Annotated in this window: 57 protein-coding genes, 1 tRNA gene and 1 other annotated feature (1 of these 59 running past the window's edge); of the genes, 54 read left to right on the top strand and 4 right to left on the bottom strand. The window is 33.4% G+C overall.

Annotated elements, in window-relative coordinates; genetic code table 11:
• The 4 genes from G558_RS0107770 to G558_RS0107755 all read left to right on the top strand — a co-directional run.
• Window positions 1-1,520, top strand: the 3' portion of a protein-coding gene (locus G558_RS0107770) for a DEAD/DEAH box helicase (protein WP_028829672.1). It extends 88 nt beyond the left edge of the window; only the last 1,520 of its 1,608 coding nucleotides appear in the window; the start codon falls outside the window, past its left edge; its stop codon occupies window positions 1,518-1,520.
• A gap of 150 nt (window positions 1,521-1,670) precedes the next feature.
• Entirely contained in the window at window positions 1,671-2,138 is a 468-nt protein-coding gene (locus G558_RS12745; protein WP_036931793.1) for an NfeD family protein, read from the top strand.
• 2 nt (window positions 2,139-2,140) lie between these two features.
• Window positions 2,141-3,103, top strand: coding sequence for a flotillin-like protein FloA (gene floA / locus G558_RS0107760; RefSeq protein WP_207636209.1), 963 nt, complete (start codon window positions 2,141-2,143; stop codon window positions 3,101-3,103).
• A gap of 10 nt (window positions 3,104-3,113) precedes the next feature.
• Entirely contained in the window at window positions 3,114-3,512 is a 399-nt protein-coding gene (locus tag G558_RS0107755; RefSeq protein ID WP_028829670.1) for a hypothetical protein, read from the top strand.
• A 163-nt stretch (window positions 3,513-3,675) separates the two neighbouring features.
• Here the strand turns inward: G558_RS0107755 and G558_RS0107750 are convergent, their stop codons facing one another.
• Entirely contained in the window at window positions 3,676-3,876 is a 201-nt protein-coding gene (locus tag G558_RS0107750; RefSeq protein ID WP_028829669.1) for a cold-shock protein, read from the bottom strand.
• Between the two features lie 227 nt (window positions 3,877-4,103).
• Here G558_RS0107750 and G558_RS12740 point away from each other — a divergent pair, with 227 nt between their 5' ends.
• The 39 genes from G558_RS12740 (at window position 4,104) to G558_RS13405 (ending at window position 43,417) form a co-directional block, all read left to right on the top strand.
• Window positions 4,104-4,910, top strand: coding sequence for a UPF0489 family protein (locus tag G558_RS12740; RefSeq protein WP_051188585.1), 807 nt, complete (start codon window positions 4,104-4,106; stop codon window positions 4,908-4,910).
• Window positions 4,911-5,045: 135 nt separating this feature from the next.
• Window positions 5,046-6,329, top strand: a complete 1,284-nt coding sequence (tig, locus tag G558_RS0107740) for a trigger factor (protein ID WP_028829668.1) — start codon at window positions 5,046-5,048, stop codon at window positions 6,327-6,329.
• A 69-nt stretch (window positions 6,330-6,398) separates the two neighbouring features.
• Window positions 6,399-6,983, top strand: a complete 585-nt coding sequence (gene clpP / locus G558_RS0107735; protein WP_028829667.1) for an ATP-dependent Clp endopeptidase proteolytic subunit ClpP — start codon at window positions 6,399-6,401, stop codon at window positions 6,981-6,983.
• 12 nt (window positions 6,984-6,995) lie between these two features.
• The gene (gene clpX / locus G558_RS0107730) at window positions 6,996-8,261 is read left to right on the top strand and encodes an ATP-dependent Clp protease ATP-binding subunit ClpX (RefSeq protein WP_207636208.1); all 1,266 of its coding nucleotides are present in this window, start codon (window positions 6,996-6,998) and stop codon (window positions 8,259-8,261) included.
• 135 nt (window positions 8,262-8,396) lie between these two features.
• On the top strand, window positions 8,397-10,733 hold the full coding sequence (lon, locus tag G558_RS0107725; protein ID WP_028829665.1) for an endopeptidase La: 2,337 nt from the start codon (window positions 8,397-8,399) through the stop codon (window positions 10,731-10,733).
• The gene (gene yihA, locus G558_RS0107720; RefSeq protein WP_028829664.1) at window positions 10,733-11,338 is read left to right on the top strand and encodes a ribosome biogenesis GTP-binding protein YihA/YsxC; all 606 of its coding nucleotides are present in this window, start codon (window positions 10,733-10,735) and stop codon (window positions 11,336-11,338) included. Before lon ends, yihA begins: the two co-directional genes overlap by 1 nt.
• 41 nt (window positions 11,339-11,379) lie before the next feature.
• Window positions 11,380-12,081, top strand: coding sequence for a DUF881 domain-containing protein (locus tag G558_RS13410; protein ID WP_028829663.1), 702 nt, complete (start codon window positions 11,380-11,382; stop codon window positions 12,079-12,081).
• Window position 12,082: 1 nt separating this feature from the next.
• The gene (locus G558_RS0107710) at window positions 12,083-12,391 is read left to right on the top strand and encodes a hypothetical protein (RefSeq protein ID WP_028829662.1); all 309 of its coding nucleotides are present in this window, start codon (window positions 12,083-12,085) and stop codon (window positions 12,389-12,391) included.
• The gene (locus tag G558_RS0107705; protein ID WP_028829661.1) at window positions 12,392-13,963 is read left to right on the top strand and encodes an NAD(P)/FAD-dependent oxidoreductase; all 1,572 of its coding nucleotides are present in this window, start codon (window positions 12,392-12,394) and stop codon (window positions 13,961-13,963) included.
• Window positions 13,964-14,083: 120 nt separating this feature from the next.
• On the top strand, window positions 14,084-15,697 hold the full coding sequence (locus G558_RS0107700) for a Na/Pi cotransporter family protein (protein WP_028829660.1): 1,614 nt from the start codon (window positions 14,084-14,086) through the stop codon (window positions 15,695-15,697).
• A 73-nt stretch (window positions 15,698-15,770) separates the two neighbouring features.
• Window positions 15,771-16,157 carry a NusG domain II-containing protein gene (locus G558_RS12730; RefSeq protein ID WP_051188584.1) on the top strand — a complete coding sequence of 129 codons (387 nt, stop codon included), beginning with the start codon at window positions 15,771-15,773 and terminating at the stop codon, window positions 16,155-16,157.
• Between the two features lie 8 nt (window positions 16,158-16,165).
• Window positions 16,166-16,675, top strand: a complete 510-nt coding sequence (locus tag G558_RS0107690) for a Gx transporter family protein (RefSeq protein ID WP_028829659.1) — start codon at window positions 16,166-16,168, stop codon at window positions 16,673-16,675.
• 88 nt (window positions 16,676-16,763) lie between these two features.
• Entirely contained in the window at window positions 16,764-17,180 is a 417-nt protein-coding gene (locus G558_RS0107685; RefSeq protein WP_028829658.1) for an RrF2 family transcriptional regulator, read from the top strand.
• A 25-nt stretch (window positions 17,181-17,205) separates the two neighbouring features.
• A complete protein-coding gene (gene nifS / locus G558_RS0107680; RefSeq protein ID WP_028829657.1) occupies window positions 17,206-18,396 on the top strand; it encodes a cysteine desulfurase NifS in 1,191 nt (396 codons plus the stop codon).
• A complete protein-coding gene (gene nifU, locus G558_RS0107675; protein WP_084502851.1) occupies window positions 18,396-18,833 on the top strand; it encodes a Fe-S cluster assembly scaffold protein NifU in 438 nt (145 codons plus the stop codon). The genes nifS and nifU overlap by 1 nt, the downstream gene beginning before the upstream one ends.
• A gap of 71 nt (window positions 18,834-18,904) precedes the next feature.
• Window positions 18,905-19,094 (top strand) — a binding site (T-box leader).
• A 47-nt stretch (window positions 19,095-19,141) separates the two neighbouring features.
• Entirely contained in the window at window positions 19,142-21,778 is a 2,637-nt protein-coding gene (gene alaS, locus G558_RS0107670) for an alanine--tRNA ligase (protein ID WP_028829655.1), read from the top strand.
• Window positions 21,779-21,789: 11 nt separating this feature from the next.
• Complete coding sequence (locus G558_RS0107665; RefSeq protein WP_028829654.1) at window positions 21,790-22,050, top strand: IreB family regulatory phosphoprotein; 261 nt, start codon at window positions 21,790-21,792, stop codon at window positions 22,048-22,050.
• Window positions 22,050-23,000, top strand: coding sequence for an aldo/keto reductase (locus G558_RS0107660; RefSeq protein ID WP_028829653.1), 951 nt, complete (start codon window positions 22,050-22,052; stop codon window positions 22,998-23,000). Before G558_RS0107665 ends, G558_RS0107660 begins: the two co-directional genes overlap by 1 nt.
• Window positions 23,001-23,022: 22 nt before the next feature.
• Window positions 23,023-23,436 (top strand): Holliday junction resolvase RuvX, encoded by a 414-nt coding sequence (gene ruvX, locus G558_RS0107655; protein ID WP_330363820.1) that lies wholly within the window; start codon window positions 23,023-23,025, stop codon window positions 23,434-23,436.
• Between the two features lies 1 nt (window position 23,437).
• Window positions 23,438-23,698, top strand: coding sequence for a DUF1292 domain-containing protein (locus G558_RS0107650; RefSeq protein ID WP_028829651.1), 261 nt, complete (start codon window positions 23,438-23,440; stop codon window positions 23,696-23,698).
• 52 nt (window positions 23,699-23,750) lie between these two features.
• Window positions 23,751-24,194 (top strand): Fur family transcriptional regulator, encoded by a 444-nt coding sequence (locus tag G558_RS0107645; protein WP_028829650.1) that lies wholly within the window; start codon window positions 23,751-23,753, stop codon window positions 24,192-24,194.
• A 77-nt stretch (window positions 24,195-24,271) separates the two neighbouring features.
• Window positions 24,272-25,939 carry a ribonuclease J gene (locus G558_RS0107640; protein WP_028829649.1) on the top strand — a complete coding sequence of 556 codons (1,668 nt, stop codon included), beginning with the start codon at window positions 24,272-24,274 and terminating at the stop codon, window positions 25,937-25,939.
• A gap of 12 nt (window positions 25,940-25,951) precedes the next feature.
• Complete coding sequence (locus tag G558_RS0107635; RefSeq protein WP_028829648.1) at window positions 25,952-26,572, top strand: site-2 protease family protein; 621 nt, start codon at window positions 25,952-25,954, stop codon at window positions 26,570-26,572.
• 10 nt (window positions 26,573-26,582) lie between these two features.
• Window positions 26,583-27,278, top strand: coding sequence for a segregation and condensation protein A (locus tag G558_RS0107630; protein WP_028829647.1), 696 nt, complete (start codon window positions 26,583-26,585; stop codon window positions 27,276-27,278).
• Window positions 27,275-27,850, top strand: coding sequence for an SMC-Scp complex subunit ScpB (scpB, locus tag G558_RS0107625; RefSeq protein WP_028829646.1), 576 nt, complete (start codon window positions 27,275-27,277; stop codon window positions 27,848-27,850). The genes G558_RS0107630 and scpB overlap by 4 nt, the downstream gene beginning before the upstream one ends.
• Window positions 27,840-28,328: a tetratricopeptide repeat protein gene (locus tag G558_RS0107620; protein WP_028829645.1), complete on the top strand. Its 489-nt coding sequence runs from the start codon at window positions 27,840-27,842 to the stop codon at window positions 28,326-28,328. The genes scpB and G558_RS0107620 overlap by 11 nt, the downstream gene beginning before the upstream one ends.
• 17 nt (window positions 28,329-28,345) lie before the next feature.
• Window positions 28,346-30,187, top strand: coding sequence for a TIGR03960 family B12-binding radical SAM protein (locus G558_RS0107615; RefSeq protein WP_028829644.1), 1,842 nt, complete (start codon window positions 28,346-28,348; stop codon window positions 30,185-30,187).
• Window positions 30,187-30,846, top strand: coding sequence for a TIGR03936 family radical SAM-associated protein (locus G558_RS0107610; RefSeq protein WP_028829643.1), 660 nt, complete (start codon window positions 30,187-30,189; stop codon window positions 30,844-30,846). The genes G558_RS0107615 and G558_RS0107610 overlap by 1 nt, the downstream gene beginning before the upstream one ends.
• 12 nt (window positions 30,847-30,858) lie before the next feature.
• On the top strand, window positions 30,859-32,184 hold the full coding sequence (locus tag G558_RS0107605) for a ribonuclease E/G (protein ID WP_028829642.1): 1,326 nt from the start codon (window positions 30,859-30,861) through the stop codon (window positions 32,182-32,184).
• Between the two features lie 16 nt (window positions 32,185-32,200).
• Window positions 32,201-33,214, top strand: coding sequence for an aspartate--ammonia ligase (gene asnA, locus G558_RS0107600; protein ID WP_028829641.1), 1,014 nt, complete (start codon window positions 32,201-32,203; stop codon window positions 33,212-33,214).
• A 16-nt stretch (window positions 33,215-33,230) separates the two neighbouring features.
• The gene (locus G558_RS0107595) at window positions 33,231-33,488 is read left to right on the top strand and encodes an HPr family phosphocarrier protein (RefSeq protein ID WP_028829640.1); all 258 of its coding nucleotides are present in this window, start codon (window positions 33,231-33,233) and stop codon (window positions 33,486-33,488) included.
• Between the two features lie 24 nt (window positions 33,489-33,512).
• Window positions 33,513-34,319 (top strand): nitroreductase family protein, encoded by an 807-nt coding sequence (locus G558_RS0107590; RefSeq protein WP_028829639.1) that lies wholly within the window; start codon window positions 33,513-33,515, stop codon window positions 34,317-34,319.
• Between the two features lie 42 nt (window positions 34,320-34,361).
• Window positions 34,362-36,539 (top strand): ATP-dependent helicase, encoded by a 2,178-nt coding sequence (locus tag G558_RS0107585; RefSeq protein WP_028829638.1) that lies wholly within the window; start codon window positions 34,362-34,364, stop codon window positions 36,537-36,539.
• A gap of 18 nt (window positions 36,540-36,557) precedes the next feature.
• Window positions 36,558-37,832: a M18 family aminopeptidase gene (locus G558_RS0107580; protein WP_028829637.1), complete on the top strand. Its 1,275-nt coding sequence runs from the start codon at window positions 36,558-36,560 to the stop codon at window positions 37,830-37,832.
• Window positions 37,833-37,939: 107 nt separating this feature from the next.
• Window positions 37,940-39,217 carry a methionine gamma-lyase family protein gene (locus G558_RS0107575; RefSeq protein ID WP_028829636.1) on the top strand — a complete coding sequence of 426 codons (1,278 nt, stop codon included), beginning with the start codon at window positions 37,940-37,942 and terminating at the stop codon, window positions 39,215-39,217.
• A 35-nt stretch (window positions 39,218-39,252) separates the two neighbouring features.
• The gene (locus G558_RS0107570) at window positions 39,253-41,166 is read left to right on the top strand and encodes a glutamine synthetase (RefSeq protein WP_028829635.1); all 1,914 of its coding nucleotides are present in this window, start codon (window positions 39,253-39,255) and stop codon (window positions 41,164-41,166) included.
• 62 nt (window positions 41,167-41,228) lie between these two features.
• A tRNA-Leu gene (locus G558_RS0107565) sits at window positions 41,229-41,314 on the top strand.
• A gap of 130 nt (window positions 41,315-41,444) precedes the next feature.
• Window positions 41,445-42,272, top strand: a complete 828-nt coding sequence (locus G558_RS0107560) for an exodeoxyribonuclease III (protein WP_028829634.1) — start codon at window positions 41,445-41,447, stop codon at window positions 42,270-42,272.
• Window positions 42,273-42,535: 263 nt separating this feature from the next.
• Window positions 42,536-43,417, top strand: a complete 882-nt coding sequence (locus tag G558_RS13405; protein WP_051188582.1) for a GGDEF domain-containing protein — start codon at window positions 42,536-42,538, stop codon at window positions 43,415-43,417.
• A gap of 100 nt (window positions 43,418-43,517) precedes the next feature.
• Here G558_RS13405 and msrB read toward each other — a convergent pair whose 3' ends face one another.
• A complete protein-coding gene (gene msrB, locus G558_RS0107550) occupies window positions 43,518-44,609 on the bottom strand; it encodes a peptide-methionine (R)-S-oxide reductase MsrB (RefSeq protein WP_028829633.1) in 1,092 nt (363 codons plus the stop codon).
• A gap of 196 nt (window positions 44,610-44,805) precedes the next feature.
• On the opposite strand from msrB, the gene G558_RS0107545 reads away from it, so the two are divergent.
• From G558_RS0107545 to G558_RS0107500, 10 genes are all read left to right on the top strand, one after another.
• Window positions 44,806-45,312: an SOUL family heme-binding protein gene (locus tag G558_RS0107545; protein WP_028829632.1), complete on the top strand. Its 507-nt coding sequence runs from the start codon at window positions 44,806-44,808 to the stop codon at window positions 45,310-45,312.
• A gap of 186 nt (window positions 45,313-45,498) precedes the next feature.
• Window positions 45,499-46,260: a DeoR/GlpR family DNA-binding transcription regulator gene (locus G558_RS0107540; RefSeq protein WP_028829631.1), complete on the top strand. Its 762-nt coding sequence runs from the start codon at window positions 45,499-45,501 to the stop codon at window positions 46,258-46,260.
• 16 nt (window positions 46,261-46,276) lie between these two features.
• On the top strand, window positions 46,277-47,605 hold the full coding sequence (locus G558_RS0107535; RefSeq protein ID WP_028829630.1) for a four-carbon acid sugar kinase family protein: 1,329 nt from the start codon (window positions 46,277-46,279) through the stop codon (window positions 47,603-47,605).
• A gap of 26 nt (window positions 47,606-47,631) precedes the next feature.
• Window positions 47,632-48,630: a 4-hydroxythreonine-4-phosphate dehydrogenase PdxA gene (pdxA, locus tag G558_RS0107530; protein WP_028829629.1), complete on the top strand. Its 999-nt coding sequence runs from the start codon at window positions 47,632-47,634 to the stop codon at window positions 48,628-48,630.
• A 20-nt stretch (window positions 48,631-48,650) separates the two neighbouring features.
• On the top strand, window positions 48,651-50,021 hold the full coding sequence (locus G558_RS0107525; protein ID WP_028829628.1) for a GntP family permease: 1,371 nt from the start codon (window positions 48,651-48,653) through the stop codon (window positions 50,019-50,021).
• Window positions 50,022-50,191: 170 nt separating this feature from the next.
• A complete protein-coding gene (locus G558_RS13400) occupies window positions 50,192-51,055 on the top strand; it encodes a B12-binding domain-containing protein (protein ID WP_051188581.1) in 864 nt (287 codons plus the stop codon).
• Window position 51,056: 1 nt separating this feature from the next.
• The gene (locus tag G558_RS0107515; protein ID WP_028829627.1) at window positions 51,057-51,305 is read left to right on the top strand and encodes a hypothetical protein; all 249 of its coding nucleotides are present in this window, start codon (window positions 51,057-51,059) and stop codon (window positions 51,303-51,305) included.
• A gap of 159 nt (window positions 51,306-51,464) precedes the next feature.
• A complete protein-coding gene (locus tag G558_RS0107510) occupies window positions 51,465-52,097 on the top strand; it encodes a CBS domain-containing protein (RefSeq protein ID WP_028829626.1) in 633 nt (210 codons plus the stop codon).
• Between the two features lie 32 nt (window positions 52,098-52,129).
• The gene (locus tag G558_RS13395) at window positions 52,130-53,434 is read left to right on the top strand and encodes a copper amine oxidase N-terminal domain-containing protein (protein WP_051188580.1); all 1,305 of its coding nucleotides are present in this window, start codon (window positions 52,130-52,132) and stop codon (window positions 53,432-53,434) included.
• 149 nt (window positions 53,435-53,583) lie between these two features.
• Window positions 53,584-54,243 (top strand): hypothetical protein, encoded by a 660-nt coding sequence (locus G558_RS0107500; protein ID WP_084502850.1) that lies wholly within the window; start codon window positions 53,584-53,586, stop codon window positions 54,241-54,243.
• A gap of 79 nt (window positions 54,244-54,322) precedes the next feature.
• Here the strand turns inward: G558_RS0107500 and G558_RS0107495 are convergent, their stop codons facing one another.
• A complete protein-coding gene (locus G558_RS0107495) occupies window positions 54,323-55,465 on the bottom strand; it encodes an aldo/keto reductase (RefSeq protein WP_028829624.1) in 1,143 nt (380 codons plus the stop codon).
• 155 nt (window positions 55,466-55,620) lie between these two features.
• On the opposite strand from G558_RS0107495, the gene G558_RS0107490 reads away from it, so the two are divergent.
• Window positions 55,621-56,457, top strand: coding sequence for a DegV family protein (locus tag G558_RS0107490; protein ID WP_028829623.1), 837 nt, complete (start codon window positions 55,621-55,623; stop codon window positions 56,455-56,457).
• Window positions 56,458-56,529: 72 nt separating this feature from the next.
• Here the strand turns inward: G558_RS0107490 and G558_RS0107485 are convergent, their stop codons facing one another.
• Window positions 56,530-57,579 carry an IS30 family transposase gene (locus G558_RS0107485; RefSeq protein ID WP_028829507.1) on the bottom strand — a complete coding sequence of 350 codons (1,050 nt, stop codon included), beginning with the start codon at window positions 57,577-57,579 and terminating at the stop codon, window positions 56,530-56,532.
• Between the last annotated feature and the right edge of the window lie 92 nt (window positions 57,580-57,671).

Raw genomic sequence — 57,671 nt, 5'->3', positions numbered from 1 at the left:
TTCAGGCGCAAGCCATTCCACTTGGATTACAAGGTGGAGACTTTATTGGTCAGTCACAAACTGGTACGGGTAAGACTATGGCTTTTTCTATACCTATAGTAGAAGGCATCGATAAATCTTTATTCAAACCACAGGCTATAATTTTGTGTCCAACAAGAGAATTAGCAGTGCAGGTATCAAACGAAATCAACAAAATCTGTAAATTTAATAAAGTTAAAGTTACAGCTGTATACGGTGGAGAGAGCATAGACAGACAAATAAAAAGCATAAAGCAAGGTACTCAGGTAATTGTTGGAACTCCAGGAAGAGTACTTGATCATATAAGAAGAAAAACTTTAAAACTTGGTGAAGTTAAATTTGCTGTTTTGGATGAAGCGGACGAAATGCTTGACATGGGATTTATAGAAGATATAGAAGAAATACTCAAGCAGACAGCTGAAAATAGACAAACAATGTTATTTTCAGCAACAATGCCTTCAGCAATAGCTAACCTGGCAAGAAAATATCTTAATAATCCTGAAATTATAAGAGTAGCAAGCAAGCAGGTTACAGTAGATAAAATAATTCAGAAATTTATAAAAGTGAGAAATTCAGACAAAGCTGAAGTTTTATCTAGAATAATACAACTTGAAGATGCAAGAAAGTCAATTGTTTTTTGCAATACGAAAAAAATGGTTGATGAGTTGACTTATGACATGCAGGCAAGGGGGTATTCTGTAGAAGGACTCCATGGTGACATGAAGCAGCAAAAAAGAGACTATGTTATGGATCGTTTTAAAAGAGGAAATATAGATATCTTGATAGCAACAGACGTTGCCGCAAGAGGACTTGACATAAAAAATGTAGACGTAGTATTCAATTATGATCTTCCTCAAGAAGACGAGCAGTACGTTCACAGAATCGGAAGAACGGGAAGAGCCGGAAAAGAAGGAAAGTCATATTCATTTGTATATGGCAGAGATATTCAAAAAATCAAAAATATACAGAGATATGCTAAGTGTGAAATAGAAGAGACAATAATACCTCGATATGCAGAGATTAAAGAAAAAGTACTGAACAACTATATTGAAAATGTTAAAAATAGAAATATTCCAGAAGATATCAATGCATATTATGAAGTAGTTGAAAAAATAAAAGAATCTGGGATGGATGTAGAGACATTTCTGGCTATGGTTCTAAAAGAAAATCTTCAACTACAAGAAAAAGAAAGCATAAACTTTGTAGAGTACGAAAAAAGACAGCCAGAAAAAGGACAAAGAAAATCAAAGAGTAATAGGGTTGAAAAAGGAATGGTAAGATTCCATATAAATGTAGGGAAAAACAGCAAAGTAAGAGTTGCCGATATTGTTGGTGCTGTTGCGGGAGAATGTGAGATACAAGGAAAGCATATAGGGTCTATCGATATGTTTGATAATTACAGCTTTTTTGAAATACCATCAAAGTATGAAAATACAGTATTGAAAAACATGACTAATGTAAAGATAAAAGGCAAAAGAGTAACTGCACAACTTAGTAAATAAAGTGTAAATCAATAAGTACAGATAATTATTAAAAATCAGCAAATACATCAAACGTTTTGCTGATTTTTTTAATAATTTTTTCCAATATTTACATAATTGTAACTATTTAATTACAAGATAGGGTATAATAATAAAATAGGAGGGCAATCTATGAATAATTTATTATTAAGTATCGGAATCGCCTTGATATTTGCCGAGTTGTTTGTGCCAGGAGGTATTTTAGGAACTGTTGGTGTAGTTACAGTAGTGTGGGCCTTATCATTGATGACAGATACTTTTTTAGGGCTTATGCTGGCAATAACAGTAAGCTTTATAATTATTGGAATAGCAATTTATATATTGATAAAACTTATTCCAAAAGAAAAGATAAAAAACACCCTTATATTAACCTCATCGTTAAACAGAAGTGAAGGTTATAGCACCAGTAAAGATCTTCAGTTCTATATCGGCAAAGTAGGGATAACAGAAAGCACACTTAGACCTACAGGAAAAGCTAAAATTGAAGGTAAGATAATGGATGTGGTTTCAGAAGACAAGTTAATCGAAAAAGGGAAAATGGTAAAAGTAACTTATGTTGACGGCACTAAGGTGCTCGTAAGAGAAATTGAAGGAGAATAATGATGGATATAGGGATAGTGTTAATCATATTGATTATATTGATATTAGTTGTTTCTTTTTTCAGGTTTGTTCCTTTAGGTCTATGGGTTACAGCCTTGTTTTCAGGTGTTAAAATTTCAATACTTACTCTTATAGGTATGAATATAAGAAGAGTAAAGCCTACGAATATAGTAAATCCTATGATAAAAGCTACTAAAGCGGGTCTAAACCTCACTATAGATAAACTTGAGGCCCATTTGCTGGCAGGAGGAGATGTAAACATGGTAGTAAATGCCCTGATTGCAGCTCAAAGAGCAAATATTATGCTGGAATTTGAACAGGCAGCAGCTATAGATCTTGCAGGAAGAGATGTACTAGAAGCTGTAAAAGTTTCTGTTAACCCAAAAGTAATTGAAACTCCAATTATTTCAGCAGTAGCCAAAGATGGTATTGAAGTAAAAGTTAAGGCAAAAGTAACAGTTAGAGCCAATATAGAGAGACTAGTTGGAGGAGCTGGAGAAGAAACGATACTGGCAAGAGTTGGAGAAGGTGTAGTTACAACTGTGGGTAGTGCAGTGAAACATAAAGACGTTCTCGAAAACCCAGACATGATATCTAAAGTCGTATTATCAAAAGGACTTGATTCTGGTACTGCATTTGAGATTCTATCAATAGATATTGCAGACATAGATATTGGTAGAAATATAGGAGCGCAACTTCAGACAGATCAAGCAGAGGCGGATAAAAAAATTGCCCAGGCAAAAGCCGAAGAAAGAAGAGCAATGGCGATAGCGCAAGAACAGGAAATGAAAGCATTAGTAGTAGAGATGCAATCTAAACTTGTAGAGGCAGAATCTAAAATTCCTCAGGCGATTGCGAATGCTTTTGAAAGCGGAAAGCTTGGAATCATGGATTATTATAATATGAAGAATATAATGGCAGATACAAAAATGCGTGAAAGCATATCATCGGTTGAAGAAAAGTAGAAGGTGAAGCATGGAAGGTATAATTTTAATTGTCATATCTTATATTTTTTCAAGAATTTCAAAGCAAAAGAAAACTTCGTCTCATGAGCAGAGCCCATTTATTAATATGAAGTTAAATAAGAATATGAAATCTAAACAAGTGCAAGACAACACTTTACCATTAAAGGCCGAAGAACAAAATTATCAAAGTAAGGCAAACGATTTTCATAGTAAAAAGAAAGAATTAGATTTTGAAACAAAGCCAGATATAAGCAAAAAAACAAGAATTTCATTTGAAAATGAACCTGGATTTGAACTTGAATCTAAGACTGACAAAGGAACAGTAAATTTATTTAAAAATAAAGACAGTATAAGAAGAGCAGTCATTATGTCAGAAATACTTGGAAAACCAAAAAGTATAAATAAATAGGTAAACGAAAAAGAGGGATTAATCCCTCTTTTTCGATCTGCTAATTAATTTATACTAAGTTAATTTTATAATTCGCAATTATAAACAGCTATGTAAATTTTACAATAAATTTTCGAAGCTTAAAACTTTTGGTATATATTAAAAGAACCAGATAAATGGACAACTAGATTTTTGTAACGTTAGCGGCTTGAGGGCCTCTTTCGCCTTGAACAATTTCAAATTCTACAGCTTGTCCTTCGTCTAAACTTTTAAATCCATCTGTCTGAATTGATGAAAAGTGAACGAATATATCATTTTCACCTTCTACTGAAATAAATCCAAATCCTTTTTCTGCGTTAAACCATTTCACGATACCTTGTTTCATCTTTTTTCCTCCAAAAATCTATTAAAAATGTGTAATCTAGTAGAATATCTACTGAATTTATGATAACATTTATAGCGTTCAATGTCAATGGATTTAGCTGTTATTTAACTATCCAGAACAAGAAAAAAATAATGAAATATTTTTTATTCAAATAGTTAAACATTTCCAAATAAATCAAACGTAGTATTTATATGTTTATGTAATTGATTTAAACGTAGGGAGGGAAAATGAAAGCTTACGGGGACAAATTCTATATTGATATCCCGATATCAAATAATAAATTTTCTTTTGAAAAAAGAAAATTTAAAAAAATAGTGATACCAAATATAATTGAAGGATTGATAAAAGAAGTAAAAAAGGGAGATGAATTTTCATTCATTGAAATTGATGAAAACAATAATGAAATCAAGTGTCTTGGAGTCAAAAATATGATTTTGCAAAAACAAGAAGATAAAAAGATGTATATATTTGATAATCATAACCATACATTCTATTTCACATATGAGCATTATAAAGAAAATAAAATAAAATTTGATTTTATTCATATAGACCAACATAAGGATTTAAGAGAACCGGACTTGTATTTTGAAGAATACATTCAACTTGTAAGGCGTTCTTACGATGCTTTTAGAGATGAAATGAATAAAATAGGTATAAAAAGCGAAAAGATTATAAAGGAAGAGTTTGATAGAAAAGATAATGACACTACTCTTGCTTTTTTATATACAAATACAACTCTTAACGTTGGGAATTTTATAAAACCATTAATGAATATGGGAATAATAAATGATTTTTATTGTGTTGATTCACAGTATTCGCTTGACGAAATTGATAAATACAATATATCAAACAATTATATTTTAGACCTGGATCTTGATTTTTTTTCGAATGAAATGGATTATATATGTAAATTAGAAAAAATAAAGATAATTAAAAAACTTATAAAAAATGCGTCGATTGTATTAATCGCTACAAGCCCTTATTTCATTGAGTTTAACAAATGCAAAGATATAATTGATGTTTTAATGGATTAATATTGTTTATAAGGTTTTTTTATATTAAATTTACTTTAAAATAACTTTGAAAATAGATGTTCAATATGATATAATGAAAAAGTTGAATTATATAGAAACGAGATAAATAAAATAATATATATATTAGGAGGAAAAATGAACCAGATTTTAAAACAAGAAAAGAACATAGCTACACTGAAAATTACAGTAGGGAACGAAGCTTTTGAAAATGCTTGCAAGCAGGCATACAACAAAAACAAAGGAAAATTCAATATTCCGGGATTCAGAAAAGGAAAAGCAACAAGATCGGTAATTGAAAAGATGTATGGAGAGGGAGCATTTTATGAAGATGCCATAGACTTGATTTTTCCAGAGGCATACAAGAATGCAGTTGAAGAATTAAACCTTGAAGTAATTGACAGACCCGCACTTGATATTGAAGAAATAGGAAAAGATAAAGATCTTGTAATGGTCATTAATGTTGCAGTTAAACCTGAAGTTAAATTGGGCGAATATAAAGGCCTTGAAGTCAAAGCAGTAGACACTGCAGTTACTGATGAAGATGTTGAAGCTGAATTAAAAAGGATGCAGGAACAGAGTGCAAGAATGGTTACAGTTGAAGACAGACCAGTTGCAGATCAGGATAACCTACTTTTTGATTTCTGCGGTAGCGTGGATGGAGTTGAATTCGAAGGTGGAAAAGCTGAGAACTATAGCCTTGTTGTTGGATCAAACACTTTCATTCCAGGCTTTGAAGAGCAGCTTATAGGAATGAAAGCTGGAGAAAGCAAAGATATAGTAGTAACTTTCCCTGAAGATTATAACTCTGAAGAATTGAAGGGTAAAGAAGCAGTGTTCGCTGTTGTTGTAAATGAAATAAAAGAAAAACAACTCCCAGAAATAGATGACGAGTTTGTAAAAGATACAACAGAATTTGAAAATATTGAAGAATTAAAGAGTGATATTAAATCAAAAATGGCTGAAAGCAAGAAAAAGCAATCAGAAGATACGATGAAAAATGAAGTTGTTGAAAAACTTGCTGAAAATATTGAAGTAGAAATTCCTGAAGTAATGATAAAAAATGAAATCGACAGTATGTTAAAGGATTTTGAAAATAATTTAAGATATCAAGGGATGGATTTAAACACTTATTATCAATATACAGAAACTTCAAAAGAGATTCTTGAAGAGCAAATGAAAGACGATGCAGAAAAAAGAGTAAAAATAAGTTTAGCTGTTGACGCAGTTTCAAAAGTAGAAGGTGTAGAAGCAACTGAAGAGGATATGGAAGCAGAATATGTAAAGATGGCAGAAATTTACAAGCTGGAAGTGGAAAAAATAAAAGAAATATTCCAAAATTCACAAGATGATGCTATTAAGAGCACTATCGTAGCAAGAAAAACTGTTGACTTAATATTAGCAAATGCGAAATTAGTATAAACGTTATTCAAAATACAGTAGCGATGCTACTGTATTTTGAATAACTATGAAAAATGAAAGGAGAAAATTATGTCTTATATACCAGTTGTGGTTGAACAAACAAGCAGAGGCGAAAGAAGTTACGACATCTATTCCAGATTATTGAAAGACAGAATAATATTTTTAAGTGATCAAGTTAATGACGTAACTGCATCGCTGGTTGTGGCACAGTTACTTTTCTTAGAAGCAGAAGATCCAGACAAAGATATACATTTTTATATAAATAGTCCTGGTGGTTCAGTAACGGCAGGAATGGGAATATATGATACAATGCAATACATCAGGCCTGACGTTTCCACTATATGTGTAGGATCAGCAGCTTCTATGGGAGCATTTTTGTTAAGTGCCGGAGCTAAAGGTAAAAGGTTTGCTCTTCCAAATGCTGAAATTATGATTCATCAGCCAAGTGGAGGAACGCAAGGCCAGGCTACAGACATTAAAATTCAGGCGAGTAGAATTTTAAAGATGAAAGAAGTCTTAAATAAAATTTTATCTGAAAAAACGGGACAGCCACTAGAGGTAATCGAAAGAGACACAGACAGAGACACCTTTATGTCAGCAAGCGAAGCAAAAGAGTATGGTTTGATAGATGAAATAATGGAAACAAGGCTATAAAAGGAGAATATAATGAAACCAAATGACGACAAATCATCAGTAAAATGTTCGTTTTGTGGGAAGACGCAAGATCAGGTAAAAAGACTTGTTGCTGGTCCAAACGATATATTTATATGCGATGAATGCATTAAACTGTGTGATTCTATCATAAGTGAAGAAATCAGAGTTGAAGAAGTAGAAGATTTTTCAGATCTGCCAAAACCACAGGAAATAAAAAAAATTCTTGATGAATATGTAATTGGACAAAATGAGGCAAAAAGAACACTTTCTGTAGCAGTTTATAATCACTATAAAAGAATAAATTCAACTAGTTCCATAGGTGATGTTGAATTACAGAAAAGTAATGTTCTGATGCTTGGACCTACGGGATCTGGAAAGACCCTCCTTGCTCAAACTCTAGCTAAAATATTAAATGTACCTTTTGCAATAGCGGATGCAACAGCGCTTACCGAAGCAGGATATGTCGGAGAAGACGTTGAGAACATACTGCTTAAACTTATACAAGCGGCTAATTATGACGTAGAAAAAGCTCAAAAAGGTATAATTTATATCGATGAGATAGACAAGATAGCAAGAAAATCTGAAAACACATCGATTACTCGTGATGTTTCAGGCGAAGGCGTGCAACAGGCCCTTCTGAAAATAATCGAATCGACAAAAGCGAATGTGCCTCCTCAAGGCGGTAGAAAACACCCTCATCAGGAATTTATACAAATAGATACAACGAATATACTCTTTATACTAGGCGGAGCTTTTGATGGAATGGAAGAAATAATCAAAAGAAGAATGGGTGACAAAACACTTGGTTTTGGAGCCAAGATTTCTTCAGCCAAAGACATTGAAAACATGAATCTATTTGAGAAAATTGAAACGCAAGACCTTATTAAATATGGGATAATACCAGAATTTGTAAGCCGTGTTCCGATTGTAGTTTCATTAAAACAATTAGATGAAGAAGCACTTGTAAGAATACTCAAAGAACCTAAAAATGCCCTGGTTAAGCAATATATAAGGCTTTTTGAAATAGATGGTGTGGAGCTTGAAATCGAACACGATGCTCTAATATCTGTTGCAACGAAAGCTATGAAAAGAAAAACTGGAGCCAGAGGTTTAAGGAGCATTCTTGAAAAAGTCATGCTGGATGTGATGTTTGAAACTCCATCGAGAAAAGACATAAAAAAGGTTATTGTTACAAAAGCGTGCATAGACGATAATGAAGCACCAAAAATAATAACTGCAGAAGGAAATCTTATAGAACTTACAGATGAAATAGCTTAAAAATAAATAATATCATAAAATATAAACCTTAATTGATGATCAAGGTTTATATTTTTTTAAAGTTTCCTCAAAGTTCTTGAAGCAGATTAAATTATACATTATAATTATACAGAGGAAACGAGAAAGGAAAATGATATGGCAGCCAGAAGAAAAAAAGAAATATACAAACTACCAATTTTACCATTAAGAGGATTAGCGATATTCCCATCAACTATAACGCACTTTGAAGTTGCACGAGACAAATCTATAAAAGCTCTTGAAGAAGCTATGCAAAATGATCAGGTAATTTTTCTTACAACTCAAAAAAATGTAGAAATTGAATTGCCGACAGAAGAAGACTTTCACAAAGTAGGAACCATATGTAAAATAAAGCAAATGCTTAAAATACCAGGAAGCAATGTAAGAGTTCTGGTTGAAGGATTAAGCAGAGGTAAAATTACGGAACTTGAAGAAAGTGAACCTTTTTTTTCTGGAAAAATTGAAGGCTTGTATGACAGAGCAATAAAAAGTGAAAAAAAAGTATATGCTTTGATGGATATGATTTTTGAAGCTTTTGATGAACTTATGAAAGAAAATGGAAAAAATTCGCAGGTGATATTTGATCAATTATCAGATTTAGATCAACCATCAGTGTTTGCAGACACTGTGGCTAGTTATATGGAACTAAAGCCTGACCAAATACAAAGCTTGATTGAGCAACTTGATATAGAAAAACGATTAAGCGTTCTATATTTAAACATAAAAGAAGAACTTGAGACTGCCGAAATTAGAAAAAAGGTAGATAAAAGAGTGAAAAATCAAGTTTCAAAAATTCAAAAAGATTATTATCTCAGAGAGCAAATAAAAGCAATTCAAAAAGAACTGGGAGAAGATGAAGATATTCAAGAAGATGTTGAAAATTTCAAAGATAGACTGATAGAGCTGAATTTATCAGAAACAGTTACAAAAAAAGTAGGAAAAGAAATAGAAAAACTGGGGAGAATGAATTCATCATCGTCTGATTACAGCGTAACAAGAAACTATATTGAGACTATACTTGATTTACCCTGGAACATAAGGACTGAAGATAACAAGGATTTAAATAAATCGATAGAAATTCTCGAAGCCGATCATTTTGGATTAGAAAAAGTAAAAGAAAGAATAGTCGAGTTTCTAGCAGTGAGACAGCTCAGTGAAAAAATGAAATCGCCAATTATATGTCTTGTAGGTCCTCCAGGTGTTGGAAAAACTTCTATTGCCAAATCACTTGCAAATGCTATGGACAGAAAATTCGTCAGAATATCCTTGGGGGGGCTTAGGGATGAGGCAGAAATAAGAGGACATAGAAGGACATACGTAGGAGCAATACCGGGCAGAATAATTAACTCTATAAAAGATATAAAAGTTGCCAATCCAGTGTTTTTGTTTGATGAAATCGACAAGATGGCTTCTGATTTTAAAGGAGACCCAGCTTCAGCCCTGCTAGAGGTTCTAGATCCTGAGCAAAACAATGATTTTGTAGATCATTATCTTGAAGTTCCTTTTGATTTGTCTAAAGTCATGTTTATAACCACTGCAAACACATTAAGCACCATTCCTGGCCCGCTTTTAGACAGAATGGAAGTAATTGAGATATCCGGTTATACGGAACTTGAAAAACTTGAAATTGCAAAGAAATACCTGATAAAAAAGCAACTTGATGAGAATGGCTTAACTCCAGAATTTATAACAATAGAAGATGATGTACTCAAGTATATTATAAACAGTTACACGAGAGAATCAGGAGTAAGAAGACTCGAAAGACAAATAGGGAAAATATGCAGAAAAGTTGCAGTTCAAAAAGTCAAAAATCCACAGCTGGAAAACTTTGTTATAAGCAAAGAACATATTAAAGAATATTTGGGTAAAGAAATAATAAGGCGAGATAAAGTTTCAAATGAAAGTAAAATAGGTGAAGTTACAGGGATGGCATGGACGCAAGTCGGCGGAGAAACCTTGAATATAGAAGTATCTGTAATGGATGGAAGTGGAAAGATTGAACTTACAGGAAAGCTTGGCGATGTTATGAAAGAGTCTGCAAAAGCGGGAATAACATATATACGAACTGTTGCAAAAGATTTCAACCTTTCACCAGAATTCTATACAAAAAAAGATATACACATCCATATACCTGAAGGTGCTATACCAAAAGATGGTCCTTCAGCTGGAATTACAATGGTGACAGCTGTTCTTTCTGCACTTACTGGTATTCCAGTAAAATCTAATATAGCAATGACTGGGGAGGTAACTTTAACAGGAAAGGTTTTGGCTGTCGGTGGAATAAAAGAAAAAGTTCTTGCGGCATACCGTGCCGGAGTAGATACAATAATAATGCCTAAAGACTGTGAGCCTGATTATATTGACATACCTGAAGAGGTAAGAAATAACATTAAATTCCACTTTGTATCTCGTATGGAAGAAGTTTTAGAATTAGCGTTAGAAAAGAGAGATTAATGAAGATAAAAGAAATAAGAATGGATATGAGTGCGGTAAGGAAAGAACAGTATCCAGATGATGACTTGCCACAAATTGCCTTTGTAGGAAGGTCCAATGTTGGAAAATCATCATCAATAAACACATTGCTAAACAGAAAGCGTATAGCCCGCGTGAGTCAGACACCCGGGAAAACAAGGACAATAAATTTTTATAAAATAAACAGCGAATTTTATTTTGTAGATTTACCAGGCTATGGCTATGCTAAATTGTCAAAAGAATTAAAATCTTCATGGGGTAAGGTCATGGAAGAGTATTTTGTAAATTCAAAAAACCTTGTCCATGTATTTATACTTGTTGATATAAGGCATGAACCTAAAGAAGATGACGTACTAATGCTTGAATTCATAAGACACTATGGTATACCTGTTTCTATTATAGCTACAAAATCAGATAAAGTAACAAGAAATGATGCGGCAAACTCAAAAAGAACGATAGCAAAAAAACTAAACCTTGCGGGAGAAAAAATACTTCCAATAAGTGCACTTAAAAAAACTGGAGTTGATGAAATATGGAGCCACGTAGTGGATATATACAAAGACAACGGTTATGAAATCACTGAATAGTATTTTTTCATATAAGATCAAAATTTCAGGGAGGGTATATTATGGATAAAAGAAAAATTTCTTTGGAATATTTTATACTCGCTCTGATTTTAGGGGTCTTGATTGTTGTACAAACAAATAGTCCCTTGCAGTATAGTCCTTATACATCCAGCGTTTCCAGAGAACTTGTTTCTCAAATTAATAAGGAAAAATCAGAAATGAATCTTCTTGAAGAAAAATTAAATTCTTCAAATAAACAGTATAAAAAATTACAATCAGAATATGAAAACCAAAACCTGGGGCTTTCTAAAAATGATAAAGAAAAGTACTATAATTACAGGATGATATTAGGATTAGAAAAGCTCGCTGGAGAAGGTATTGAAATAAAGTTGGAATCAGTGGATGCTAAAAACATTGCTTTTGACACAGAAACTAACAGGTTATTACTAAAATTCGTTAATAATCTTAAAATATCAGGCGGAGAGGCAATATCTATAAATAATCAGATAATCACTGGAAACACAGAAATTACTTTAGCAGGGAATCATATCAATATTAATAATGTGCCAATAAGTCCTCCATATGAAATAAAAGTCATAGGAAATGAAAAGACACTCTACAGGTCTTTGACAGAAAAAGATATTATGCTCAAAAGCTGGGAATCTGACTATGGAATCAAAGCGGATGTGTTAAAAACAAGAAAGGTGATTATACCATCACTTAGAGTACAAAAAGATGTAGATTATATAAAAGAAGGAGAATAGTATGTTTGTTTTATTAGAGAAGATAACTCCCTATGATAACTATTTTGAATTTGAAGTCTTTTTGAATGATATTGAAGTAAATTACAGTAATAAGAAGTTCGATATAAAAGCTTACCTTCTTGTAAGCAACCACCAGTCATTTACAAACAGACTAGATGTTGTTTTGTTTACTAAAAATCAAATTATGGATGAATTGAATTTTTCAAGAAATGAAATATTAGAAAATGTTAACAAAAATTTAATTATGGAATTATATGAATTTGGAATTACCGATAAGGCCAATATTGATATAAAGATTATAGAGGGTTAGATGATACAAATATCGAATATAAAGATAGGTCTCGACGATGAAAGAGACCTTGCAATAAGAAAACAGATAGAGAGCATTATTTCTACACAATCTTTTAGCTACAGAATAACCAAAGAATCAATTGATGCCAGAAAAAAACCTATAAAACTGGTATATCAGGTATATGTAGAAACTGAAAATGAAGATAATATACTAAAAAAATATCCTACTTTGACCAAAGTTGAAGAATACGTAAAAGAAGATATAATAAAAGGAAATGCTGATATAAAGGGAAGAGTTGCCGTTGTAGGGCTGGGACCTGCCGGTTTGTTTGCGGCGCTTGAACTTGCAAGAAACGGTTATAATCCAGTGGTGTTTGAACGTGGCAAAGATGTATCTCAAAGAAAACTTGATGTGGAAGATTTTTGGAAAAATGGGAATCTGAATACTGAATCAAATGTTCAATTTGGTGAAGGTGGTGCGGGAACTTTTTCTGATGGGAAGCTTACTACAAGAATAAAAGATAAAAGAGTGCAACTCATATTAAAAGATTTGCATAATTTTGGAGCGGGCGAAGAAATCTTATTTGCCAATAAACCACACATAGGTACAGATGTCCTAATAGGCGTAGTTAAGAAAATTCGAGAAGAAATAATCTCATTAGGTGGAGAAATTAGATTTGATTCCAAGGTAGAGCGTTTAAAGATTGAAAATGACCAACTGGCAGGACTTATAGTAAATGGCAGTGAATTTGAATCAAATGCTGTGGTATTATGTATTGGGCACAGCGCAAGAGATACTTTTGAAGAATTATATAAAACTGGAGTGTCGATGGTTTCAAAACCGTTTGCAGTTGGGTTCAGAATTGAACATCCTCAGATAATCATAGACAAGAGTCAATATAAGGAACTTTACAATCATCCCAAGCTTAGAGCGGCCGAGTATCATCTGACTCATAAAAGTTCGACAGGAAGATCATGCTATACTTTTTGTATGTGTCCTGGTGGGAAAGTTATTGGCTCATCGTCTGAAGAAAATATGCTTGTGGTGAATGGCATGAGTTATAATGCCAGAGACCTTGAAAATGCTAACAGCGCCATACTTTGCAGTGTTACAACCGATGATTTTGGTGATGATATCCTTGGTGGTATAGATTTTCAAAGAAGCATAGAAGAAAAAGCATATGATTTAGGTGGAAGCAACTATTATGCTCCAGTGCAGCTGGTAAGAGACTTTATACAAAGAAAAGAAAGCACCTCTATAGGAGAAGTCAAACCCAGCTATGAGCCTGGTTATAAATTTGCAAGATTAGATCAGATATATCCTGATTTTATCACGAAATCGATTGCCGAAGCAATAGTTGATATGGGGAAGAGGATTAAGGGTTTTGACATGGAAGGCGCAGTGCTTACTGGAGTTGAAACAAGAAGTTCTTCACCGATTAGAATATTGAGAAATGAAAATAATGAATCAGTAAATATAAAAGGATTATACCCATCCGGAGAAGGATCAGGTTATGCGGGAGGCATTGTAAGTGCAGCTGTTGATGGCTTAAAAACAGCGGAATTTATAATTAAAGAATTTAATACCTAAAAAATGACATAAAAACGATATTAATAAATTTTCGAATTTTTTCAAATTGTTGTATCTTTAATTTACTTTTTTTGTTAAAATGGACAAGGTATTTTAATTATAAAATTTTTGGAGGTCATAATGTACTTTACAATCTTTTTGGAAGTGGTTGCCGGACTAGGTTTGTTTCTTTATGGAATGAACTTGATGGGATCGGGACTGCAAAGAGCTGCAGGAGAAAAATTAAAATCAATTATTGGATTGCTTACAAAAAATAGATTTATTGCTGTTTTTGTAGGTATGTTTGTTACCGCTATAATTCAAAGTTCTTCCGCGACTACGGTCATGGTAGTTGGTTTTGTAAATGCAGGAATAATGCAGCTTAGCCAGGCTATAGGAGTAATAATGGGTGCCAACGTAGGTACTACTGTTACGGCTCAGCTAGTATCTTTTAATCTTGAAAATATAGCTCCGGTAGCTGTTGGAATCGGGATAGTAATGCAGATAGTCAAGAAAGGAACCAAATCCAAGAATTATGCAGATATATTAATTGGTTTTGGTATTCTCTTTGTTGGTATGATATATATGAAAGATGCGGTGAGGCCATTAAGAGAAATTGCCGCATTTAAAGATATGCTGGTTAACTTTGGCAGCAATCCAGTCCTTGGAATACTAATGGGTTTTGGTCTTACTTTGTTACTTCAGAGTTCCTCGGCGTCTATAGGTATTCTTATAGCTTTGGCGGCACAAGGCCTACTTCCGCTTTCGGCTGCGCTGCCTATTCTTTATGGAGATAATATAGGAACTTGTACAACGGCTCTTATATCCAGTATTGGGGCAAGTAAGAATGCTCGAAGAGCAGCAGTAATGCACTTGACGTTCAATGTTATTGGAACCCTGATATTCGCATTTGTCCTAAATGTTCCCATAACCTATATTGTAACTCAGCTTAATCCCACTGATGTAACAAGACAAATTGCAAATGCCCATACACTGTTTAATATAATAAACGTAATTATACAGTTCCCAATTGCTAATTTTATTGTTAAATTTGCTGAATTCGTTATACCAAGTGGTGAGGATGAGGTTGTTGGAATGGTTACACACTTAGATAAACGTATGCTTGAGACTCCTTCAATCGCACTTGAAAGTGCCTTTAAAGAATGTATAAATATGGGAATTCTTGCAAAAAACAGTGTCCAGATAGCAGTAGAAGGTTTTATAGAAAAAGATGCAGCAAAAGTTGAAAGTGTTTTTAAATACGAAAAAGACATAAATAAGATGGAAAGAGAAATTATAGACTATCTGATACATCTTTCTAATGCAGAAATATCACTAGAAGATCGCGTAGTGGTAGATGGGCTGTTTAATACAGTAAATGACCTTGAAAGAATAGGTGACCACGCTGAAAATATTGCAGAGTTGGCAGAAAACTCAATTGAGAACAACTTACCTTATTCATCAGAATCAAAAGATGAACTTTTAGATATGGTTGATAAAGTGCTTTATGCAGTTGAATCTTCTCTCGACGCTATGAGAACAGGTGATCTTGAAATAGCTAAAAGAGTAAGAGAATTAGAAGAACAAGTTGATATAATGGAGAAATCATGTAGAGCTGGTCATATATACAGACTGAATAATAATATGTGTAATCCTGAGTCTGGAATAATGTTCCTTGATGTAATAAGCAACCTGGAAAGAATTTCCGACCATGCAACTAATATTGCAGATTCTGTTGTTAATTCAATAGTATAAATATAAAAATACTGAGCTGAAGTGAATAAAACTTCAGCTTTAGTATTATTATTTTACTTAGGAAAGGTATAAAATGAAAAAAGGAGATATAATAATTATTATCATTGTCTTTATGATGGCAATAATATTTGGTCATTATGTCAGTACCGGAAAACTGGATGACACAAAAACTGTAATCATAGTTCAAGATGGTAAAGAAATACACAGATATAAAATTGATGAAAATTATGAAAAAACAATAAGAATAGAAAAAGAAGGTGAAATAAACATAATAAATATAAAAAATAGTAAGGTGAGCATGATAGAAGCCAACTGCCATGATGAATTATGTATAAAATCTCATGAAATATCAAGGGGTGGAGAAATGATAGTATGTTTGCCTCACAAATTATACGTAAAAATTGAAAATGATTCAGAATCAGGGGATTCAGAGAACGAGATTGATGCTGTCGCAAGTTAGGAGATAATATGAAAAAGACGAGAAAAATTACTTTTATGGCGCTAATGGTAGCCTATTCTCTTATACTTTATTTTATAGAGTCCATGTTGCCTGGACTTTACTTTATAGCACCAGGCGCAAAATTAGGACTTACAAATATTATTACACTTTCTCTATTATATATGACCAATATAAATGACGCATTTTTTATTCTCGTGATAAGAATTATAATGTCATCAATTTTTGGTGGTGGAATGTCTGCGTTCATGTACAGTATTTCGGGTGGAATTCTTAGTATGATGGCAATGTTCGTTATGAAAAAAATAAATTTTCCAGGAGTAAGTATTGTAGGAGTAAGTATTGTAGGAGCTGTATTTTTCAATATAGGACAACTCATAGTTTCTGCACTTGTTATTAAAAACATATCTATATTTGTTTACTTGCCAGTACTTATGTACATATCGCTTGGAACGGGAATATTGGTGGGCTATACTTCTAAATATATAATAGAGAGATTAAAATATAAAAATTTTTCATAATGACATATTGACTTTGATAGTAAAATTGTATTATAATTAAAGTATAGTAAATTACTATGAATTAATTATAACCGAAAGGGGGATTTAATTGAAATTATCCACCAAAGGTAGGTACGGATTAAAAGCAATGCATCAACTGGCTATGTTAGCTGATGAAAACTCTCCTATGCCTGTAAAGTTTGTTGCTGAAAAAATAGGTGTATCAGAATTATATCTTGAACAAATATTCTCAGTACTTAAAAAGCATGGTCTTATAAAGAGTGTAAGGGGGGCCCAAGGCGGTTATTTTTTGGCTAAACACCCAGATGAAATAACGGTTGGAAATGTACTAAGAAGCCTTGAAGGATCTTTTGCTCCATCGAATTGTGTTTTAGAAGACTCTGACTCAGCTTGTTTAAATGCTGAAGACTGTGTCACGAAAGTTGTATGGGAAAAAATGAAAACCAGTATAGACCAGTGTGTAGACTCTATAACACTTCAAGATATGCTTGATAAAAATATATAATTTTAACTATAAAGGAGACAAAGATATGGAATTTAGAAGAGTATATTTGGATAATTCTGCCACTACTCCAGTAAAAGATGAAGTAATAAATGAAATGGTAGATGTTTTAAAAAATTACCATGGAAATCCATCCAGCATCCACCAGTTTGGACAAGATGTAAAACCTCTGGTAGAAAAATCCAGACAAAGTGTAGCAAAACTCATAGGAGCACAATCTAATGAAGTATATTTTACAGCAGGTGGTTCTGAAGCAGACAACTGGGCTATAAAAGGGACTGCATTTGCTTTAAAGAATAAAGGAAATCATATAATAACATCAAAGATAGAACATCATGCTGTACTTCATACATGTGAATATCTTGAAAAATTTCATGGATTTGAAGTTACTTATCTGGATGTAAACGATAAAGGAATGATAAATATTGATGAGCTAAAATCATCAATTAGACCTACGACAATATTAATTTCCATTATGTTTGCAAATAATGAGATAGGGACTATTCAACCAATAAAACAAATAGGTGAAATATCAAGAGAAAATAAAATATTGTTCCATACTGATGCTGTGCAGGCTGTTGGAAATATAGAAATAGACGTAAATGAAATGAATATAGATATGCTTTCACTTTCAGGGCATAAAATTTATGCACCTAAGGGTGTTGGAGCGCTTTACATTAAAAAAGGAATAAAAATACACAATCTTATACATGGTGGAGCACAAGAAAGAAAACTTAGAGCAGGAACGGAAAACACGGCAGGGATAGCTGCTATTGGAAAGGCCTGTGAACTGGCATTTGAGAATTTAAACGATCATACAAAGCGTATAACAGAACTTAGGGATAAACTCATAAAGGGTGTATTAGAGAAGATTCCTCATACTATAGTCACTGGAGATAGAGAACAAAGACTATCTACAATTGCAAGTTTTTGTTTCAGATTCATAGAAGGAGAAGCTCTTTTACTAAGTTTGGATATGGTAGGGATTGCAGGTTCAAGCGGTTCGGCATGTACATCAGGAGCCTTGGATCCTTCTCACGTCCTTATGTCTTTAGGACTAACTCATGAAATTGCACATGGATCATTGAGATTAAGTTTGTCAGATTTCACAACTGATGAGGACATAGAGTATGTACTGGAAAAATTACCGGTGATTGTAGAAAGATTAAGATCAATGTCACCTTTATATGAGGCGTTTCAGAAGGGAGAAAATAAATAATGTATACAAAAGAAGTAATGGATCACTTTTCGAATCCACGTAATGTAGGAGATATTGAGAATGCGGATGGGGTTGGCGAGGTTGGAAACCCAAGATGTGGGGATATAATGAAGATATATCTGAGAATTGAAAATGACGTTATATTAGATGTTAAATTCAAAACTTTTGGATGCGGATCTGCTATAGCAAGCTCAAGCATGTCAACGGAGATGATTAAAGGCAAAACTATTTATGAAGCTCTTGATCTTACAAATAAAGAAGTAGCTAATGCTTTGGGAGGACTGCCACCAGTCAAGATGCACTGTTCAGTACTTGCCGAACAGGCAATTAAAAAAGCAATAAGAGATTACGCTATAAAAAACAATAAAGTAATACCGGGGCTTACTGATGTTGAAATAGTAGAAGACCATGATCATGGCGAAGAAGAAGAAGACTAATTATTCAAAAATTCCTATTGAAAAATCAATAAAGATGTTATAATATATATTATAAGTAAATAATAATATATTATGCTACTATGAAGAGGACCAGTAATTTTATTCGCTGATTACAGAAAAGAGATGGGTGATGAGAATCTCTACAGTAATATTATGAAGCTACCTTGGAGTTTCGTTGTGAAAGCAATGCGTTGATGACGTTATAATCTGGAGATGTTCATTTGAACAAATAAGGTGGTACCGCGAAATTTCGCCCTTATGAGATTATTCTCATAGGGGCTTTTTAACATATACACAGGAGGTAAGTTATGAAAGTAAATGAAATCAGATCGGCATTTCTTGATTTTTTTAAAGAAAAAGAGCACTATTTACAGGAGAGTTTTCCGCTCGTTCCAATAAATGACAAAAGTTTACTACTTATAAATGCAGGAATGGCTCCAATGAAAAATTATTTTATTGGAACAGAGACACCGCCAAGCAAAAGAATAGTAAGCTGCCAAAAATGTATAAGAACAGGAGACATTGAAAACGTTGGGATAACAGCAAGGCATGCTACATTTTTTGAAATGCTTGGAAATTTTTCTTTTGGTGATTATTTCAAGGATGAAGCGACAAAGTGGGCCTGGGAGTTTGTTACTGAACACCTTAAGCTAAATCCAGAGCTACTTTGGGTTACTGTATACGAAGAAGATGATGAAGCTCTGGAGATATGGGCGCAAAAAATTGGAGTTTCCAGAGACCGCATAGTAAAACTTGGTAAAGAAGATAACTTTTGGGAGATTGGAACTGGGACTGGACCTTGTGGCCCTTGCTCAGAGATATATATTGACAGAGGCGAAAAGTACGGATGTGGTTCAGATTCATGCAAGCCAGGATGTGAATGTGACAGATTTCTTGAGTTTTGGAATCTTGTCTTTACCCAATTTGACAAAGACGAACAGGGAAATTATAACAGACTGGAAAACCCCAATATTGATACTGGCATGGGTCTTGAAAGAATTGCGTGCATAATGCAAGGCGTAGATAGTATTTTTGATATAGACACAATGAAAAGCATAAGAGACCAGGTCTGTTTAATATCAGGCAAAGAATATAATAAAAATCCTCAAAATGACATATCTATCAGAATTGTTACTGACCACGTAAGAGCGGTCACTTTTATGCTCTGCGATGGTATACTTCCATCAAACGAAGGAAGAGGTTACATTTTGAGAAGGCTTTTAAGAAGAGCTGCAAGACATGGGAAACTGCTTGGCATAAATCAAGAATTCCTTTGTGACTTGTGCGACGTTGTAATTGCTGAATTTGAAGAGGCGTACCCTGAACTTGCTGAGAAGAAAGAATATATTAAAAAGATAATCTTAATTGAAGAACAAAAATTTATTGAAACCATAGATCAAGGCCTTACTATACTTGAAGATTTAATGAAAAATCTTGATAATAATAAATTCGAAGTACTTTCAGGAGAAGATGCCTTTAAATTATATGATACATTTGGGTTCCCAATCGAAATGACTGAGGAAATACTACAAGAAAATTCTAAAAGGGTAGACCGAGAAGAGTTTGAAAGACTTATGGATGGACAAAGAGAAAAAGCAAGGACTGCAAGATTAAATCAAGAGAATGAAGGATGGAAAAAAGACAATCTTGACATACCTTCAGACATAACTACAGAATTCGTTGGGTATGAATCTACACAGGCAGATGTTAAAGTTTTGTATATAAACAATGCAAGTGATGGATCAGACGTTGTGAAAGCTGGAGAAAAAGGAATTGTGATATTTGATAAAACACCTTTTTATGCAGAAGGTGGAGGTCAGGTAGGAGATAAAGGTAAGTTGTCCTCAAGTGAAGTCGATGCATGTATTGTGGACACACAAAAAAGTACGGGCACAGTTGTTATTCATAAGGTTGAAGTAAATCGTGGACAACTTAAAGTGGGAGATTCGCTCAAAGCTCAAATTGAAGAAGTTAAGAGAAAAAGTATTCAGGCCAACCACAGTGCGACGCACTTGCTCCACAGAGCACTAAAAATGGTCCTGGGAGAGCACGTGGCGCAAGCGGGGTCTTATGTTAATGACAACAGGTTAAGGTTTGATTTCACCCATTTTGAGGCGCTTACAGAGCAGGAACTGGATAGTATATCTGAAATTGTAAATAATGCCATATTAAAATCATATAAAGTGAAACAAGAGCATATGTCTATTAAAGATGCGAAAAAGGCAGGTGCTACCGCGCAGTTTGATGAAAAATATGGCAACGAAGTCAGAGTTGTAAGCATGGGAGATTTTTCTATGGAGCTTTGTGGAGGAACCCATGTTGACAATACTTCAGAAATAATGGGATTCAAAATACTGTCAGAAAACGGTGTAGCAGCTGGAACAAGAAGGATAGAGGCTGTTACTGGAAAAGGTGTCATGGATTATCTTAAAGAAAAAGAATTGAAATTAAACGCTATCACTGATATACTAAAATGTAAAGAGATAACAGTGATTTCCAGACTTGAACAAATAGTTGAAGAAAACAGAAATTATAAAAAAGAAATCGAGAAATTAAAGAAAGATATTGCTATATCTCAAATGGCGGATTTAATTAATACAGCAGAAAAATTCAAAGGAATCAAACTGGTAAGAAAATCTTTTAAAGATATGTCAGCCGAAGATTTGAGAAATACTGCTGAATTGCTTATAGATAGAGATGATAATATGGTTGTTTTATTAGCCAGTGAATCAGAAGGAAAGATTAATTTTGTTTGTGCAGCAGGAAAAATGGCTCAATCTCGTGGAGCTCATGCAGGTAAAATTGTTAAAGAAGTTGCTGCCATAGCCGGTGGCGGCGGTGGCGGAAAGCCGAATTTTGCCCAAGCTGGAGGTAAAAACTCTGAAAAACTTGAAGATTCAATGAATTCGGTTTTAGATATTGCAAGTGCACTCATTGCCGATTAGGAGGTATTTTTATGGATAATAACAATATGGATTTCACTATGAAATTCGAAGCACAAAAAGAAAATGAATTTTCAGAGAGAGAAATAGTAGAAAAAGTTTACAAGGCGTTGACTGAAAAAGGTTATAATCCTGTAAACCAATTGGTTGGATATTTTCTTTCAGGAGACCCAAGCTACATCACAAGCCACAACAATGCCAGAAGTTTAATAAGAAAATTCGAAAGAGACGAACTACTCGAAGAAATTATAAGAGCATACGTTGAAGGAAAATAATGTTATATAATAATTTGGGCAAGACAGGAATTGAAGTTTCAAAGCTTTGTTATGGGTCCCTCACGCTGGGGCCCATGCAAACCGATATGTCATTGGATAAAGGAAGCGAACTTATTTGTAATGCCTTTGACCAGGGGGTTAACTTTATTGATACAGCCCAAAGTTATGGTACTTACAAATATATAAGAGAATCCTTAAAAAAAATAGAACGATCAAAATTTGTAATATTTACAAAAACCTATGCATATACGAAAAAGCTGGCTGAAGAAGCTTTGAAACAAGCTTTCGATGAAATTGGAATAGATTATATAGATGGATTTTTGCTTCATGAACAAGAGAGTGAACATACACTCAGGGGTCACTATGAGGCAACAGAATATTTTTTAAAGATGAAAGAAAAAGGATATATAAGATCTTTTGGTATTTCGACACATAATATTGCTGGCGTTAAGGGTGCAATAAAGTCGGGCTATGTAGATGTAGTGCACCCGCTTTTTAATAAAGCCTCAATTGGTATTGGTGACGGAGAAAAAGAAGAAATGTATCAAGCTATTATTGAAGCTAAAAATAAAGGATTGGGTGTATATTCGATGAAACCTTTGGGAGGTGGAAATTTAATTGACACCTACGAAGAATCACTAAAATATGTGCTTGAAAAGCAATACATTGACTCTATTGCGATTGGGATGCAATCCAAAGAAGAAATTCTTGCCAATGTACAGATGTTTGATAGGGGCTATGTGGATGCTTCTTTAAAGGAAAATTTAAAAAATGTAAATAGAAAACTTCTTATAAATGACTGGTGCATTGGATGTGGAAAGTGCGTAAAAAGATGCAATTATGGTGCAATTAAACTAATTGAGAATAAAGCAGTAGTAGATCATGATAAATGTATCCTATGCACGTATTGTGCAAAAGAATGCGCAGATTTTTGTATAAAAGTAATTTAGGATAGGTGATAATTTGAAATTAATGGCACTCGATGTAGGAAACAAAAGAATAGGAGTCGCTTTAAGTGATGATCTCCAAATTCTTGCACAACCCTTATATACAATCCACAGAAAAGGGATTGAAAAAGATATTGAAGAAATTATAAATATAATAAAAGAAAAAAATGTTGAAGAAGTTGTAGTTGGGCTACCCAAAAACATGGACGGAACTACTGGTTTCCAGGGAGAAAAAACTTTAAAATTTGCAGAAATTTTAAAGGAAAAGACAGATATACCTGTTTTAATGTGGGACGAAAGAATGACTACTATTTCAGCGAGAAAAATAATGATCGAAAACGAAGTTAAACAAAAGAATAAAAAAAATCTTGTAGATACTATAGCGGCAGTAGTAATACTTGAAACATATCTAAATAAAAAGAACATGGAAAGAGGATAAGATGGAAAATTTTGAAGAAATAATAACCTTGTTGGATGAAGAGGGAAAAGAAATAGAGTTTGAGCTTATAATGAGTATTGAGGCAAATGACAACAATTACGCTATACTTGCGCCTATTGAAGAAACTGATGATGAGGACGAAGCTTATATTTTCAGGATAGAAGAAGATGAAAATGGAGAAATGGTTTTAGAGGCAATAGATGACGATGAAGAATACGAGATGGTTGTAGCGGTTTACGAAACGCTTGTAGAAGAAGAATAATATTTATGTCTGATTAAAAATATTTGCAGTAATAATGGACAGTTGGTGCAAAATGGATAATGAATTAAAAACTTTACTTGATAGTATGAAGAACCATGGTTATAAACTTACTCCGCAAAGAAAAGAAATATTAAAAGTGTTGATTTCTTCGAGTGGGGAACACTTAACATGTGATGAAATATATGAGACTGTCAAAAAAGCATGTCCAGAAATGGGGATAGCTACAGTTTATAGAACCTTACAGATACTTGAGAGTACAAAAAAAATAAATAAACTTAATCTTGATGATGGATACGTGAGATATGAGTTAAACCTTAATGATGAAACGCATAACCATCATCATTTGATTTGCAAAATATGTGGAAATGTAGCAGAGGTCCGGGTTGATTTACTAGAAGACCTTGAAAATAATATTGAAAAAAACTATGATTTCAAAATTGTGGACCATGACCTGAAATTTTTTGGCATATGCAGCAAATGTAAGAATTTAGAATAAACATAAAAGGAATATGTCACTAATTACCGATTATAGTTTAGGTGATTAGTGATTTTTTAGAATACAGGAGGAAATTAATGGCAAAGAAAACTGCGAAACTTAAAGTTATACCTTTAGGTGGAATGCAAGAAATTGGAAAGAACATGACCGCAATAGAGTATAAAAACGAGATACTCATAATTGACGGAGGCATGGGTTTTCCAGAAGACGAGATGCTGGGAATTGACATAGTCATACCAGATATAACATATTTAACAAAAAATGCGGCTATCATAAAAGGCTTGGTAGTAACGCATGGTCATGAGGATCATATTGGTGGCATACCTTATCTTTTGAAAAAATTAAATGTACCAATATATGGATCGAAATTAACGTTGGGATTAATAGCTAACAAACTTAAAGAGCATCGCATAACCAACGCGGAATTGAACGAAGTAGAAATAGGTTCAAATGTTAAAGTAGGAAGCTTTGGAGTTGACTTTATAAGAGTCAACCATAGTATACCCGATGCTTGTGCATTAGCGATTCACTCAGGAGCTGGAATAATATTTCACTCAGGAGATTTTAAAATTGACTACACTCCGATTGATGGCAATGTAATGGATTTTCAAAAACTTGCAGAGCTAGGTAAGGCTGGAGTAACACTTATGATGTGTGAAAGTACAAATGCCGAGAGAGAAGGCCATACAGTTTCTGAAAAAGTTGTAGGAAAGACATTTGACAGTCTTTTTGCAGACATAAAGAAAAATAGGATTTTTGTTGCAACATTCTCATCAAATGTGCACAGAGTGCAGCAAATTATTGATTCAGCGGCAAAGTATAATAGAAAAGTTGTAATTTCAGGAAGATCCATGCTCAATACTATTGGTATTGCCCAATCGCTTGGTTATATTAATATTCCAAATGGGACATTGATAGATATAAACGAAATGAATAGATACGGGGATCATGAGCTTGTTATCCTGACTACTGGATCACAGGGAGAACCCATGGCTGCTCTTTCAAGAATAGCTGCTAAAGAACATAAAAAAATTGTAATTAAAAAAGGTGACGTTGTAATAATGTCATCTCATCCTATACCAGGAAATGAAAAAGGCGTATCTAAAGTAATAAATCAGTTGTTTGAAAATGGAGCTGAAGTAATATATGAAAGCCTTCAAGAAATCCACGTTTCAGGACACGCATGCAGAGAAGAATTGAAGCTGGTACACAGACTTATAAAACCTAGATTTTTTATGCCAGTACATGGTGAATACAGACACTTAAAACAACATGCAAGGCTTGCTATGGAATTAGGGATGCCTGAAGAAGATATTTTCATGATGTCAAATGGACAGACTTTAGAGCTAGACAAAAAGTCGTGTGCCATAGGAGGAAGAGTACCTTCAGGCAATATACTTGTTGATGGACTTGGAGTTGGGGACGTTGGAAATATAGTATTAAGAGATAGAAAACACCTTTCAGAAGACGGGCTAATAGTAGTAGTAGTTTCTATGTCAGGTGAAGATGGAAGTGTGGTTTCTGGTCCAGATATAATTTCAAGAGGATTTGTGTATGTAAGAGAAGCTGAGGAGCTTATCGAAGAATGCAGAGTGATAGTTAAAAAATGTCTGATCAGATGTGAAGATAAAAATATCAGAGAATGGTCATATATAAAAAACATGATCAGAGAAGATTTGAAAAAATTCCTTTTTGAAAAAACGAAAAGAAATCCTATGATTCTTCCAATAATAATGGAAGTATAAAAAGGAGAAGTGATGTTAGAAAACTATATTTATAATTTTCTTGTTATATTACCTGGTATAATTATTGCCATATCCTTTCATGAATTTGCACATGCAGCTGTTGCCTACGCAATGGGAGACTCTACTGCAAAAAACAATGGAAGAATGAGCATAAACCCTATGAGTCATATTGACCCTATAGGGTTCCTTATGCTTATTATAGCAAGATTTGGTTGGGCAAAGCCTATACCGGTTAATGAGAATAATTTTAAAAACAGGAAGCTTGGTAATTTCCTTGTTTCTATAGCTGGGATTAGCATGAATATTGTAATTGCAATAGTGACTTATATATTTTTACACTATACAAGTAATATTTTTACCAGCCCGGCCTACTATAATGTCATGTATAGTGTAGTAGGTATAAACATATCGTTTGCAGCTTTCAATCTTTTGCCTATTCCGCCTTTGGATGGATCTAAACTTTTGCTTTCGGTTATTCCAGTTAAATACAGATTCATTGTATATAAATATGAAAATTACGGTACGCTGATACTTATACTCTTAATAGTTACCGGTACTCTGGGAATGGTTTTAAATCCCATAGTAAACATAATTATTACTTTTATAAATTCAGTTGTAAATATTCTGTTATAGGAGTAGCTGCATGCAAATATCTCTACAAAATATAGACTTTACAGGACCTTTGGATTTACTTTTGGAGCTGATCAAAAAGAATAAATACGAGATAAAAGATGTATTGATAATAAATATCATAAACCAATATTTAGAAGTTATTAAAGATATGACTTCGTCGCAACTTGAAATCGCCTCTGAGTTTATTGTTATGGCAGCTTCGCTTATGGAAATCAAATCAAGATACCTTATTTTTATAAATGACCAAGAATCCGAAGATCCAGGTAAAGAACTAATAGATATACTTGAAACGTATAAATATTTCAAAGACAGAGCGTATATGATGAAAGAAATGTATGAAAATACGCCATGGTCTTATACAAATAAAGGATATGAGGTTTTCACTGAGAAACATCTTGATCTCTCAAAATATACCGTTAATGATATCTATAAATCTTTCACAGGTATCAACAGGCAGACCGCCATCCCAAGACCACAGATTATAAGCTTTAAAAAAATATCAGTAGATGATAAAATAAGAGAGATTCAAGAAATTTTGGAAAAAAATGCCAAAGTATACTTTGAAAGAATCCTAAATACAGATGAAAAAGATGAGGTGGTAGCATCACTTCTTGGAGTATTGGAGATGGCAAAAGATCAAAAAGTAGATATACATCAAAAAAAAATATTTGAAGAAATATTAATAGAAAGGCTGTATTCTATATGACAACAGAAAAAATAAGCGGTATAATAGAATCTGTGCTTTTTGTATCTTCAGAATCAATGGACATTAAAGATATTCAAAGTGTATTCCTTGAATCGGGAGAAAAAGACGTAAGCATGTCAGACATACTAAAAGCGATTAAAAATTTACAAGCTAAATATTTAAAAGAAGATTCGGGCTTAGAATTAATTTCTGCTCAGGATTACTACAGCATAATATCTAAAACAGATAATAATTATTATGTGGAAAAAATTCTTATAAAAATAAAAAAGAAATCACTTTCTCAGGCGGCTCTGGAAGTTTTAAGCATTGTCGCATACAAGCAGCCAGTGACAAAAGTAGAAATTGATGAAATAAGAGGAGTGAAATCAGACAGTGTAATTTCTAATCTGACAGACAATGGACTGATATATGAAAGCGGAAGGCTCGATAAAATTGGGAAACCAATACTATATAGCACTACAGAAAAGTTTTTAATTGAATTTGGTATAAATAATTTAGGTGAGCTGCCAGAACATTTTGAAGAAAGCTCATATCCAACGCAGATAAATATAGGAGAAAAATATGGGGAATGATGTGACTGGAAGTTATGTATTAGTAGCAATATATGTTTTTTCTGCATATCTGCTATTTAGAGCGGTAAAAATAGCGTTTTTTACAAAACTTGAAACTTTTGATGACTACCAGAAAAGATCTGCTCATTACTTTACCTATTTCAGAGCTAGAAATAAATCAATAGAGGTAATGAACAGGGCTCTAAAAAATCTGGATTTGAATGCAGAAGAAAAAAATGCGGCTTTATTTCAGATTGGAATACAATATCATTTTAAAAAAGATTACAAAAAAGCTGTCGAGTATTTTGATCAAGTATGGGGATATATTAAAAAATCAAAAGTTCCTTATGAAAAAATGCTTGCTTGTATCATTGTGTCAAATTATAACCTTGGAGACAAAGAAAAAGCCAGGACGATTTATCATACGTTGCGTCTTAAAGAAAAATATGACCCCAGGTTTGAGCAATTGTCATATCTGGAGAGCACGATTTTTAAATAGAAATATTTGGAGGAAAAATGAAAGAAATATACAGTTTTCTGGGTGATGTAGAAAAGCCCGGCAGATACATTGGAAGTGAACTTAATATTATAAAAAAAGAACCTCATGAAAAAATGATAAGATACGGTTTTATTTTTCCTGATGTCTATGAAATCGGTATGAGCCACTTGGGACTACACATACTTCACGGTGCTCTTAACGAACTTGAAAATGTCTGGTGCGAAAGAGCTTTTGCAGTGGGCGCAGACATGGAAGAAAAAATGCGAGAAAAATCAATTCCAATATTTACTCTTGAGAGTAAAACCCCTTTGAAAGAACTGGATTTTGTGGGCTTCACGCTTCAATATGAAATGTCTTACACAAATATCCTTAATATAATGGAAATTTCAGATATACCTTTGTTTTCTAAAGACAGAGGAGAAGAAGATCCAATAATAATGTTTGGCGGACCATGCGCTTACAATGTAGAACCAATCGCTGATTTTGCTGATATAGTTATGATCGGTGAAGGAGAAGAAACACTTCCAGAAGTGATGAATATATTTTCAAAATATAAAGAAAAAGCTTACCCAGGAAGAAAAAAAGATTTTCTTTTAGAAGTGGCAAGAAATGTAAAAGGAGCCTATATCCCTGCTTTTTATGAAGCGCACTATGATACAGATGGGAAATTTAAAGAAATCAAACCTATATATGAAGGCGTTCCACCAAAAATACAAAAACGTATAATAAGAAACATGGATGAAGTTTATTTTCCACAAAAGCTGCTTGTTCCTAATATAGATGTAGTTCATTCAAGAATAATGCTTGAATTATTCAGAGGCTGTACAAGAGGTTGCAGATTCTGCCAGGCTGGAATTATATACAGACCAATAAGAGAAAGAAGTAAAGAAAAGCTTCTTGAAATTGCAGAAACGCTTATAAGATCCACCGGTCATGAAGAAATTTCATTAACATCTCTGAGCAGTAGTGATTATACTCAGATAGAAGAATTGCTTGAAGAACTCGACCAAAAGTATTCATGTGAAAACTTAAGCTTGTCTTTGCCTTCACTAAGGCTGGATAACTTTTCTTTAGATATGGCACAAAAAGTTCAAAAAGCCAGACGATCAAGCCTTACCTTTGCGCCAGAAGCAGGTACTCAAAGGCTCAGAGACGTTATAAATAAGGGTGTAACAAAAGAAGATTTAATAAAAACTTCAAAAAAAGCATTCGAAAGTGGATGGTCAAGTCTTAAACTTTATTTCATGACCGGTTTACCTACGGAAACGTATGAAGATTTAGACGGAATAGCAGATCTTGTTTATTCAGTAATTGATGCAAATCGTGAAGTTAACAATGGAAGACTGTCTCCGAGATTTAAGGTTACAGTAGGAACCGCGGTTTTTGTTCCAAAACCTAATACTCCGTTTCAATGGTTTTCACAAGACACTCAAGAAACAATGAAAGAAAAACAGCGATATCTGAAAGAAAAACTCAGACATAAGAATATTTCATATGATTACCATGATTACGATGTAAGTTTCCTTGAAGCTACAATGGCAAGAGGAGACAGGAGGCTATCATCAGTTATACACAGTGCATTTAAAAAAGGCTGTAAATTTGATAGCTGGCGCGAACATTTTAAATATGACTTATGGATGGAAGCTTTTGAAGAAAATAATATAAACCCATTTGATATCGCAAATGGAAACTGGGATACAGATCAACCACTAGCTTGGGATCATATAGATACAGGAGTTTCAAAAGCATTTCTTATCAGGGAATGGAATGAAGCGCTGAAAGAAAATACAACTGGAGACTGCAGAGAAAATTGTCTTGGTTGTGATATAAATACAGATATTGGGAAGGGACTTTGTTAATGATTCTAAGATGCAGATTTACAAAATTAGGTGATATTGCATATATATCACATCTGGATTTACTGAAAATTTTCATTAGAGCGCTGAGAAGATCCAATATAGAAGTTTACTACAGCGAAGGATTTCATCCTCACCCTAAAATCAGTTCTTCTTCAGCACTGAGCCTGGGTATACAAAGTTATGCTGAATTTATGGATATAGATATAAAAAATGAGGATGACAGGGCTTCTTTTGTGCAGAGGATGAATGATTCTCTTCCCGAAGGAATAGATATAGTTGAATGTAAGGTTATAGAGAAATCAGAACCGCTGACCAAATTGATGAGCCATAGCCTATACGAGTTTGACTTTGATGTTGAAACTACTGGCATTTCAGAGATTATAAAAGATGTGATGTCAAAAGAGGAATTTATTGTTAAAAAGAAAAACAAGAAAAAGCAAATCAAAGATGTGGATATAAGAGAAAGAATATATTCATTAGAATTTGATGCTGACAAAAATAAAATCAGAGCAATACTGATGAATTCACCTGAAGGCGCATTAAAACCGACAGACATGCTTAAAGCAATAAATGAAAGATATGATGAGAATATTTCTCCATATAGGATTGTAAAAATAGCTTCAATGATGGTGAAAGAAGATAGTATAAATATCATATAGACAGGGAAAAATATGAAATTACTAATTGAGAATACTTTGTTTTTTAATAAATATGCAGTTGTTGATGATAATAATAGTTTATTATTTATTGATGTAGTTGAAAAAAATAATGATGTGAAACTAGATGATATCTTTATTGGAGAAACGGTAAAAGTTGTTAATGGTCTTAATGCTGCATTTGTAAACATTGGGGATAACACAGGGTTTTTGCCACTAAAAAACGACAAGGTTGTAAATGGCGATAAGATAATTGTACAAGTAATAAAAGAAGGTAATATATCAAAAAAACCCAAGCTTACACAAGATATTACCCTGAGGGGTAAATATATTGTTCTGCTTCCAAATGAAAAAACAATTAAAGCTCCTAAGGCAAAAAAACTTGAAGGTGAAAATATAATAGAGAAATTAAAATTAGATTACCCTGAAATTGGGATGATTCTAAGAACTAAATCCCTCGAAGCTCCTTACCCCGATGTTAGAGCTGAGATAGATACTCTCATTCAAAAATACGAATCATTTGTATCTAAGAAAACTCATGGCGAGAAACTATCTCAAAACGATATAGAAAACAAAGTTGATCAGCTAATAGACAAATATGATATAAACGATGTATTAACAAATGACCAAAACTATTATATAATGAATAAGAAAAAGTTCATAAATATGAATTTACAAATAAGGTATGTACAAGACTATTGCTTTAATCACAACGGTGTAAATATAAATAGCCTCATAAAACAAAAATTTGAATTTAATGATTTTAGTATTCAGATGGATAAAACAGAAGCAATGACTGTAATTGATGTTGATTCAGGATATATGGATAACAGCAGGCTCAAAGAAAGCAAATTTTTTGAAATAAATAAAAGTGCAATTTCAAAATCAATAGAACTGATAACGCTTCTTGACATAGGAGGAATAATCCTGATCGACTTAATAAACGTTTCTCAAGACTTAAGAGAAATGCTCGATGATTATGTATCAGGCTTAGTTAAAAAACAAAAAAGACACATGAAGCAATCGAAAATTACTAAGAATAGTCTTTTAGAAATAATTTGTCAAAAATCCAGTATGAGTTTAACTGAAAAATTAACCCAAAAATGTCATTTATGTCAGGGCAGCGGTCTGCTTTACAGTGATGAATATTTACTTGACGAATTTGAAATTACACTCAAGAATAAGATTAATAATACAGATAAGAAACAATACACAGTATTAGTCCCTGCTTACAGATATGATAATATAAGACTGAAGCTCAAACAATTAGAAAATCTCCATGAATGTATATTTTATTATGAACATTCAGATGATATTTTACATGAAATCAAAATCAAATAACCTAAGGAGAACAAAAATGGGAGTTGAACAATTAATAATACCCGAAGGCTACAAAAGTAAGCTCGATATTATGGAAACTGAAGTAGCTATAAAAATCTTAAAAGATAAATTTGAAAAAGAGTTGGCTAAGAAGTTAAATCTTACGAGAGTATCAGCTCCACTTTTTGTGAAAAAATCAACCGGACTTAATGATGACCTTAACGGAATAGAAAGACCTGTAGGATTTGACATGCTTGAAACAGGACATGATGTTGAGATTGTCCAGTCTCTTGCTAAGTGGAAGAGAATGGCTCTTTCTAAATATGGGTTTGAGCCAGGAACAGGGCTTTATACAGACATGAATGCAATAAGACGTGATGAAGAACTTGACAATATCCACTCGATTTATGTAGATCAGTGGGACTGGGAGAAAGTAATCAATAGAGCTGACAGAAATCTTGAAACTCTAAAATCTATAGTACATGATATATATGAGGTGTTTAAGGTTACAGCTCATCAGATGAATTACGAGTTTCCTCAGATTAAGACTGAACTCCCAGATGAAATACATTTTATAACATCACAGGAACTGTTAGAGCTTTATCCAGACAAAACGGCCAAAGAAAGAGAATATGAAATTGCCAAAAAGCACAAAGCAGTATTTATAATGCAAATTGGATGCAAGCTTTCTAATGGGGAAATGCATGATGGAAGAGCAGCAGACTACGATGACTGGAATTTAAATGGTGATATAATATTTTACTACCCAGTGCTTGATATAGCACTTGAGTTGTCATCTATGGGAATTAGAGTTGATTCAGATGCCCTTATAGAACAATGTAAGATAAGAAAACAAGAAAATAAGCTTGAATTTGAATTTCAAAAGAGTATAATTGAAGAGAAAGTTCCTTTTACCATAGGTGGAGGAATTGGACAATCCAGAATATGTATGTTTTTTCTTCAAAAAGCTCATATAGGCGAAGTCCAGGCTTCAGTTTGGGATGAAGAGATGATAATTAAATGCGAAGATAATGGAATTAACTTATTATAAGAATCAAGGGGCAGAAATGTACAGATTAGAAACAAAAATAGTGAATGAAATAGGATTTCATGCAAGGTCAGTGTCTGAATTCGTAAAAATTGCTGCAAATTATAAATCTGCAGTTTTTCTTGAATACATGGGTAGACCGATAAATGCAAAAAGTGTGGTAGGATTGCTTGCAGCAGCCATACCAAAACAAAGCGAAATTGCCATATATGCAATGGGGCCTGATGAAGAAAAAGTGGTAAACGAACTTGTAAAGTTTATTGAAAACAACTATTAGATTTATATTTAGGGAGGAATAGTTATGAATTACGAAAAAATAATGACAGAAATTAAATCCGTAAGGGAATTTAAGAAACAGGCAGTTGATTCAAATTTACTATCTCTTATAATTAAAGAAACAGAGCAGATAGACAGTATAAACAATAGTGATGTAAAGTTATCAGTTATAGAAGATGGAGAAAAATTCTTTAACGACTATGATGGAAAAATTGGGTATTTTGGGAAACTTATAAAAGCACCTAAGTATATATTAATATTTGGTAAAAATGACGAAAACACAAAATTCAAGGCCGGATACATGACAGAATGGATGAGATTCAGACTTCATGATAATGATCTTGGCAGCTGCTGGATAAGTGCAACCGCAGGAGTTGATTACAGTGAAACATTCAATATTAACGCTGACGAAACACTTATAGCATGTATAGGATTAGGATATGAATACGGTGGAGTTTTCAAAAAGAATACAGATAAAAAAGCAGAAAGAAAAGGGCCAGTAGAATTTGTATATGATAATGAATTTTGCAATCTTATAACATGGGAAAAATTATCACAAATGGGGCTTGAAGAAGTATTCTATCTTACAAAATTTGCACCTTCATGGGGAAATAAGCAGCCTTGGAGCTTTATTGTTGCAGAAAAAGAAGTATATCTGGTAATGGAAAAAACCGGTGAAGGTGACCTTGATTTAGAAACAGGAATTATAGCACTTTATTTTATAAAGGCTGCAGAAGCAAAAGGCATCAAAATAAATATGAAGGCCTTTGATATAGCAGATGGTATCAAAGTACCAGACACACAGGAAATAAAAATTAAATTCTATTTTTAAATAACAGGGACTAAAGGTCCCTTTTTTTATACAGGAGGTATAATGAATCTAAACTTATTAAACGAAGATCAGCGAAAAGCTGTAGAAACGCTTAATGGTCCAGTGCAGATCCTGGCGGGAGCAGGCTCGGGGAAAACAAGAGTAATAACCTACAGGATTTCAAATCTTATAGATAATGGAATATATCCTGGAGAAATATTAGCACTTACATTTACAAATAAAGCAGCAAAGGAAATGAAAATAAGACTATCAGAAATACTGAGCTGTGATGTTAATAGCATGTGGATAGGTACTTTCCACTCTATGTGTCTTAGAATATTAAGAAGAGATATAGACAAAATAGGATATAGCAGTAATTTTGTAATTTATGATAGTTATGACCAAGGCACTTTAATCAAAGAATGCATTAAAGAAGCTAACGTTATTTCTGATACTATGAAACCGTCATATTTTTCTTCAATTATTTCTAATGCTAAAGACGAGCTAATAACTCCACGTGAATATGAAGAAAAATATGCTATAGATGTAAAGACAAAATTCGCATCAAAAGTGTATGGGTTATATCAGAAAAAATTAAAAAAGAATAATGCAGTCGATTTTGATGACATCATAGTGCTCTCAATAAAACTTTTAAAAGAAAATCCAGAAATATTGGAATACTATCAGAACAAATTTAAACATATTCTAGTAGACGAGTACCAGGATTCAAACCATGCCCAATATATACTTATAAACCTGCTTGCAAAAAAGTACAGAAACCTTTGCGTTGTTGGAGACGACGACCAGTCCATATATGGCTGGAGAGGTGCAGACATAAGAAATATACTTGAATTCGAAAAAGATTACAGTGATGCAAAAATAATAAAACTCGAGAGAAACTACAGATCAACAGATACTATACTCGATGCGGCAAATGCAGTAATAGAAAAAAATACAGGTAGAAAAAATAAAAAACTCTGGACAGACAAAAATAGCGATGTGAAGATTGAAATAAAGAAAAACTATAGTGACAAAGATGAGGCAGTCTACGTTGCACAAGAAATCAAGAAGCTAGAGGCTTTAAGAAAATACAATTTCAGTGATATTGCAATTTTGTACAGAACAAACGTACAATCCAGACTCATAGAAGAAAATCTCCTAAAAAAGACTCTCCCATATACCATATATGGAGGCTTGAAATTCTACGATCGTAAAGAGATAAAAGACGTTCTGGCATACCTGAAACTAATCAGTAACCCTTCGGACAACATTGCCCTCAAAAGAATCATAAATGTCCCCAAAAGAGGTGTAGGCGCTCGCTCTGTTGAAAAACTTGAAGCCAAAGCCAATATAACAGGAGAAGCTATATACAGCGCAATGATAGACCTTGAAAATGATGAGTTTTCATCAAAAATAAAAAATACAATGCGTAATTTTGTTATTTTAATAAATTCCTTCAGGAGCATGTCTGAAATAGTGACCATATCAGAACTTATAAAAAAAGTCATTGAAAATACAAATTACTTAAAAGAACTCGAGGATGAGGGAGACATCGAGTATCAGACAAGATTTGAAAATATTCAAGAACTGATGGCAGTTGCCCAGGAATACGAAAAAAATAATACCGATAAAAAACTTTCGGATTTTTTGACAGAAATATCCCTAAGTACAGATATAGATAATATGAATGATAGCGAAAACACAGTTACACTTATGACAATTCACAGTGCAAAAGGATTAGAGTTTCCAGTAGTATTTATGATTGGAATGGAAGAAGGCGTTTTTCCTATAAACAGGTCTTTAATAAATGAGTCACAGTTAGAAGAAGAAAGAAGACTGTGTTATGTAGGAATGACCAGAGCAGAAGAACTGCTCTATGTAACTTATGCAACAGAGAGAACTATTTTTGGTAAGACTACAAATCAGAGAGCCTCAAGATTTCTTGAAGATATACCATCAAAACTCTTGAACGGAAAATTAGAAGCTTCAAGAAACAAGGAATTTGAAGGATTTTCTCTATACAACAAATACAAAGAAAAATATAGACTCGAAAAAGCAGAGTCTTTAAAAGCTCCCGAAGAACCGGTAGAAGAATTTGATATAGCAACTAAGGTAAAACATCCTGTTTTTGGAAGTGGGAAAATAGTAGCAAAAAACAATGGTGTGTATACAATTGTTTTTGATGGAGTAGGATTAAAGAAAATAGATACCAGCTTCAAAAAATTAAAAAAAATAAACTAAGATAAATGGAGAAAATTTATGAAAAGTGATATTAAAGATTTGTTCAAATTTCTGGATAATGCGAAATCTATATACCACGTTGCGCAATATTCAAAAAACTATCTTTTAGAAAACTCATTTGAAGAAATAGACCTCAATAAAAAACTGGATTTAAAAACAGGAGGCAGATATTTTTTCTGTAAAAAAGGATCCATATTTGCCTTCAGAATAGATTCTATAGATGATGGTTTTAAAATCATAGGTTCTCATACCGACTCACCTTCAATATCTATAAAAAATAATGCCGTAATAAATCAAGATGATTATATAAAACTAAACACAGAAATATATGGAGGACCTATTTTGGCCACATGGTTTGACAGACCACTTTCACTTGCCGGATGTGTGCATGTCAAGACCGGTAATCCAATGGAGCCAGAAATGAGATTATTAGATTTTGAAAAAGATGTATGCATAATACCAAACCTTGCAATTCATATGAACCGTGAAGTGAATAACGGAGTTAAAATTGACAAGCAGATCCATATGCTTCCAATAATGGGACTAAGCGGTCAAGAAGTAGACAAAGAGAGCCTGCTAAGTTCCATAGCTGCAAATTTAAAGATTGAAAAAGACCAAATATTATCTTATGACCTAAATTTATATGACACACAAAAAGCCAGTCTGGTTGGGATTAATGAAGAAATGATTTCATCTAAGAAAATAGACAATATTTCAATGCTTCAAGCCTCACTAAAAGCCCTGGTTGAAAGTAAAACAGGAAAAGGAATCAAAATAGTTGCTGGATTTGACGGCGAAGAAATAGGAAGTTCAACTCAAAATGGGGCAGATTCAGACATACTAAGTAATATAGGAGAAAGAATCCTACTTTCATTTGGAAGAGGAAGAGAAGATTTTTTACAGTCAATAGAGAAATCATTCATTATATCAGCAGATATGGCACACAGTGTTCATCCTAATTTCAGCGAAAAAAGTGATTTGACAAACAAACCTAAAATGAACAAGGGTATAACAATAAAGCAAAGTGCAAATAAAAAATACACATCAGATTCAAAAGGAACAGGAGTTATAATTTCCTTATGTAAAGATATAGATATAGATTATCAGATTTTTGCTAATCGCTCAGATCAAGCCGGCGGATCAACTATTGGACCGATTTCATCTACGCATTTCCCAATAGATTCAGTAGATATAGGAAATCCTATGCTTTCAATGCACTCAATAAGAGAATTGGCAGGAACCAAAGACCACTTTGATATAATAAAACTATTTAAACACTTTTATTCCCTGTAATGTTCGGGTTAAATCGAAGTATAAAAAAAAATAATAAATCATAAAAAGATATTTAATTCTTGTAAGATATGTAGTATAATGATTTAGAATTAATTCGTGGAGGAGAAATGCAGAACATTTTAGATGAATTTTTACAAAATAGTTTCGATATAAGAAAAGATATTATAGATGAAACAAATAAGATTGAAGATGAATTAAATCCAATATTTTTGCAAATCGATAAAATAAAAGAATACAACAGTTTAAAAGTGCTTGATGCAATGAGAAAATCAAGATTAAGCGATACTCATTTTTCCTGGAACACAGGATACGGATACAACGATGCAGGAAGAGAAAAGACAGAAGAAATATTTACTAATATATTCAAATCCGAAGATTCAATAGTAAGGCCAACCATTGTCAATGGGACACATGCCCTTACACTTTGCCTTCAGGGAATTCTCAAAAGCGGATTTGAATTAATTTCAATTTCATCAAAGCCTTATGATACATTAGACCAGGTAATTGGCATATCAGATTCTTACCATTCACTTAAAGGTCAGGGTGTTATATACAAGCAGATAGATTTGCTTGAAAATGGAGATTTTGACTACCCTCAAATTGAAGAGGCCATAAAATCATCCAAATTGAAAAAAATGGTCTATATACAGCGTTCAAAAGGATATAGCAGACGTAAGTCCATTATGATAGATGACATTGAAAAAGTAGTGAAATTTGTAAAATCCATAGATCCAGAAGCCATAGTTATGGTGGATAACTGCTATGGTGAATTTATTGAAACCAGAGAACCAATCGAAGCAGGAGCAGATGTAATAGCAGGTTCTTTAATCAAAAACCCAGGAGGCGGCCTTGCTATTGCAGGCGGCTATATATGTGGGCGAAGAGATTTGATTGATATAATTGCACAAAGAATGACTTCACCCGGAATTGGCAAAGAATGCGGACTTACTTTTGGAACTACAAGAACACTCTTGCAAGGATTGTTTCTGGCGCCAATGATCGTTTCAAATGCAAAAAAAGGAGCAGTTTTTTGTGCAAAACTGTTTGAACATTATGGTTACGATACGTTTCCACTATTTTCAGATGAAAGAAGCGATATAATCCAGTCAGTAGGACTTAAGAGCAAAGAAGAAATAGTGAATTTTTGCAAAGGAATACAAAAAGCAGCTCCAGTTGATTCTTTTGTCACCCCAGAGCCCTGGGCAATGCCAGGTTATGATTCAGAAGTAATTATGGCAGCAGGTGCCTTTATTCAAGGGTCTTCAATAGAACTGAGCGCAGATGCTCCTATTAAAGAGCCATATACAGTATATTTTCAAGGTGGTCTCACATACGAACATTCAAAAATAGGTGCTCAAATGGCACTAAATGAAATATTAAAATAGTATTATTGGTCGATAAAGTTCAGAAAGGGTTATTTATGAATTTAGAAAAAGTGAATTTAAGCGGGCTTGTTTTTAAAATTGAAAAAAAAGGTCGTTCAGTCGAAACCGTTACAGAAATATTAAAAAGTCACCCAGAAATTCAATTTGTATCTTATGTAGGAGTTGATTTTGGTGGAAATGGAACAGATGAGAGAATTCCTGTAAGTTTATTTCTTGGAGATATGGACAAACAGCTAAAACTTGGAGTTCAGACAGACGGATCCAGTGTAGTTTTGCATGGAATAGCAACTTTGAACAATGCCAAAGTTATAATACTTCCAGACAGAGACGTAGACTGGTATATCGATTACAACTACAATAATATGCATCATAACGGTAAATTTGTTGGAACACTTATAATCCCATCATTTCTGATACACGACAATAAAATGGTATGTTCAAGATCGTTATTAAAAAAATCAGCAGAGCGATTTAAGCGCGAAGCCATAAAATATGTAAATTTGAAACCGGGATTTAAAGAAGAGGTTGGTATTCATGAAAATGAAAACATAGAAGAAATAGTGCTTACCTCAGCTACAGAACTTGAATTTTGGGTAAAAACTCCAGAAGACAAAGCCGATGAAGAAAAACTTTCCGCATCACAGATGCTTAAAGAACAATACTGGAAAAGAACCGACGGCAGTGTAAGAAGTGCACTTGAAAAAACGCTTGAAATAATGGAATACTATGGATTTGAACCAGAAATGGGCCATAAAGAAGTAGGCGGTATAAAATCCAAAATCAGCGTAACTGGTAAATTAAACCACGTAATGGAGCAACTCGAAATCGACTGGAAATACAGCACCGAAATGCATGCTGCAGATATAGAAGTTATAGTAAGGCACTTGATAAAAGATATTTTCCATAAATACGAACTTGAAGTAACATTTAGAGCAAAACCTATTGAAGGCGTTGCCGGAAGCGGAAAACACACACATATAGGAGTTGCTGCAAAGCTCGATTCAGGCAGAAGAATAAATTTATTTACGCATGCCGACCATAAAGGGAACTATGCAAGCAGTTTCGCTATTTCAACTCTGATGGGAATACTAAAAAATTATGAAGTGATAAATCCCTTTGTAGCAAACAGCATAGATTCACTCAACAGACTTAAACCTCATTTTGAAGCACCAATATGTATAGTGTCCTCACTTGGAAAATCAGTGGAAACACCATCGAGAAACAGATCCATACTGATAGGACTCATAAAAGATTTAGAATCTCCGTTTGCCACAAGATTTGAGCTTAGAGCTCCAAATCCACATTGCAACGTGTATCTTATACTGGCAGCTTGTTATCAGGCTATGCTTGATGGGCTTATAAATGCCGGTATGAAAATGACCTTAGACGAACTTATCGAAGAATTTTCAAAAGATTACGGAACAGACGGAAAATATCTGGATAAGTACAGACAATACCGAAGCGAAGAAAACGTCTTTGATTACTTTTCACAAGAAGAAAGAAACCAAAGATTTGGAACCCCTCCAGCAACAGTTTTTGAGAATATAAAAGCACTCGAAGTATATCCAGAAAAACTTGAGGTTTTGAAAGAAGAAAACATATTTACAGATGCAATATTAAATTCATACAAGATGTTTGTAGAGGAAAAATGGATAAATCAGCTTAACTACAGAATTATTGAAGACAATATGGAAATTGTAAGAGAAAGTATGAAAGTTCATAACGAAAATGAAATTTCAGACTTAGATATAGTAAACTGGACAAAAGTTAACTCTCTAAGATGGTCACTTATGAAAGACAGCATTGATAATACTTCTGTATTTACAATGATTAAAGAAGCTATCGATAACGGAGATTATGAAAGAACATCAGAATTACAGCTGGAAATGAATGAAAAAGTATCAGAACTTAAATGCTTATATAACAAATATAAGAAAAATTTATTCTAAAGCTTGATTTTTATTAAACCTTATGTTAGAATATCTAAGTGCTAATAAAGATATTCCAACATGCCGATGTGGCGGAATGGCAGACGCAACGGACTCAAAATCCGTCGCCCTCAAAAGCGTGTGGGTTCGAGTCCCACCATCGGCACCAATAAAGAAGTAGAGTATTGATACAAACAAAACCTCTTGATTTCAAGGGGTTTTGTTGCAGGTGAAAAAATATATATATTATAGAAGAAAATATACAAAATATCAGTTGAAAATTAAAAAGGAGGAATAATTTGAGATTTATTTCATGGAACATCGATTCATTAAATGCAGCATTGACAAGTGATTCTATCAGGGCAGTTCTTACAAGAAAAGTACTTGATACAATTGTTGAGAACGACCCCGATGTAATTGCTTTGCAAGAAACTAAATTAACAGCCACGGGTCCAAGTAAGAAGCATATGGAGCATTTAGCGGAGTGTTTCAAAGGATACTCATATGTATGGAGAAGTTCTCAAGAACCAGCTAGAAAAAGCTATGCGGGGACTATGTTTTTATACAAAGATAAGTATTCTCCAGAAGTTTTTTATCCTGAGATTCAGGCCCCAGATACTATGGATTTAGAAGGAAGAATTATTACTTTGGATTTTGGAGAATTTTATCTTACTCAGGTATATACTCCTAACGCAGGAGATGGTCTAAAAAGACTGGAAGAAAGGCAAGTTTGGGACGAAAAGTATAGTGAATATATTCAGAGTCTAGATAAAGAAAAACCAGTTTTAGCGACAGGAGATTATAATGTAGCCCATAAAGAGATAGATTTGGCAAATCCACAAAATAATCATATGTCTGCAGGTTTTACAGATGAAGAGCGTAAAGGATTTACAAATATATTAAACAAAGGATTTACAGACACTTTCAGACACATTCATGGTGATGTGACAGGTGCCTATACCTGGTGGGCACAAAGGGTGAAAACAAGTAAAATTAATAACTCGGGCTGGAGGATTGATTACTGGTTAGTTAGTGACAGATTGTCTGACAAAGTTGTTAAATCTGAGATGATAGATTCTGGTGAAAGACAAGATCATGCACCGATTTTGTTGGAAATAGATATTTAGGTAGAAAAACGGATTATATAAATACGCGCTATGTACTAAGAAAACAAATAGTATTAAGACAAACAAAAAAGTCCTGAAATTAAGGGCTTTTTTGTTGCCTGGAAATAAAAATATGTATAATTTGAAAAAATTAAGACATATTAAAGATTAAGTGATATAATTTACTCATAAACATATTAGTTAATAAATTATCATAATGGTTTTGTTTAAAATTAATTATTTTATGTGGAGCTTAGCTATATTATACAAAGGGGGTCTATTTTGTGATAGATATAAAGCCGATGAAAATGGTTAAGACTATTTTATGCACATTTGGATTAGTCATGGGCGCAATATTCCCTGTATTCGCAGGTTTTTTTATTACATGGATACCTGAAAGAAAATTAGCATTTTGCATCAGTTGTCTTTTGGCTGGTTATATAGTAGGACTTTTTAGCTTTTACATAGTAAAAACTATTTTATTAAAGATAGAAAATCATTACAAAATTACTCTTTCGGATAAATTAGGGGTAGAGGATATAATTAATGAAGAAAAAGACAATGATTTAATATTAAACATGAAAAGTGATTTTAAAGAACTGATTAACAAGTATGCAGCGCTTATGGAAAGTCAAAGTGAGCATCTTTTGCATCTTTCAATTACGGATTGTTTAACTTCTACCTATAACCACAAATATCTGTATGAATATTTTGAAAAAAAAATTTCAGAAAAAACCAGTTTAATGACTATATTATTTTGTGACATTGACCACTTTAAGAGAATAAATGATACTTATGGACATATTAAAGGTGATTTAGTGCTGCAGGAAGTTGCAAAAATTATTCGTGAATCTACTAATGGAAATGAAGGTGTTTTTAGATATGGTGGAGAAGAATTCGTAATTCTATTAGAGAATTGTTCTGGCGAAGAAGGGTTTGATATCGCTGAAAAAATTCGATTAAAAGTTTGCAGCTCTGATGTAATTAAATCTTATTGTAATTTTGAAATTCTTACAATTAGTATTGGGCTTGCAGTATATCCGTATGATGGAGTACAGATAGATACTCTTATTCATAACGCTGACAGTGCCATGTACCATGTTAAAGAAACTGGAAGAAATCGATGTGAAATTTACAACTCTGAAATAAATAGAAAAATTAATTGATAGAAATTATCAATAATTGCAGCATAGTCAGTGAAAGAAATTTTAATATTTAAAAATAACCATGCAGATGAACATAAAGGCCTCATCTGCATGGTTATTCTTATTTAAAGATATCCATTAAATCTTTATATCCTTCTTTTTCCATATTTTCATAGGGTACAAATCTAAGAGAACTGCCATTTATGCAATATCTAAGCCCTCCGTCTTCTATGGGACCGTCATTAAATACGTGTCCAAGGTGAGACTCTCCACTGTTACTCTTTACTTCTGTTCTGCTCATCCCAAGAGAATTATCCTCTAACTCTTTAATATTTCCTTGTTCAATTGGTTTTGTAAAACTTGGCCATCCACATCCTGCGTCATATTTGTCATCTGATGAAAAAAGTGGTTCCCCAGTAACTATATCAACATAGATTCCTTTTTCTTCAAGTTTATCATACTCATGACTGAAAGGTCTTTCAGTGCTAGCATTTTGAGTAACATCATATTCTTCTTGGCTTAATTTTTGTCTTAGTTCTTCATCGGGAGGCTTTGAATAAGGATTTGTATTACCAAGTGATTGATCTCTTTCAATTCCGGTTTCGGCTTCGCTAAGATCTATGTGGCAATATCCATTTTTGTTTTTCTTTAGATAATCCTGATGATAATCTTCGGCCTTATAAAAGTTTTTCATTGGAATAACTTCTACAACTATGTCTTTTTCATATTTCCTTTGTTCTACTTCTATTACTTTTTTGATCTCTTCTACTTGGCTTTGGTCAACATAGTAAATACCACTTCTATACTGGTCACCTACATCATTTCCCTGCTTGTTTATCGAAGTAGGGTCAACAACTTTAAAATAATAAAGAAGTATATCAGTCAGGTCTATCTTATTGGAATCATACTTTATTTCGACAGTTTCAGCAAAACCTGTGTCTTTATTAATTACGTCTTCATACGTTGGATTTTCAGTGTTTCCGTTTGCATATCCTGAAACTACATCAACAACTCCATTTATCCTTTGAAAATACTCCTCAACGCCCCAAAAGCATCCACCGGCTAAATAAATAGTGTTCACATCTTGTTCGCTGTAATCCTTAGTAAGACTGCTGTTTGAATTTACACGGGACTTATTTTCAAAATTCATAGTTCTAAGTGCTAAAAATGTTACTAAGGTGATAACAACAATTATGATATACTTTGATTTCATATTACACCTCTTTCTATATTGGAAAAGCAAAGCAAAACTAACATCAACTTTATTATATTATACCACAGCACAACACAACATCGACGCGAAATATATATCGTGTTCACGATTAATCCGTTTGAATATATGGTAGATAGATAGTATAAATAATGTATAAATTATATTATTAGTGTTATTTCATGTGAGAGGTAATAGTATGGCTAAATACGAACGACCGGAATATAAGGTGATATTGTCACAACCCCCTTTTGAATTAAGACAGTATGAAGAATTCGTTATTGTTGAGTATAATAATGAGGCTGACCCGGAAATTGTTAATGGTTTTGGAACACTGTTTCGTTACATCTCAAGCGAAAATAAGGAAAAACAAAAAATCAGTATGACAGTTCCGGTTATTCAAGAAATAGAGGGGAATCAGATGAAAATGGCATTTGTTGTTCCCAAAGATTATTGGGAGAATGTCCCTAAACCAGATAGCAAGTGGCTTTCGGTTAAAAAATTCGAAAGTGGTCTGTTTGCAGTGATAAATTACAACGGACGATCAAATAAAAACAAAGAAAAAATCATGAAAAAAGAACTTTCACAGTGGGTTGATTCCAAAGCTTATAAAGTGGTTGCCAATTATATGCTGGCTTTTTACAATCCTCCTTTTACACCACCCATGTTTAGACAAAATGAAATAATGGTTCGTATCGAAAAATAGTAATATTTTGAAGCATCTTAAAGCCCTTGAATGTCAGGGCTTTTTTGTGTCCGAAAACAAGAATAATAAAGTAACTTTTAAAATAACAAAAAATATTGACATTTCAGATTATGCTGTGATACCATAAACATAAAGCAACAAATATGAACAAATATTAACACATCTTACATATGGAGGGAATAAGAAATGTTACTGATAGATAGGCGAAATATGATTGTAGAATATCTTGAAGAATTTGGAAGTGCTAAAGTTGAAGAACTTGCTAAAAAACTAAATGTCACTCCAATGACAGTAAGGAGAGACCTCCAATATTTGGAAGATAACAATATAGCATCTAGAACCTTTGGTGGAGCTATATTAAAATCAGGACTCACTTCAGAAATTCCATATAAAAATAAAATCATAAGTAATAGGGATGAAAAGAAAAAAATCGCAAAATACGCGGCTTCTCTTGTTCAAAACGGACAAATAATTTTCCTGGATTCAGGCACCACCAATATGGAAATTGCAAAGTTGCTTAAATCTAAACAAAATCTGACAATAGTAACAACTGACATCAAAATTGCGGGATTCCTTTCTTTTTCAACAAACTTTAAGATTTTGTGTACTGGCGGATTAGTTCAAAACTCTACAGGTACGTGTTTAGGTTCACACACTATTGAATTTTTAAAAGGGATAAATGTAGATATAAGTTTTATTGGAACTAGTTCTATTACTTTGGAAAATGGGGTAAGTACGCCAACTTTTGAAAAATCAGATGTTAAAAAACAAGCAATAAAATCGGCAAAGAAATCAATATTAGTTGTAGATAACAGTAAATTTGGAAAGGAAAGTTTTGCCAAGATTTGTAATGTGGATGAATTTGATTTGATAATAACTGATATTGGTTTAAATAAAAAAACATATGAAATATTAAACAGTAAAAGTGTAAATATCAAGTTAGTTTAAATATAGGAGGTTTTGTATGGAAAAGATAGTAATTATAGCAGACGACCTAACAGGTGCAAATGCTACATCCGTACTTCTTGCGAGGCGAGGATTTAAGGCGACTACATTTTTAAACCTGGATAAGTATAATGGAGAAGATCATAAGGACCTTGATATTATATCAATAAGTACTGACAGCAGAGGTATAGACAGTAATGAAGCTTATAACAGAGTTGGAAATGTCGTTAATTTTTTTAAAGATGAAGATATAAAACTCTTTGCAAAGAGGATTGACAGTACATTGAGAGGAAATATCGGATCGGAAATTTCAGCTATACTTGATAATTTAACTGATGATACATTAGCAATTATGGTCCCCTCCTTTCCGACATCGGGGAGGATATGCATTGGTGGATATTTGATGGTAAACCAAACTCCTCTTGAGAAGACAGACGTTGCAAAAGATCCAAAGACTCCGATTTTCACATCGTCTGTAGTGAAGTTGATAGGATCACAGACACAAGATAAGTTGGGATTTATTGAGCTGGACAAGGTGTTAAAGGGAATAGAATCAATTAAAAATGCAATAATTGATGAGAAAGAAAAAGGGTCCAGGGTTATAGTAATAGATGCTACAACTGATGATGATATACTAAAAATAGCAAAAGCAGTTAAGTGCACTGGAATTAAGGTTATATCTGTAGATCCAGGACCATTCACAGCTGCACTTGCAGAAGAATTGCTAGAAATTCCGGCCGGCGAACCTGGAAAAAAAGTCATGCTAACGGTAGGAAGTGTATCAAATCTGACAAGAACACAGTTAGATGAAGTGAAATTAAGATATTCACCTCTTTTTGTAAGGGTATCTGCTTCTAATCTTATCTATGATGAAACTCGCAAAGATGAAATAGACAAGGTAGTAGAAAAGATTTTGGAAGATGTATCGGATTATGATGTAATAGGGGTAATAACGACAAGTAAAGAAGATGAAGTCTTAAATCTTAAGGATATAGCAAATGAACTTGAGATATCTGAAGATGAAGTATCCCAAAGGATTTCTGATGGATTAGCAGATATAACCATAGAAATCCTTAAAAAAACAGATTCTTTAATTGGTGGACTTTTCACATCTGGTGGGGATGTAACGGTGGCTGTATGCAAGGCTCTTGGATCAGCAGGAATTGAAGTAAAAGATGAAGTTTTACCGCTTGCTGTTTATGGAAGGATAATAAAAGGAGTTTATGATAATATGCCTATAATTACCAAGGGTGGATTGATTGGTGATGATAAAGCAATAATAAAATGTGTAGATTACCTGTTGACAAAACTATCCAATGAATATCACATTAAAGAGACAAGAATATAAAAATTTAAAATAAGGAGAGATTACAGATGAAGAGACCAATAATAGGAATACCACTTGGAGACCCTGCAGGAGTAGGCCCAGAAATAGTAGTAAAATCTTTAAGTTATGATGAAATATATGAAATATGTAAACCGGTAGTTGTTGGAGACAAGGGAATAATAGAGCAGGCTATGAGGTTTTGTAATATCAATCTTGCAATAAATCTAATAGAGGATCCCAAAGATGGTCTATATACTAAGGGGACAATAGACCTGATAGACTTAAATAATATAGATATCGGTACATTCCAAATGGGTAAGGTACAGGCGGAAGGCGGCAAGGCAGCTTTTGAATATATAAAAACTATAATTGATTTGGCTCTTGAAAAGAAAGTTGATGCTATAGCCACAACTCCAATCAATAAAGAATCATTAAAATCCGCTGGAGTACCATATATTGGTCATACAGAAATACTTGAAGATTTAACAAATACGGATAATCCTCTTACTATGTTCCAGGTTTATGACTTAAGAGTATTCTTTCTTACAAGACATGTATCGTTAAGACAAGCCTGTGAACTTGTTAAAGAAGAATCGGTATACGAATTTATTCTTAGATGCAAAGAGGCACTTAGGGTATTAGGTGTGAACAGCCCTCGGTTGGCGGTTGCAGGACTGAATCCTCACAGTGGAGAAAATGGTTTATTTGGATATGAAGAAGTGAATGAAATAGTACCGGCTATAAAAAGGGCCAGAGAACAAGGCATAGATGTTGTAGGACCAGTTCCAGCAGATTCTGTATTTCATTTTGGATTAAAAGGTAAATACGATGCAGTATTGTCCTTATACCATGATCAAGGGCATATTGCTACAAAGATGGTAGACTTTGAAAGAACTATTTCAATTACGAATAATATGCCATTCTTAAGAACATCAGTAGACCATGGAACTGCATTTGATATTGCAGGAACTGGCGTTGTGTCTGATGTGAGTATGGTTGAAGCCATAAAACTGGCAGCTTTATATGCGAAGAATTTTAATAAATAGTTAGAAGGGAGACATTTACTATGGTAGGGGTTGCAGGTAATCAGATGATTGCAGGTCTCGTGGTTGGGATTTCGCTACTAATCATCCTTATTTTGAAAACAAAGATTCACACATTTCTGGCGCTTATCATTGCGGCGGCAACAACGGGAATAATTGGAGGAATGCCTCCAAATGCAGTGCTGGATGCAATATCTAAAGGATTCGGTGGTACTCTTAGCAGCATAGGTATAATTATCGGATTTGGAGTTATGATGGGTGAGATATTTGAAGCATCAGGAGCGGCTGAAAGAATGGCACAGACATTCATCAAAAAACTTGGAAAAGGAAGGGAAGAAATAGCCCTTGCCATTACTGGATTCTTAGTATCTATTCCGATTTTTTGTGATTCTGGATTTGTTATTCTGGCACCTCTTACAAAAGCTATTTCCAAGAAAACCAAGAAATCAACGGTTACACTTGGAATATCCCTTGCAGCAGGTCTTGTAATCACACACTCACTGGTTCCGCCTACACCTGGTCCAGTTGGGGTTGCTGGATTGTTTGGAGTGAATGTTGGGTCTTTAATTTTATGGGGAATTGTCATGGCAATACCTATGACAACTGCAGCAATAATTTATGCAAAATACATTGGTAAAAAGATATACCAGATTCCATCAGAAGATGGAGAAGGATGGGAAAGGCCACAATATCAAGAACCAGTGTATGACTTAATTGACAGTGAAGGAGATGACAATCTGCCTTCAGTATTTAGAGCATTTGCACCAATTGCGGTTCCAATAATACTTATACTAATAAACACCATAACAGCGGCCATGAAATTAGAAGGATCTTTTATGCCGGCAATAGGATTCTTAGGTTCGCCAGTTATTGCAGTAGGTATTGGACTTATAGTAGCAATCTACGCATTAGCCGGAAAGTATACCAGAGAAGAGACCATAGAACATATGGAAAGAGGTATCAAATCGGCAGGAATAATAATCCTTGTTACAGGTGGTGGAGGAGCACTGGGTATGGTACTTCGTGACAGTGGAGCGGGAGATTATATAGCAAATATAATAGCGCAAACATCAATTCCGCCTATTCTTTTACCATTTGTAATCGCGTCAATAGTAAGACTTATTCAAGGCAGTGGTACGGTTGCAATGATTACGGCAGCTTCAATAACCGCACCAATAATTGCAAATCTTAATGTAAATCCGATATTTGCAGTACTGGCAGCTTGTACAGGATCATTAGTATATTCCTACTTTAATGATAGCTATTTTTGGGTTGTAAACCGTATGCTTGGGATAAAGGATGCAAAAGAGCAGATGCAGGTATGGTCAGTTACTACGACTATTATATGGGCTGTAGGACTGGTAGAATTATTAATATTAAGTGCTATATTCTAAAACAATAAAAACTATCTTTTGGGGATTATTATAACCTGAAAAGATAGTTTTTATTTCTAATTGAAATATTAATATACAACATATTGACAAATATAACAAATAGCAATATAATATAAATAAAATAATCACTAATGATTATAGAAAGATATATATGAGTGGGGTTGGTGTCTATGGTTAAATTTGGAAGTAATCTTAAAAAATATAGAAAAATAAATTGTATAAATCAATTAGCTCTGGCGAATAGAGTTGGCCTTACACAAGGAACAATTGCAAACTACGAAAGTGGAAATAGAATGCCTACTGTGGAAGTTTTGATTAAGATAGCAGAGTCTTTAAATATTTCAGTGGATGAATTATTAGGTTATAAAAAAAAATGCATAAAAAAAAGTGACAGTACGAGTTTTAGTAAAGAGGAATTAATTGACTCGATTACTAATCATTTGCTTTTAAAAGAGGAATATAAATTGGTCAAAGCCGTCCAAAACTATTATAAAGAAAAAAATAATATTTTGCATATATTTACAGATATTATAACACCAGCTATGTATAAAATAGGTGAGCTTTGGGAAAATGGTAAAATATCTGTTGCAGATGAGCATGCATCTACTGAAATGATTAGTCGTATAGTGGATTGGCTGGCAGTTCAAGAAATCAAAGGTGAAAATAAGGACCAGTGCGCTATAAGCATGTCGATTTCTTCTGAACAACACACGCTAGGCATAAAAATGGTTGCTTCATATTTAGATATAATTGGGTATCGGTCAATATATATGGGTAATAATTTGCCAGCAAACGAATTAATTGCAATTATAAAAAAAGAAAAACCAAAAATCCTGGCTTTGTCGGTAACACTCAAGAGTCATCAAGATTCTCTTGTAAATATAATTAAGCTTATACGAGAAATTGATTCATTTTCAAATATAGATATATTAGTGGGAGGACAAGGTATAGATGATGTGAATTTTAGTGAAATGGATAAGGTGCACATAATAAAAAAAATAGAAGAACTGAAAAAATGGAATAGAGGTGATTAAATTGGATTTTTTTGATACAGATGGAATTTATAATGAACAATTTGAAAAAACATATAGATTTATGAAGTCAGGGTTAACGCAAAACACAGAAGAAGATATTTTAACATTAAAAAGCACGATTAAGAACCTGGCTGACTTCCAAGGTCTGGATTGGATTGGTCGTGGAGACTTGTTTTTAGTTAAGAATCAAGCTAGCATTGCTGCGACAGAAACCTTACTCTATGAATTAACTGAAACATGTAAAGATTAAATTTTAAAGCAAAAATCATATGAAATAAGAAAAGGCTCATTAAGTTATTTTATATTAATGAGCCTTTTAAATATTATTTGAACAAATTGGTTGTGTAAACTAATCGATTTACGGGTATTAATGTTAGATAACAATTAATGAATTTACCAGGAGGAAACTATGCTAATAAAATCTTTAATAACGCCGGCAAACATTCTTATAAAATTGTCTACAGAAGACACCGCAGAAAAAGCTATCGAAATAATTGAAAACAATGGATTTTTATCCCTACCAGTATTTAAGGATAACAACTTTTTTGGATTTCTTTCGAAACAATTTATTTATGATCAATTTTTTAAATCAGGCTCGCCTGGTGTTAACAGTTTTTTTCAAAAACCTGTTTCTGATTTCATTACTTCACCTCAGGAAACTGTTAAGGACAATATACATGTTGAGGAAGCAGCAGAGATATTTTTTAAATCAAAAGTAAGATTTCTTCCAGTAGTTGATAGTAATGATAAATTTGTGGGGATACTGACACAAAAAGCTTTGTTTGAAGTTATATTAAAAATATTTGGTTTACAAGATGCAAAAATCGTCATATTATCAAGTGATTTTTCTGGTGTAATAGCAAAAATTGCTGAAATCATACACAAGCAAGGAGCAAATATTACTAATATTGTGCAAATGGATACTGGAGTAATGGGTATACAAGAAATATCAATAAGGTTAGAGGGTAAGAATTTAGAAAAACTTGTTGATAAACTTAAATCGAGCAACATTAATGTTCGAGAGTTTATACCAGCAAAATAAACTTATTTTTATTTAAACGGGAGGTGGGTTTTATGAACAAAATACTAAGCGTTTTTCTTGCGGTTTTCCTTACTTTAGGCGGTAGCTATGTTTCATATGGAGAAACAAATTCTCAGAATATGCAGACTTTTGAGAACATAAACTATAACAAAACGTCATATATAAGAGTTTTTTATAATGGGAATGAACTTGAATTTGATTACAGGCCACAGGCTATTAATGGACGAATTATGGTTCCGGTAAGCGGAATATTTAAACATCTTGGTATCAATGTAAGTTGGGATTCTGCCACAAAAACTGTTAATGCCTGGAATAATGAAACAAACATTTCATTTGTAATAGGAAGTAAAACGGCAATGGTGGATAATCAGGAAAGATATCTTGATGTACCAGCGATGGCCATTAATGGAAAAACAATGGTTCCGGTAAGATTTTTATCAGAAAGTATGGGATATAACATAGTTTGGGTACAAGGTTCTAATATTCTGTTAATGAGTGAAAATACGATTTTAGAATGGAGATACAGTGGCTATGAACAAGTAGCTCCTTACAAGGAATTCGAAACCAAATATATTAACGGAGTGAAAACTCAGGAAGTCAGATATAATGGGAAAAATCATGATGTAAAGTTCTATAATTTGTTTAGCGCTGATGGTAGAGTTGTTCCAGATGTTCCAGAATTCAACATACCTAATTATGGAACTGGTTGGAGGACACAATCTCCTTTTGTTGGGAACACATATTGGGTTGATATAGATATGCTAAAAGGACCATATGCTAACAGCAGGCTTTATGATAACAATGGACTTACTGTAATGAGTATGAGAACTCTAGAAGAATCGGCACATGCAGGTAATTATATAAAGTTAAAAATTAATGACCATTTCTTTGACTTATCGATATGGAATTCAGTTGATGATTCAAAAGATCGTGCTCTGTCAACTATTAATAATCCTGAACTTGTTAAGGGGAGGGTAATTCCAAGTCACGATACCCTTTTTAAAGTTACAGTAAATGACAGATATGATGCAGTAATTAGTTTGGATTCACTTATTTCGCCGATTCTAAATATTAATAAAGAACAAAGCTATGCCATACTACAATCTGATCCTAAATATATGTTTAATTGGGATGATGACGTATGGAACAGACTAAAAGGTGAAAAACCATGGATTGGTATGACAGGTGATATGATTGCTGTACAAAGACTTGCAAAGCCGAGTAAAGTTTCAAAAATCACTACCCAACTTTCGGAGTATGAATTATGGGTATATGAGGGTCAGTATATAGATTCTGTATATTACTTTGATAAAGGTATTCTTACCGCTATGTGGTAGTATTAATTTAAAAATTATAAATTTATATCAATAAGAAAGAGTTTCTGTAGATATGTATCTTGTATTTACAGAAACTCTTTTATTATAATTATTTACATAGTATACATAAAATGATATATTTATAGTAAATAATAAAATTTGGAGGCAAAATGACAAGTAAAGACAATAAGACTATTCCTTTGATATGCGCGATGATATTAATTGGATTTTCGGCGGTAATAATATTACCGGGAAGCAGAGAAGTATTTAAGGTTCTTTCGACGGGACACATGTACATAATGGGATTTATAAAATTTGCACTTCTTGCTACGGTGGGTGAGTGTATAGCAACAAGATTAACTAAAAAGCACTGGATATTACCTAACAGAATCGTGGAGAGAGCAGTTATATGGGGATTAATAGGAGCGGTTTTGGCTTTGATACTTAAGATTTACAGCATGGGGATTGCTTACACAATGGAAAACAACATACTTCCAGGTGGAGAATCTAGATTTTTAAAAGCCTTTTATACCAGCTTGATAATGAATTGCAGTTTTGGTATTGTCATGATGGGATTCCATAAAATGACTGATAAAAATATTGAGTTGAAGTCTAAGGGACTTAAATCTATATCCATATCTGAAATATCAAGGCAAATCGACTGGCCTGGTTTTATAAATTTTACTATTATGAAAACAATTCCATTTTTCTGGATACCGGCGCATACTATAACCTTTATGCTGCCTCCGGAATATCAGATAATAATGGCAGCATACCTTTCAGTTGCTCTTGGAATAATATTAGGACTTATGCCTAAAAGTGCTAATTAACAAAAAAATACTGAATAAAAAAACGCATCTGAGGATAATCTTAGATGCGTTTTTGTCAAATATATTTAATTTAATAATCTTATACAGTTATATGATCTGTCGTCTTTGATTCCCAGGCGCTGCATTCCTTGAGCCTGTTTATAATAGATAGATGTTGTGTGCATTCTTTTTCACATTTTCCGCATTCAATACAGTCATTTGCTCTGCCTACTGTGTTTGCGGTATAGTTATAGTATTCAAGGCCATATACCATATCTATCATTTCTTCATCGGTCTTATTAAACAGATGTTTCTCATTATAAAGAAGCATGTATGCAGGTATGTTTATGTCTTTAGGGCATACTCTGCAGTATCCGCATCCCGTACATATTGAATTAGAGTTTCCGTTAAATCTTTCTTCTATTATCTTAAGGTCTTCTTTTGTAAAAGAAGTCGCACTGTCTGCAATTATACACGCTTCCTCTATGTCTGAGTTGCTACTGAAGCCGACTAGTGAAACTGTTATTTCAGGAGTGGATATATTAAATCTAAGAGCAGCCTGGGTCACAGTTTCTCCTGGTGCAGCAAGAAAAGCAAGTTCTTTTTCGTGATTTGGAATAGTTCCTCCGCTTAGAGGGTTCATAGCGACTACTCCGTAACCGTTTTCATATGCATAATTTGCGCCTTCCCATCTGTAAGGGAAATTTAGTAAATTTATGCCCATTGTTACTCCAGTAAAATTACCGCTTTTTAAAACATCTACAACTTCATTCCCTGGTTGATGAGAAGAAAAACAAATATTATCAATAAGTCCATTCTCTTTGCACCAGACAAGGCCTTCGTACTGGCCATCTTTTTGCATAGACAACTCGTAGTGGTCCATATTTCTAACGCACCATACATGATAAAAATCAATTTTTTCTACACCGAGCCTTTCAATAGATTTTTTAACAGACTCAATTACAAGTTCTTTGCTAGGACATACTTTAGGTTTACTTTTTGTGGACACGAAAAAGTCAGTTTTTCCTTGTGCGATTAATTTTTTAAAAGCTACACCAAGAATTATTTCACTTCTGTCATCGCAATAGCCCGGAGCTGTATCAAAATAATTAATTCCTTTTTCATATGCGTAAAGGACCAACTCTGCATTTTCTTCATCAGTTTTATCAAGATCAAATCTAAGGCCTCCAAAACCAACTACTGAAACCATTTTATCTGTGCCTGGATATTTTATATATTTCATATTTTCCTCCTTGAATTATGTATATAGCTCTTTTATTATATCAAACAAATCTGTCCTGGGCAAATCAATTAAATTATTGACAAGGGGGGCTTTATATTGTATCTTAAAAATAATATGAAATATGAAATTTAACATTTATTGAAAGGAAACATGACTTGAAAAAAACAAGAATAGTTGTAGACCAGGCACTTGATATACCAGAGCATATCGTTGAAAGATACGGTATTAAAGTTATAAATCTTAATGTTACTTTCGCAGATGAACTTGCAAATGATATTTCTAATAAAGAGTTTTATGAGAAAATGAAATTATCTCCAGTTTTACCTAAAACATCATGTCCTTCGCCAGATGCATTTATAGAAGAATATAAGAGAGGGGATATGGATATAATAGTTATTACTTTATCGGATGCTCTTTCTGGGACATATGGTTCTGCAACTTTGGCCAGAGAAATGTATATGACCGAAAGCCCAGAAAAAAAGGTGACAATTATTGATTCGACAAACGGCTCAATTGGATCGGCTCTTCTTGTAATAAAGATTGCAAAACTTGTAGAAGAGGGCAAGGACCTGGATTCAATAATGAAGTATGCAAACAAAGCTGTTACTGAACTCATCCATTACGGAACTTTGGAGACTATTGAAAATGCTGTAAAAGGTGGTAGGATAAGCAAAACCAAAGGATTTGTAGTAAATGCACTTAACCTGAAGCCTATAGTGAAAATAGAGAATACAGTATTTGTTGTGGATAAAGGCAGGGGAACCAGAAATAGTTTAAAAAAGATGGTAGAGCTTGTAGAAAATGATATTTTAAAATATAACAAAAAAGTTACTATACTAGCAATTGCACACTCAAATGATCCTGAGAAAGCTGAAATTGTAAAGAGTATGATGATTGAAAAACATGATTTTGAAGAAATAGTTATTGGGGAAATTGGGCCTATTATAGGTACCTATACTGCTGAAGGTGCTGTGCTTTTATCTGTAATTTAAAATAATATAAATAAACCCAAATTGCAATATTAAATTGAACTAGTTAACTTCAGCGATTTTCTGTTAAGTTAATTAAACTGCATATATGATGTCTAGATGATCTTCAAAAAGTTCATCTGGAGACTTGTAACCAAGTATTTTACGTGGGAGACTGTTGCTCCAATCTTCAATAAATTCAATGTAATTCGTGCTAAAAGAATCAATTCTTTCGCCTTTTTGTATAAATCTTCGAATAAGTCCATTATGACGTTCATTCGTACCCCTCTCAAACGATGAGTACGGATGAGTAAAGTATATTTTAGGACCATTATTTTCTTCTAGATTTGAAAGGGCTGAAAATTCTTGACCATTATCACTGGTAATGGTTTTGAAAACATCATTAAATTTTTCTCCAAACATAAGTTTTATATTGTGAATACCTGAATTGACTGAAGTAGATGTTTTGCTTGGAATTTTAAAAATGATGAATTTTCTAGTCTTTCGCTCCGCGATAGTTAGAAGTACATCGTCATCATTTGTTTTTGAGCCAATAACAGTATCAATTTCCCAGTGGCCAAATTCTTCGCGATTAGCGATATGTTCAGGGCGCTCAGATATACTTCTGCCAAGATTTCTTTTGTTAGCACGAACACGTTTTTTCTTTGTACTTAGTCTTAACTTCATTGGCAGATCTATATTTTTCAAGGTAAGCAAACCCAAATCAATATAGTTATACAAGGTCTTTGTACAAACCATCTTAGACCTATGAAACTTCGAATTTAACTTAGCTTCACCAACACAAGCGTCAACAGACCAAGAATCATTTTTGATTTTTTCGCAGACATAATCAATGAAATCACTGCATATTAGACGTCGGAATTTTGGTCCACAATTCCTTCTATTTTTTTCGTATATAGATTTACCAGCATCTGAAAAATACAGTTCAATTTTTTTGCCGTGTTTTAACTGTGATACAGTCCCTTTACGTATTTCATTGAGGATTGTATTTTGAGCTCTATCGAGCGATTTTGCAATTTTGTAAGGAGACCAGCCCTCTGTAAGTCGAATTTGTATCGAATGTCGTTCGAAGTCATTTAAGTGTTTATGCTTGCGAAAATCTGTGTTATAGTTAGTATAGTCCATAGTGATTATCCTTTCTGACGATGTTTTGTGGTGAAATTATCGTAACACAGAAATGATCACTATGGGTTTTTTTATACAAATTTTCAAACTAG

Source organism: Proteocatella sphenisci DSM 23131 (assembly GCF_000423525.1).
Classification (GTDB): Bacteria; Bacillota; Clostridia; order Peptostreptococcales; family Filifactoraceae; genus Proteocatella; species Proteocatella sphenisci.
The sequence above is the reverse complement of the archived record's forward strand: the minus strand, read 5'-3'. Positions and strand labels throughout refer to the sequence as shown.

What these genes read in the sequence shown, in the direction of transcription:
- G558_RS12745 (WP_036931793.1), top strand. Translation starts at nt 1,671, where the DNA reads ATGAATAATTTATTATTAAGTATCGGAATCGCCTTGATATTTGCCGAG.
- G558_RS12730 (WP_051188584.1), top strand. Translation starts at nt 15,771, where the DNA reads ATGAAAAAAGGAGATATAATAATTATTATCATTGTCTTTATGATGGCA.
- G558_RS0107510 (WP_028829626.1), top strand. Translation starts at nt 51,465, where the DNA reads ATGCTAATAAAATCTTTAATAACGCCGGCAAACATTCTTATAAAATTG.
- G558_RS0107615 (WP_028829644.1), top strand. Translation starts at nt 28,346, where the DNA reads ATGAAAGAAATATACAGTTTTCTGGGTGATGTAGAAAAGCCCGGCAGA.
- yihA (WP_028829664.1), top strand. Translation starts at nt 10,733, where the DNA reads ATGAAGATAAAAGAAATAAGAATGGATATGAGTGCGGTAAGGAAAGAA.
- G558_RS0107545 (WP_028829632.1), top strand. Translation starts at nt 44,806, where the DNA reads ATGGCTAAATACGAACGACCGGAATATAAGGTGATATTGTCACAACCC.
- G558_RS0107595 (WP_028829640.1), top strand. Translation starts at nt 33,231, where the DNA reads ATGTACAGATTAGAAACAAAAATAGTGAATGAAATAGGATTTCATGCA.
- nifS (WP_028829657.1), top strand. Translation starts at nt 17,206, where the DNA reads ATGGAATTTAGAAGAGTATATTTGGATAATTCTGCCACTACTCCAGTA.
- lon (WP_028829665.1), top strand. Translation starts at nt 8,397, where the DNA reads ATGGCAGCCAGAAGAAAAAAAGAAATATACAAACTACCAATTTTACCA.
- G558_RS0107605 (WP_028829642.1), top strand. Translation starts at nt 30,859, where the DNA reads ATGAAATTACTAATTGAGAATACTTTGTTTTTTAATAAATATGCAGTT.
- G558_RS0107690 (WP_028829659.1), top strand. Translation starts at nt 16,166, where the DNA reads ATGAAAAAGACGAGAAAAATTACTTTTATGGCGCTAATGGTAGCCTAT.
- G558_RS0107750 (WP_028829669.1), bottom strand. Translation starts at nt 3,876, where the DNA reads ATGAAACAAGGTATCGTGAAATGGTTTAACGCAGAAAAAGGATTTGGA.
- G558_RS0107705 (WP_028829661.1), top strand. Translation starts at nt 12,392, where the DNA reads ATGATACAAATATCGAATATAAAGATAGGTCTCGACGATGAAAGAGAC.
- G558_RS0107660 (WP_028829653.1), top strand. Translation starts at nt 22,050, where the DNA reads ATGTTATATAATAATTTGGGCAAGACAGGAATTGAAGTTTCAAAGCTT.
- G558_RS13410 (WP_028829663.1), top strand. Translation starts at nt 11,380, where the DNA reads ATGGATAAAAGAAAAATTTCTTTGGAATATTTTATACTCGCTCTGATT.
- G558_RS13400 (WP_051188581.1), top strand. Translation starts at nt 50,192, where the DNA reads ATGGTTAAATTTGGAAGTAATCTTAAAAAATATAGAAAAATAAATTGT.
- G558_RS0107590 (WP_028829639.1), top strand. Translation starts at nt 33,513, where the DNA reads ATGAATTACGAAAAAATAATGACAGAAATTAAATCCGTAAGGGAATTT.
- msrB (WP_028829633.1), bottom strand. Translation starts at nt 44,609, where the DNA reads ATGAAATCAAAGTATATCATAATTGTTGTTATCACCTTAGTAACATTT.
- G558_RS0107535 (WP_028829630.1), top strand. Translation starts at nt 46,277, where the DNA reads ATGGAAAAGATAGTAATTATAGCAGACGACCTAACAGGTGCAAATGCT.
- alaS (WP_028829655.1), top strand. Translation starts at nt 19,142, where the DNA reads ATGAAAGTAAATGAAATCAGATCGGCATTTCTTGATTTTTTTAAAGAA.
- G558_RS0107500 (WP_084502850.1), top strand. Translation starts at nt 53,584, where the DNA reads ATGACAAGTAAAGACAATAAGACTATTCCTTTGATATGCGCGATGATA.
- G558_RS0107650 (WP_028829651.1), top strand. Translation starts at nt 23,438, where the DNA reads ATGGAAAATTTTGAAGAAATAATAACCTTGTTGGATGAAGAGGGAAAA.
- G558_RS0107485 (WP_028829507.1), bottom strand. Translation starts at nt 57,579, where the DNA reads ATGGACTATACTAACTATAACACAGATTTTCGCAAGCATAAACACTTA.
- G558_RS0107635 (WP_028829648.1), top strand. Translation starts at nt 25,952, where the DNA reads ATGTTAGAAAACTATATTTATAATTTTCTTGTTATATTACCTGGTATA.
- tig (WP_028829668.1), top strand. Translation starts at nt 5,046, where the DNA reads ATGAACCAGATTTTAAAACAAGAAAAGAACATAGCTACACTGAAAATT.
- G558_RS0107540 (WP_028829631.1), top strand. Translation starts at nt 45,499, where the DNA reads ATGTTACTGATAGATAGGCGAAATATGATTGTAGAATATCTTGAAGAA.
- G558_RS0107630 (WP_028829647.1), top strand. Translation starts at nt 26,583, where the DNA reads ATGCAAATATCTCTACAAAATATAGACTTTACAGGACCTTTGGATTTA.
- G558_RS0107525 (WP_028829628.1), top strand. Translation starts at nt 48,651, where the DNA reads ATGGTAGGGGTTGCAGGTAATCAGATGATTGCAGGTCTCGTGGTTGGG.
- G558_RS13395 (WP_051188580.1), top strand. Translation starts at nt 52,130, where the DNA reads ATGAACAAAATACTAAGCGTTTTTCTTGCGGTTTTCCTTACTTTAGGC.
- G558_RS0107495 (WP_028829624.1), bottom strand. Translation starts at nt 55,465, where the DNA reads ATGAAATATATAAAATATCCAGGCACAGATAAAATGGTTTCAGTAGTT.
- G558_RS0107640 (WP_028829649.1), top strand. Translation starts at nt 24,272, where the DNA reads ATGGCAAAGAAAACTGCGAAACTTAAAGTTATACCTTTAGGTGGAATG.
- G558_RS0107755 (WP_028829670.1), top strand. Translation starts at nt 3,114, where the DNA reads ATGGAAGGTATAATTTTAATTGTCATATCTTATATTTTTTCAAGAATT.
- clpX (WP_207636208.1), top strand. Translation starts at nt 6,996, where the DNA reads ATGAAACCAAATGACGACAAATCATCAGTAAAATGTTCGTTTTGTGGG.
- nifU (WP_084502851.1), top strand. Translation starts at nt 18,396, where the DNA reads ATGTATACAAAAGAAGTAATGGATCACTTTTCGAATCCACGTAATGTA.
- asnA (WP_028829641.1), top strand. Translation starts at nt 32,201, where the DNA reads ATGGGAGTTGAACAATTAATAATACCCGAAGGCTACAAAAGTAAGCTC.
- G558_RS0107585 (WP_028829638.1), top strand. Translation starts at nt 34,362, where the DNA reads ATGAATCTAAACTTATTAAACGAAGATCAGCGAAAAGCTGTAGAAACG.
- G558_RS0107570 (WP_028829635.1), top strand. Translation starts at nt 39,253, where the DNA reads ATGAATTTAGAAAAAGTGAATTTAAGCGGGCTTGTTTTTAAAATTGAA.
- G558_RS12740 (WP_051188585.1), top strand. Translation starts at nt 4,104, where the DNA reads ATGAAAGCTTACGGGGACAAATTCTATATTGATATCCCGATATCAAAT.
- G558_RS0107700 (WP_028829660.1), top strand. Translation starts at nt 14,084, where the DNA reads ATGTACTTTACAATCTTTTTGGAAGTGGTTGCCGGACTAGGTTTGTTT.
- G558_RS0107620 (WP_028829645.1), top strand. Translation starts at nt 27,840, where the DNA reads ATGGGGAATGATGTGACTGGAAGTTATGTATTAGTAGCAATATATGTT.
- clpP (WP_028829667.1), top strand. Translation starts at nt 6,399, where the DNA reads ATGTCTTATATACCAGTTGTGGTTGAACAAACAAGCAGAGGCGAAAGA.
- G558_RS0107580 (WP_028829637.1), top strand. Translation starts at nt 36,558, where the DNA reads ATGAAAAGTGATATTAAAGATTTGTTCAAATTTCTGGATAATGCGAAA.
- ruvX (WP_330363820.1), top strand. Translation starts at nt 23,023, where the DNA reads ATGGCACTCGATGTAGGAAACAAAAGAATAGGAGTCGCTTTAAGTGAT.
- G558_RS0107610 (WP_028829643.1), top strand. Translation starts at nt 30,187, where the DNA reads ATGATTCTAAGATGCAGATTTACAAAATTAGGTGATATTGCATATATA.
- G558_RS0107575 (WP_028829636.1), top strand. Translation starts at nt 37,940, where the DNA reads ATGCAGAACATTTTAGATGAATTTTTACAAAATAGTTTCGATATAAGA.
- G558_RS0107710 (WP_028829662.1), top strand. Translation starts at nt 12,083, where the DNA reads ATGTTTGTTTTATTAGAGAAGATAACTCCCTATGATAACTATTTTGAA.
- G558_RS0107665 (WP_028829654.1), top strand. Translation starts at nt 21,790, where the DNA reads ATGGATAATAACAATATGGATTTCACTATGAAATTCGAAGCACAAAAA.
- floA (WP_207636209.1), top strand. Translation starts at nt 2,141, where the DNA reads ATGGATATAGGGATAGTGTTAATCATATTGATTATATTGATATTAGTT.
- G558_RS0107645 (WP_028829650.1), top strand. Translation starts at nt 23,751, where the DNA reads ATGGATAATGAATTAAAAACTTTACTTGATAGTATGAAGAACCATGGT.
- pdxA (WP_028829629.1), top strand. Translation starts at nt 47,632, where the DNA reads ATGAAGAGACCAATAATAGGAATACCACTTGGAGACCCTGCAGGAGTA.
- scpB (WP_028829646.1), top strand. Translation starts at nt 27,275, where the DNA reads ATGACAACAGAAAAAATAAGCGGTATAATAGAATCTGTGCTTTTTGTA.